This window comes from Mycobacterium sp. IS-836 (assembly GCF_001954275.1).
GTDB lineage: Bacteria > Actinomycetota > Actinomycetes > Mycobacteriales > Mycobacteriaceae > Mycobacterium.
In genome coordinates this window covers 1-47725 of record NZ_MBEU01000086.1, presented here as the reverse complement: position 1 = coordinate 47725, position 47725 = coordinate 1, and the positions used below count along the sequence as shown (strand labels likewise).

The window sequence follows — 47725 nt, the reverse complement described above, 5'->3', positions numbered from 1 at the left end:
CCCACCCCCCGGCGCGCCCCCCCCCGGGCCTGCGGGCGCCCCGCGCCGGGGGGGGGGGGGGGCGCCCGCCCCACGGCCGAACACCATTGAGTCCTCGATGCGCTCGAAGCGCCTGCTGAGCACGTCACTCAAAAAGTTGTGGCTCACCTTCCACGGCCGACGCGTGCCGGATTTCGGGTGCACATGTCGACCACGCTTCACGTAACCCGATTCCAGATGGAACGTCGGCTGCTCAGGCATCTCCGTGTCGCCCAGGTGCGGATATGCATGGGTGTAACCGCGAGAGTTCATGTACGCCAATAGATTTGCGACGGACCGTGCAGTCAGGTCGGCGCCCAATGTCCAGGACGCGTTGATGTAACCAAAGCTCCAGGCCATGTTCGGAACATCCTCGAGCATGTGTCGCCTGTACAGGAAGTGCTCGTGGGGATCGATCTTCTCTCCGTCGACGCTGACGGTGACGCCGCCCAGCGCTTGCAACTGCAGCCCGGTCGCCGTGATAACGATGTCGGCTTCGATGCGCCGCCCCGACTTCAGCGCGATGCCGGTGGCGTCGAAGTGATCGATGTGGTCGGTCACCACCTCGACCTTGCCGTCACTGATCGCCTTGTACAGGTCACCCTCCACGATGAAGCACAAGCGCTGATCCCACGGGTCGTACGGCGGCGTGAAGTGGGTGTCGATCGGATAGCCAGCGGGCAGATTGCGCTCCGCGATGCGGCGCAGCGCCCGCTTGCTGAATTCGGGCGTCTTGCGCGCGACAACCCACATCAGCTGGGCGACGAATGCGTTGCGCCACCGAACGATCCAGTGAGCGACCCGCAGCGGCAATGCTTTCCGCAGCGCAATCGCCGTCGGCTCCTTCTTCACCGCCGAGATCATGTAGGACGGCGTGCGTTGCAGCATCGTCACGTGCGCCGCTTTTTCGGCTAACGACGGGATCAGACTGACCGCCGTAGCGCCGCTGCCGATGACCACGATCCGCTGGCCGGCATATTCGAATGATTCTGGCCAGTGTTGCGGGTGGATCACCTCTCCGGCGAAGTCCGCAATACCTGGGAACGTCGGGTTGTACGGATTGTCATAGTCGTAATAGCCGGTCCCGAAGAACAGAAATCGGCATCGGTACGTCTTTTCGGCGCCGTCCCGCCCGGTCTGCACCGTCCAGGTGTCGGTGTCGGAGCTCCAGTCGGCCGAACGCACGTACGTGTCGAATCGGATGTGCTCGTCGATGTGATGCTTGCGCGCCGTCTCGTCCAGATACTCCCAGATATGGTCACCGTCGACGATCATCTCGGGCCGTGTCCAGGGCTCCCACGGAAAGCACAGCGTGTAGATATCGCTGTCTGAGCGCACGCCCGGATAACGGAACAGGTCCCACGTTCCGCCGACTCGCGCGCGCCGTTCGAGGACCGCATAGCTCAGCTGCGGGTTGCGCTCGTGTATGCGGTAGGCAGCACCGATGCCCGAGAATCCAGCGCCGATGATCAGTACGTCGAAGTACTCGGCGACATTCGGACCCATGTCACCCACCATAAGCCGAGGTCAGCATCGACGCCATGATCCCGTCGTGGCTGACCCACCGCCGCGAGGGTGGGCAGAATGCCGGCGCTGGCAGCGTGTCGATGTACAGACGCGCACGCTCGCGCAGGGTGATTACCCTTGAGCCGTGGACGCTCCCGAGCTGGTCGCGCTGTTGGCGGGACGCCGGGTCGCGGTGCTCACGGGCGCGGGGATATCCACCGACTCGGGCATTCCCGACTACCGTGGTCCCGACTCGCCGCCGAGCAATCCCATGACCATCGGCCAGTTCAGGTCGGATCCGGTGTTCCGGCAGCGATACTGGGCGCGCAACCATGTCGGCTGGCGGCATATGGATGACACGCAGCCCAACGCCGGGCACCGCGCGTTGGCCGCGCTGGAGCGCGCCGGCGTGGTGACCGGAATCATCACCCAGAACGTCGATCTGCTGCACACCAAGGCCGGCAGCGCGAACGTGGTCAATCTGCACGGCACCTACGCCCAGGTGATCTGCCTGAGCTGCGGCTTCACGGTGAGCCGTGCCGCGCTGGCCGAACGACTCGAGGCGCTCAACCCTGGATTCATCGAGCGCGCCGAAGCGATCGGCGGGTTGGCGGTCGCACCCGACGCCGACGCCGTTGTCGCCGATACCGCGTCGTTCCGCTACCTCGACTGCCCGCGCTGCGCCGGCATGCTCAAGCCGGACATTGTCTACTTCGGCGAGAGCGTGCCCAAAGATACTGTCGCCCAGGCTTACTCGGTGGTCGATCAAGCCGAGGTGCTACTGGTCGTGGGCTCGTCGCTGACGGTGTTCTCCGGCTACCGGTTCGTGCGGCACGCCGCCGCACTGGGCATACCGGTCGCGATCGTCAACCGCGGCCCCACCCGCGGCGACGACCTGGCAACCGTGAAGGTCGACGGCGGGTGCTCGGAACTGCTCACGCTGCTGGCCTCCGAACTAGGGCGGGAACTAGGAGGGACGCTGTTAGCGCCGAGCCTGTAAATCTGCAGAAGAAGTTCGAGTGAGGGTCTGCAGATTTACAGGCTCGGCGTGGGGCCTCGACGAACTCTTGCAAACGATCAGAAGGTGCAGGGCATGCTGCGCACGGCGTGGATGAAATTGCCTGCCACGTAGTTCGGATCGCCCGCCTGGATGTCGGGCAGCTGCCGGAGCAGCTCGCCGAAGATGGCGCGCAGCTGCGCGCGGGCCACATGAGCCCCGAGGCAAAAGTGCAGTCCTCCGCCGCCGAAGCCGACGTGCGGGTTGGGGCTGCGGCTCAGGTCCAACCGCTCGGGGTGGTCGAAGACCTCGGTGTCCCAGTTGCCGGACGGATAGAACATGACCACCTTCTCCCCCGCCAGGATGGTCTGGCCGCCCAGCTCGAAATCCGTTGCGGCCGTGCGGCGGAAGGTCATCACGGGCGAGGCCCAACGGACGAATTCCTCGACCGCGGTGCCGATCCGGTTATCGAAATCCTCGAGCAGCCATGCCCTCTGGTCTCCGAAGTCGGTGAGCGCCTTCATGGCATGGCTCGTGGTCTGGCGGGTGGTGTCGTTGGCCGCCACGGAAAGCAACACGAAGAATGCGGCCACGTCGGCATCGGAAAGCCGATCGCCGTCCACCTCGGCGTGCACCAGGCCGCTGATCAGGTCGTCACCGGGATGCTCACGGCGCTCGGCGGCGAGCGCGCCGGCCACCTGATGCACGTAGATCTGGTTCTCGAACAACACCTCCATCGGGGTGCGGCCGTCGAGGAAGTCCGGGTCGGCCCACGACACCATGGCATCGGTGGCGCGGGCCATGTGCTCACGCTCGGATTCCGGGATCCCGACCATGTCCGACAGCGTGCGGATGGGCAATTCCTTGGCGCAGAGGTCGACGAAATCTGCGCCGCTGCCGGCCGCACGCAGTTCTTCGACGATGGTCTTGGCGTTCGCTTGGATCGAATCCTCGATGCGACGCACCTGCCGCGGGGTGAACGCGGCGCTGACAAGCTTCCGCAGCTTCGTGTGCCGCGGCGGGTCCATTGCGAGGAACGACTGCGACGCTTCGAGCAGCTCGACCGGGATGCTCTCGAACATCACGCCCTTGCCGGACAGGAACGCCTCGTTGTTGCGGCTGACCGTGACGATGTCCGCGCGCCGGGTGACGGCCCAGTAGCCGGGATCGTCGGGATCGGGCATCAGGGCGTCCTCGACCGGCGGATGCCAGCTCACCGGGCGCTCGGCCCGCAGCACGGCGAACGAGCGCTCCCGGTCCGCCGCGGTGGTGGACCAAAACGCACGGGAGGACAGATCGATGGTGTCGTAGGCGCGGGCAATGGCAGGCGTAGCCGTCATGGGGATCCTCCAACGAACCGAAAGCCGTTCACCGACGATATGCCTAGACACTTTGTCTAGTCAATATGTCGAATAGTCGGCTATGCTCGGTAAATGCCGTCGGTCACCCGGAAGCCGCAGGCCAGGCGCGAGCACACGCGCCAGCAGCGGCGCGAGCAGATGGAGCGCCGGCTGCTCGATGCGACCGAGCGGCTGATGCGCGACGGCGCCAGCTTCACCGAGCTCAGCGTGGACCGACTAGCGACCGAGGCGAGCATGTCGCGGGCGAGCTTCTACATCTACTTCGAGGACAAGGGCCACCTGCTGCGCCGGCTCGCCGGGCAGGTATTCGCGGACCTCGCGGAGGGCGCCGAACGGTGGTGGAGCGTGGCGGGGCGGCACGATCCCGACGACGTGCGCGCGGGGATGGCCGCCATCATCGAAAGCTATCGCCGTCATCAACCGGTGCTCGTCGCACTGAACGAGATGGCCGCGTACGACCCCTTGGTCGGCGCGACCTATCGCAATCTGCTGACCGCGATCACCGGGCGGTTGGCCCGTGTCATCGAAGACGGCCAGGCCGACGGCTCCATCCGGCATGAGCTGTCGGCCGCCACCACGGCGAGCGCACTGACGTGGATGGTCGAGCGGGCGTGCCAGCAGAATCTTCCGAGTGCCCCGGCCTCCTACGACACGGAACTGGCTGAGACACTGGCCGAGATCGCTTGGGGTGCACTGTATCTCAAGCCCATGCCAGCAAAATGAGCTACACGGTCACCAAATCGTCGGCGTGCACCGCGGGGCGGCGCAGCTCGCCGGGTAGGTCGGACGTGGACCTGCCCATCATGGTGGCGAGCTCGGCCGCGTCGTAGGCGACCACCCCGCGGGCCACCATGGTCGCGTCCGGTCCGTGCAACTCGACGACATCCCCGGCGTAGAACCGGCCCGACACCGAGGTGATACCCGCGGCCAGCAGCGAGCGGCGTTGGTGCGCCACCGCGCGCACCGCCCCCTCGTCGAGGCTCAGCGTGCCGGTCGACTCCGCGGCATAGCGCACCCAGAATCGGCGGGCCGACATCCGGACGGGACGCGCGGCGAACACGGTTCCGGTCGAGGCGTCGGTGAGCGCCGTCGCGGCGTCGGTCGCCGCGGCCAGCAGCACCGGAACCCCCGCGTCGGCGGCCAGCAACGCCGACGACACCTTCGACGCCATCCCCCCGGTGCCCAGGTGGCTGCCCGGGCCGGCGACCACGCCGTCCAGGTCCGCCGACCCCGCCACCTCGGGAATGAAGCGCGCCCCCGGCACCTTGCGGGGATCGGATTCGTAGAGGCCGTCGATGTCGGAGAGCAGCACCAAGGCCTCGGCGCCGACCAGGTGGGCCACCAGCGCCGAGAGCCGATCGTTGTCGCCGAACCGGATCTCGTTGGTGGCCACCGTGTCGTTCTCGTTGACGATCGCCACCGCATGCAGCGCGCGCAACCGATCCAGAGTGCGCTGCGCGTTGGTGTGCGAGGCGCGGATGGAAATGTCGTGCGCGGTCAAAAGCACCTGTCCGACCGTGCGGCCGTAGCGCGCGAACGCCGCGCTCCAGGAATTCACCAGTGCGACCTGCCCGACGCTGGCGGCCGCCTGTTTGGTCGCCAAATCCTTTGGGCGACGGGCCAATCCGAGCGGATCGATGCCGGCGGCGATGGCGCCGGAGGACACGATGACGACGTCGGTGCCCGCCTTCATGCGCGCCTCGATCGCGTCGGCCAGTCCGGCCAACCGCCCGGCGTCGAACACTCCCGACGGCGTGGTCAGTGCGTTCGTCCCCACCTTGACGACCAGACTGCGCGCGGTCCGGATGGCTTCTCGCTGCGCGCTCACGAGGCCCCACCTTCGGGACCGTGCTCGCGCCGCTGGCGTCGGGCGGCCTTGCGCTCCGCGGCGCCCACCCGTTCGGTGCGTTCCAGCCGCGCGTCGGTGCCGCGGCCTGACAGCGCGACCTGTTGACCGGCCGGGGTTTGCGGCTCCCAGTCGAACGTCATCTCGCCGATGGTCACCGCGCATCCCGGCTGCGCGCCCAGCCGCAGCAGCTCCTCCTCGACACCGAGGCGTGCCAGCCGGTCGGCGAGATAGCCGACCGCCTCGTCGTTGTCGAAATTCGTTTGACCCACCCACCGCTCAGGGCGCGCGCCGGTGACGGTGAAACCGCCGTGCCCGTCGGGCTCGACGGTGAAGCCGCTGTCGTCCACCGGCACCGGACGGATCACCGGGCGCCGCACTACCGGCGCCGGTCGCGATGCGTTGTACTCCGAGATCATCGACCAGAGCCCAAAGATCAACGGCTGCAACCCTTCCCGGGTTGCCGTTGATACCAGGAATACCGGCCAGCCGCGCGCGGCGACGTCGTCGCGGACGAACTCGGCTAGCTCACGAGCCTCCGGCACGTCGATTTTGTTGAGCACCACCGCCCGCGGTCGTTCGGCGAGGTCGACCAGCGCCGGATCCCCTTGCAGCGTGGGCGTATACGCCGCGAGTTCGGCCTCCAGCGCGTCGATGTCGGAGACGGGGTCGCGACCGGGTTCCGCGGTCGCGCAATCGACGACGTGAACGAGCACCGCGCAGCGCTCGATGTGCCGGAGGAAATCCAGGCCCAGGCCGCGGCCTTGCGATGCGCCCGGTATCAGGCCCGGCACGTCGGCGACGGTGAATGCGTGCTCGCCGGCGGAGACCACGCCCAGGTTGGGAACCAGCGTGGTGAACGGGTAGTCGGCCACCTTGGGCTTGGCCGCCGAGATCACCGACACCAGCGAGGACTTTCCGGCGGACGGGAATCCGACCAAGCCGACGTCCGCGACGGTTTTGAGTTCGAGGGTGAGGTCGCGGGCCTGGCCGGGCTCGCCGAGTAGCGCGAAGCCCGGGGCCTTGCGGGCGCGCGAGGCGAGTGCGGCGTTACCCAGGCCGCCGCGGCCACCGGCGGCGGCCTCGAAGCGGGTGCCCGCCCCCACCAGGTCGGCGAGCAGCCGCCCGTTTTCGTCCAGCACGACGGTGCCGTCGGGCACCTTGACTTCCAGGTCGGAGCCGGCGGCGCCGTCGCGGTTGTTGCCCATCCCCTGCTTGCCCGACGGCGCGGTGACGTGGGGATGGAAATGAAAGTCCAGCAGGGTGTGCACCTGCGGGTCGACGATCAGGACGATGCTGCCGCCGCGGCCGCCGTTGCCGCCGTCGGGTCCGCCCAGCGGCTTGAATTTCTCCCGGTGGACCGACGCGCAGCCGTTACCGCCGGAACCCGCCCGCGCGTGGATGACGACTCGATCGACAAACCGAGGCATCGGCGGTCCTCTCAGCTACCCGCATGCACGGGCGCGGCGACCTCAGTCGGTGGTCTGCCCGGCCGCGACGATGTTGACGGTCTTGCGGCCGCGCTTGACGCCGAACACGACCGCACCGGCCGCCGTTGCGAACAACGTGTCGTCACCGCCGCGGCCCACGTTGGCGCCGGGGTGAAACTTCGTGCCGCGCTGGCGGACGATGATTTCGCCGGCCTTGACGACCTGGCCACCGAACCGCTTGACGCCCAGCCGCTGCGCGGCCGAATCGCGACCGTTGCGCGAGCTCGATGCGCCCTTCTTGTGTGCCATATCTGTCGCCTCCGCTACTTGATCCCGGTGACCTTCAGGACCGTCAGCTGCTGACGATGTCCCTGACGCTTGTGGTAGCCGGTCTTGTTCTTGAACTTGTGGATGCGGATCTTGGGGCCCTTGGTGTGCTCGAGCACCTCACCGGTCACCGCGACCTTGGCCAGCGCGGCGGCGTCGCTGGTGACCTTGGCGCCGTCGACGACGAGCGCGACCGGCAGCGAGACCTTGGCGCCCGGCTCGGAGTCGAGCTTCTCGACCTTGACTACGTCTCCGACGGCGACCTTGTACTGCTTGCCGCCGGTCTTGACGATTGCGTAGGTCGCCATCGTGGGTGCACCTCTGTTTACTCGTGGGCACGCGTCACCGGTTGCGTGCGCGTGGTGGGTCTGGGTCACGGGAGGCTGGCGCGCGGGCCTCATCTCTCCCGCTGTCGTCGGCCCGGCAGGCCTGACGACAACTGTCCAAGGGTACGTGACCAGCGGCTACAGGGTCAAACCGGCTCGCCTGACCGGGGTCAGTCCACGTGGATGGGCGGGCCGGCCGGCCTACCCGCCGCGCGACGCCGGCGCGGACGTCCCGCGACCAGCCCGCGTTCCCCCCCGCCCGTCTCGGCGTCGGAGTCGTCGTCGGAATCCTCGACGTCCAAGTCGTCGTCGTCGAGGTCGAGATCCTCGTCATCGTCGTCGAGGTCCTCATCATCGAGATCCTCGTCGTCGAGCTCGTCCTCATCGTCGTCGTCGGAGTCCTCGTCGGCCTCGTCGGCCTCGTCGGTCTCGTCGATGTCCTCGACGTCCTCGTCGGAGTCCTCGAACTCAGCCCGGTCGGCGTCCTCGAGGTCGGCGGGAACCTTGTCCTCGGTCCGTTCGTCGATATCGGTGGTGGTTTCCGTGTCCTCGTCGGATTCGCCGGTTTCGCCGTCGCCGCGGCCGGCCGCCATCGCTTTGAACATCGGGTGCTCGCCGGGAGCGTGTGCGGGCACCTTGGCCACCGCGGGTTCATCGGATCGACTCTTCTTCGACCGCTTGCCGCGCCGACCGCCGGACTCGGACTTGCGCCCGCTCGTGGGGGCCGAATCGACCGGGTCGCCGTGCACCAGGAGCCCGCGCCCGGCGCAGTTCGGACAGGGCGTGGTGAACGCCTCGATCAGCCCGGTTCCCAATCGCTTGCGGGTCAGTTGGACCAGGCCCAGCGAGGTCACCTCGGACACCTGGTGGCGGGTGCGGTCGCGGGCCAGCGACTCGGTGAGGCGACGCAGCACCAGGTCGCGGTTGGACTCCAGCACCATGTCGATGAAGTCGATGACCACGATGCCGCCGATGTCACGCAGCCGCAGCTGGCGGACGATCTCCTCGGCCGCCTCGAGATTGTTCTTGGTGACCGTCTGCTCGAGGTTGCCCCCGGACCCGGTGAACTTCCCGGTGTTGACGTCGATCACGGTCATCGCCTCGGTCCGGTCGATGACCAGCGTGCCGCCCGACGGCAGCCACACCTTGCGGTCCAGCGCCTTGGCCAGTTGCTCGTCGATGCGGTGCACCGCGAACACATCCGGTCCGGGCGAATCGTCCGGCCCGGTGGCGGGCTCATACTTGGTGAGCTTCGAAACAAGTTCCGGGGCAACGGAATTCACGTACTCGTTGATCGTGTTCCACGCCTCGTCGCCGGAGACGATGAGCCCGGCGAAATCCTCGTTGAACAGGTCGCGGATGACCTTGACCAAGACATCGGGCTCTTCGTAGAGCGCCACCGCGGCGCCGGCCGCCTTTCCCTTGATCTCGGTCGCCTTGGCCTCGATCTGCTCCCAGCGCTCCTGCAAGCGGGTGACGTCCTTGCGGATGTCCTCTTCCTTGACGCCCTCCGACGCGGTACGGATGATCACGCCGGCGTTCGACGGCACCACCTCCCGCAAGATCTGCTTCAGCCGCTGGCGTTCGGTGTCGGGCAGCTTGCGGCTGATCCCGGTCGACGACGCGCCCGGCACGTAAACCAGATAGCGGCCCGCCAGCGACACCTGCGTGGTCAGCCGTGCGCCCTTGTGTCCGACGGGGTCCTTGCTGACCTGGACGACGACATAGTCGCCGGGCTTGAGCGCCTGCTCGATCTTCCGGTCGGCGCCACCCAGTCCCGCGGCTTCCCAATTGACCTCTCCGGCGTAGAGCACGCCGTTGCGGCCGCGGCCGATGTCGACGAAGGCCGCCTCCATCGACGGCAACACGTTCTGCACGATTCCGAGGTAGATGTTGCCCACCAGGGACGCCGAGGCGGCCGACGTGACGAAGTGCTCGACGACGATGCCGTCCTCGAGCACCGCGATCTGCGTGTAGCGCGCGCCCGGGTGCGGCGGTTCGGTGCGGACCCGGTCGCGCACCACCATCATGCGTTCGACGGCCTCGCGTCGCGCCAGGAATTCCGCCTCGGTCAGCACCGGCGGGCGGCGGCGCCCGGCATCGCGGCCGTCGCGGCGTCGTTGCCGCTTGGCCTCGAGTCGAGTCGAGCCGTTGATGCCCTTGATCTCGGTGCCGGACGAGCCGTTGGAGTCGTTGTCGTCGGCCTTGCCGGAGCGTGGGGCCCGCTCGTGTACGACGGTGTTGGGCGGATCGTCGGGTGACGGTCCGTCGTCATTGTCGTCGCCCGAACCCGACTTGCGGCGCCGGCGGTGCCGGCGGCGCCGGTTGCCCGCCTCGGACGAACCGTTCTCGTCGTCGCCGATGTTGTCGTCGTCGGAGTCGTCGGAGTCCTGGTCGTCGTCGTCCGAGTCGGAGTCGGAAGAGTCCGTGTCGGTCTGGTTGTCGGACCCACCCTGTTCGCCCCGGCCGCGCCCACGGCCCCGGCGGCCGCGGCGCCGGCGCCGGTTGGCGGGCCGGTCGGCCTGATCGTCCTCGTCGTCGTCCGCGTCGGAGTCGTCGGAGTCGGCAGCGTCGTCGGCGCTCCTGTCGTCGTCACCCCGCTCAATCGGTTGCGGCGCGACGAACAGCGGCATGTAGTGCGGCCGGTCCACGGGATCTGAGCTCTGCAGCATCAGCCGGGATTCGGGCTCCTCCGCCGGTTCGCCGACCGCGGCGGACGCCGTGGCCTCCGGTTGGGCGGCGGCCAGCAGATCGCGGACCCGGATCGCGTCGTCGCGGTCCACGGTCGAATGGGCGCTACGGATCCGTCCATCCAGCGCGTTGAGCGCGTCCAGCACCTGCTTGCTGGTGGTTCCCAGCGTTCGTGCCAGCGAATGGACTTTTAAGCTTTCCGGCAGTTCCTCGTGCTGGATCGGCTCGTGTGATGGGTCTGAAGGTGGTGCACCGTTTACCACGTAGTCTCCTCAAGCCCCCGGGCGCGTCCTTTCGACGCGGCCACGCGAGGGCTTCGCTATGGGCCCGGGTCCACTTCCCCCGGACTTGTGATGGTCTCGCCCCGGGCGGCTCAGGTAAGAACTCGCTCGGCGCCGTGCTGAATGTCGGCCTGACATGCCGCGCAACACCACGGGTTCGCGATGGTCGCGCTTGTCTAAGTCTTCATTCGGGTGTCCGACGCCGGTCCGGCGACGTTCACCCAACTATAAGTATCCCACATCACGGCCCGGGTCCAGCGGCACCCGACTTCGGCGCTCCGCAAACCCACCCTGATCCCCGCGCGGCCCGCTATCGTCGCCTGGCTAAACGCCGGGAAACCACAGCGCGATCTCGCGCTTGGCCGAATCGGCCGAATCGGAGCCGTGCACCAGGTTGAACTGCGTTTCCAGCCCGAAGTCGCCGCGGATGGTGCCGGGCGTGGCCTGGTCGACCGGGTCGGTTCCCCCGGCGAGCTGGCGAACCGCCGCGATCGCTCGCGGGCCCTCCACGATTGCCGCCACTACCGGACCCGAGGTGATGAACTGCAGCAACGACTCGAAGAACGGTTTGCCCTCGTGCTCGGCGTAATGCTGGCTCGCCAGCTTCGCGTCGATGTGTCGGAGTTCGAGCGCGGCGATGGCGAGACCTTTGCGCTCGATGCGGCCGATGATCTCGCCGACCAGCCGCCGCTCGACGCCATCCGGCTTGATCAGTACCAGGGTCCGTTCCGTCACGGCGGACAGCGTACAGAATGCGGCGGCGATCAGTCGGGTGGCGGCTGGCCCTGCGGCTGTCCGTATTGCTGCCGCCGCCTGACCTCGGCCCGCAGGTAGGCGATCAGCAGCCACACACCGGCGAACAGCAAACCGATGAAGCCCACGCCGGGGTAGATCAGGAACCCGGCGACCAGCACCGCTTGCACGCCCAGGTTCACCCAAATCGCCCACGGTCGGCGCTGCAGCCCGGTGAGCAGGATCAACAGCGCGGCCAGGCCGATCAGGTAGCCCAGCGATACCGGGTTCAGGCCGCCGCCGACGGCGCCGACCACCGGGATCGCCAGCAGCACCACGATCGCTTCCAGAAGCAGGGTCGCGGCCATCACCGCGCCGAAGCTCTTCCATGGGTCTGCGGGTGGCACGGGTCCCTGGGGGCTTGGGGCGGTCATTGCGGATCACGACCGAACAAGGTGCGCGCGGCCCCGGCCGTGACGACCGAGCCGGTGATGACGATCCCGGTGCCGGAGAACGCGCCCGCTTCGGCGTCCCCGAGCGCGGCCGCGTCGTCGACCAGGGCGGTAGCGACCTCGATGGCGTCACGCAGGTCCTCGGCCGTCGTCACGCGCTCCGGGCCGAACCGCGCCCGGGCCGCCACCGCCAGCGATTCGACGTCCAGCGCCCGCGGCGACCCGTTGTGGGTCACCACGACGGAGTCGAACACCGGCTCCAGCGCGGCCAGGATGCCGTCCACATCCTTGCCCGTCAGCACGCTGAGCACGCCAACGACATAACGGAATTCGAACTCGTCGGCGAGCGCCTGCGCTAGCGCGGCCGCCCCGGCCGGGTTGTGCGCGGAGTCGATAAACACCGTCGGCGCGCTGCGCATGCGTTCCAGCCGGCCGGGACTGCGGACCGCCGCGAAACCGGCCCGGACGGCGTCGATGTCGAGCTGACGCTGCGCGCCGGCGCCGAAGAACGCCTCGACCGCCGCCAGGGCCACCGCCGCATTGTGCGCCTGATGTTCGCCGTGCAGCGGTAGGAAGATGTCGGAATACACCCCGCCAAGGCCCTGCAGCCGCAACACCTGCCCGCCGATCGCCACCTGGCGATCCAACACCGCGAACTCGGAATCCTCTCGGGCGACCGCCGCGTCGGCGCGCACGGATTGGGCCAACAGCACTTCCATCACCTCGGGCGGCTGCCGCGCGATGACCGCGACGGTGTCGGGCGCGCCGTCAGGCGCCTTGGTGATGATGCCCGCCTTTTCGCCGGCGATTCCGCGGATGTCGTCGCCGAGATAGTCGACGTGGTCGATGTCGATCGGCGTGATGACGGCCACGGGCGCGTCGATCACGTTGGTGGCGTCCCAGCGTCCGCCCATGCCCACCTCGACGACCGCGACCTCGACGGGTGCGTCGGCGAACGCGGCGAACGCCATGCCGGTCAGCACTTCGAACTTGCTCATCGCCGGCCCGCCGGCGGCCTGCGATTGCTCGTCGATCATCTGCACGAACGGTTCGATCTCCCGATACGTCGCCACGTAACGCGCGGGGCTGATGGGTTCGCCGTCGATCGCGATGCGTTCGACCGCCGACTGCAGGTGCGGGCTGGTGGTTCGACCGGTGCGCCGGTGCAACGCGGTGAGCAGCGCATCGATCATCCGCACCACCGAGGTCTTGCCGTTGGTGCCCGCGACGTGGATCGACGGGTAGCCGCGCTGCGGCGAGCCGAGCAGATCCAGCAGCGCGGTGACCCGGGTCAGGCTCGGCTCGATCTTGGTCTCGGGCCAGCGCTGGTCCAGCAGGTGCTCGACCTGCAGCAGGGACGCGATCTCGTCCGGTGTGGGCACCATGGCGTCGGTGTCGAAGCGTCCCGGTCCCGGCGACTCGGTCATTGCAGCCCGGCCAGCCTGGCGGTGATCCGTTCGGTTTCCTCTTGGGCCACCCGCTGGCGGTCGCGGATCTTGCCGACGACCTGCTCGGGAGCCTTGGCCAGGAAGTCGTCGTTGGCCAATTTCGCGGCGGTGGAGGCCAGCTCCTTTTGCGCTGCGGCCAAATCCTTTTCGAGACGACGGCGCTCGGCCGCCACATCGATCGTGCCCGACGTGTCGAGTTCGAGCATGTCTGTGCCGGACCCTTGGCGGACCTCCAGCGACGCCGACGGGGTGAAGTCGGGCCCCGGCGCGGTCAGCGAGGTCAGGGCCATCACCTGTGCGCTCAGTTCTCCCCCACCACTCAGGCGTGCCGACACCTTCTGCCGATCGGCCAGCCCTTGATCGCTGCGGAACCGCCGGATCTCGGTGACAAGCTTCTGCAGGTCGCTGATCCGTTGTGCGGCAACCGGATCCAGCGCGATACCCGAGGGCTTCGGCCATTCGGCGATGACCAGTGACTCCTGGTTGGTCAGGGCCTGCCACAGCGCCTCGGTGACGAATGGGATGACCGGGTGCAGCAACCGCAGCAGCGTGTCGAGTACCGCCGCCAGCACGGCGGTCGTGTGGGCGAGCCCTTCGGAAAGCTGCGTCTTGGCCAATTCGACATACCAGTCGCAGAATTCGTCCCAGGTGAAGTGATAAAGCGACTCGCAGGCCCGGCTGAACTCGTAGCCGTCGAACGCCGAATCGACTTCGGCGCGAACCTCTTCCAGCCTTCCCAGGATCCAGCGGTCGGCGTCGGTCAGGTCCGCAAGGTCGGGCAGCGGCGCCGGGCTGGCGCCGTTGAGCAGCGCGAACCGTGTCGCGTTGAACAGCTTGGTGACGAAACTGCGCGACGCCCGGACGTGATCCTCGCCGACGGCCAGGTCACTGCCGGGGCTGGAACCGCGCGCGAGGGTAAACCGCAGCGCGTCGGCCCCGAACTTTTCCACCCAATCGAGGGGGTCGACGACGTTGCCCCGCGACTTGCTCATCTTGCGGCCGAACTCGTCGCGGATCAGCCCGTGCAGGAACACATCGGTGAACGGCACCTGCGGGCCGCGGCTGCCGCCCACGGTGATCGCGTCGTCACCGCCGACGAAGGTGCCGAACATCATCATCCGCGCCACCCAGAAGAACAGGATGTCGTAGCCCGTCACCAGAACGCTTGTCGGATAGAACTTTTCCAATTCGGCGGTCTTCTCCGGCCAACCGAGCGTCGAAAACGGCCACAGCGCGGACGAAAACCAGGTGTCCAGCACGTCGGGATCCTGCGCCCAGCCATCCGGGGGTGTGTCGTCTGGGCCGACGCACACCTGTTCGCCGTTGGGCCCGTACCAGATCGGGATGCGGTGGCCCCACCACAGCTGTCGCGAGATACACCAGTCGTGCATGTCGTCGACCCAGCCGAACCAGCGCGGTTCCATGCTGGCGGGGTGAATCACGGTGTCCCCGTTGCGCACCGCGTCGCCGGCGGCCTTGGCCAGCGATTCCACCCTGACCCACCACTGCAGCGACAGACGCGGTTCGATGATTTCGCCGCTGCGCTCCGAATGCCCGACGCTGTGCAGGTACGGCCGCTTCTCCTCGACGATGCGGCCCTGCGCGGCCAGCGCCTCCCGCACCGCCACCCGCGCCTCGAAGCGGTCCATGCCGTCGAACTCGGTTCCGGTGTCGACGATAAAGGCCTTGGTGTCCAAGATGTTTGGCATCGGCAGCTCGTGGCGCAGTCCGATTTCGAAGTCGTTGGGATCATGCGCGGGCGTGACTTTGACCGCCCCGGTGCCGAATTCGGGATCGACGTGGTCGTCGGCGACGACGATGAGTTGCCGGTCGATGAACGGGTGCGGCAATGTGGTGCCGACCAGATGCCGGTAGCGCTTGTCGTCGGGATGGACGGCGATCGCGGTGTCGCCGAGCATCGTCTCGACCCGAGTGGTGGCGACCACGATGTGTGGCTCGTCGTCGTCGAGTGACCCGTAGCGGAACGAGACCAGCTCGCCCTCGACCTCGTCGTAGACGACCTCGATGTCGGAGATCGCCGTCTGCAGGACCGGCGACCAGTTGACCAACCGCTCGGCCCGATAGATCAGTCCGGCGTCGTAGAGCCGCTTGAAGATGGTCCGCACCGCGCGGGACAGGCCGTCGTCCATGGTGAACCGGTCGCGACTCCAATCCACCCCGTCACCGATACGGCGCATCTGGCCACCGATGGCGCCGCCCGACTCGCGCTTCCAATCCCAGACCTTGTCGATGAACAGCTCTCGACCGAAGTCCTCCTTAGTCTTGCCGTCCACCGCGAGCTGTTTTTCCACCACGCTCTGGGTCGCGATACCCGCGTGATCCATGCCCGGCTGCCACAGCACCTCATAGCCCTGCATGCGCTTGCGGCGCGTCAGGGCGTCCATCATGGTGTGTTCCAGCGCGTGACCCATGTGCAGGCTGCCGGTCACGTTCGGCGGGGGCAGCACGATCGAGTACCCGGGTTTGGTGCTGGCCGAGTCCGCCGCGAAGTAACCGGCGTCCAGCCACTTCTGGTAGATCGCGCTTTCCATCGCGCCCGGCTCCCACGACTTGGGCAGGTCGGCTCCGGAACTAGGACTGGCGGTCACCGGTCAATTCTAGGGATCGGCGCGGGTCACCCAGCCAGCCGGTCGACCCGCAACGACACACCGGCGTCCGGAAACCGCGCCAGCAGGGCATCGCCCATCGCGGCCGCCGGGGTCAGCACGCCCCGCAGGTCCGAGAGCTTGTCGCGATCGAACGCAAGTGCAAGTGCGCTCTCTCCCAACAACACCGAGGTCGCCTTGTAGCCGGGGTCCCCGCGCTGCTCCATTCTCGCCACATAGCGAGCGCCGCCGGTCGTTGTGGTGTACGTCTCAACCTTGTAGTAGCCGCGCTCCCGGGCCTCCGCACTGGGACCGGTCCCCGGCTCGGGCAGGACCCGCTCCACCAGGCGACGCGGCAACAGCCGGAAGTAGCGGCTGCCCATCGCGAACATCGCGTTGCCGATGCCGCCGAAGACAGCCGACGCCACGGGCGCGACGGCCGACGACCCGAGGCTCATGTTCTCGTCGTAGCGGAAACGCCTGCCGTAGGCCCAGTCCAACAATGCGTTGCTGCGCCGCACGATCCGGGTGTTCGTGGGCGCCATCAAGAATCCCGCGGTCCACACGCCGGATAGTTCCGGCGCGAGGTCCCGGCCACGGCGCGAGGGCAGGTCGGGCTGCCGGCCGAGTTCGGGCTCCGCGCCGCGGTCGGTGCTCAACGTGTAGGGGTCGGCGAGCTGGCGGCGCGCGTCGGGGTCGCTCGAGGCGGTGTACAGGACTTCCAGCAGCGACGCGTAGGTGCCGCCGGAGAATCCGCCCCGCAGAGAGCGGACGACGAAGTGGGTGTCGCCGAGCTCGCCGGCGCCGTCTGCCTGCGCCGCGAGATGCAGCGCATAAACGGTCAGATCTGACGGGATGGAATCGAAGCCGCAGGCGTGCACGATTCGGGCGCCGGTGTCGGCCGCTTGCTTGTGGTACAGGTCGATGCTCTGTCGCATGAACGGCGGCTCGCCGGTCAGGTCCGCGTAATCGGTGCCGGCCGCGGCGCACGCGGCCACCAAGGGCAACCCGTAGCGGGTGTAGGGCCCGACCGTCGTGACGACGACTCGCGTCCGGGCGGCCATGTCCTCCAGCGACGACGGCGAGGTGGCGTCGGCGCTCAGGGTCGGCCAGTCCCGCGCGGATGCGCCGAGGGTGTCCCGGACGGCGCGCAGCCGGTCCGGTGACCTGCCGGCCAGCGCGATCCGGGCCTCACCGCCGGCGCGTGCCAGATACTCGGCGGTCAGCTTCCCCACAAAGCCCGTCGCGCCGTACAACACGATGTCGAATTCGCGCGGCGTTGCGGTCACGGGCCCGACGCTACCCCGACCCGCAGATAAGTAATGCCGGGCCCAAGGCCCGGCATTACTTATACGTGCGACGGCGAGGCCGTCAGTTTTCGGCAGTCGGTCAGCCGCGGCGGCCGCAGACCGGCCAGGCGCCGATGCCCTGCGAGTGCAGCACGTTCTCGGCCACGCGGATCTGCTCCTCACGGCTGGCGCTGGACGGGGAGCCCGACCCACCGTTGGCGTGCCACGTGCTCGACGTGAACTGCAGCCCACCGGAGAAGCCGTTACCGGTGCTGATGCCCCAGTTGCCACCAGACTCGCACTGCGCGATCGCGTCCCAGTTCACGCTGTAAGCCTTGTGAGCCGGGGGCATCGGCGGGTTGCCGTCGAAGCCCGCGGGGGCGGGCGGCGGCGGAACCTCAGGCGCCGCGGGCGGCGGCGGAACGTTCGGGTCGAAGCCGGCCGGCGCGTCAACGGGCGCCAAGGCCTCCGGCACCGCGGGCGGCGGCGGAACGTTCGGGTTGAAGCCCACAGGGGCCGCGGCGTCGGGAGCCGGAGGCGGGGGCGCGTCGGGGCCCTGCCCGGCCGGGGGAACGTTCGGGTCAAAGCCCATCGGCTCCGCGTGGGCGGACGGCATCGTCACGAGCGAGCCCGTGATCGCGGCGAGGATGAGCGTCTTACGGACGTTCTTCAATATCGTTCCTTTCGCGGTGCGCGCGCGCCAAAGCAAACCCACAGCCGTGGGTTTGGGGGGTGCAGTTGTCCAAGCGGAAAAGTGCTTCGGGACGTGCCGTCTCGTTCGGGCACGACAGCGGGACTGGTCTGGCCGGCGAGCTATCGCCTACCGACCGCGGGACGGCTGTCGCCGACCGCAGCCCCGCTCACACGCGGGTCCGTGGATTCAATTTTTCGGTACTTTCCGTCACCCGTTTCGGGCTACCAGGGACCGTACGAGAACCGATTGCATTCGTCATCTCGAGAGAACGTGCATCTCAGTTTGATAACGACGTGATCACGGCGCGATAGCACAAATAATTTTGCAGGTCAGCAACCATTTATTCGGCCCCATCCGACCATGATCGCTACCCGGTTCCCGTGAGCCGAATCACGTACATTTTGTGAGCTGGCACACGATTTGCGGCGATGCGCCGGCGCGCGTCGCAGGGACAAGCCGCGCAGGGTACACGGCGACCAAGCCCAATGGGCGCCCGACACGCGCGACTTGACAAGATTCGGACATATGTAACTTCGAAAGCCGAAGTGCCTCAGCCTAATTGGCCGGCTCATGGTAGCGCGGCGGAAGACCACGGGCAAGTGCTTGCACCGACGTCGACCGGTCCGCCGCATCGTCCACATTTACACGACTTACCCACTGCCCCAGTGGTTTTGGCGACGTTCGTCCATCCGGCCCCAGCCATGACTACGGTCCGACACGAGCTGACGAGAAGGCGTGCTCCCGGATCGACAATTTGCGCTGCGCAATTTGCCAGCCTCACTCGCGGCGCCGGACTGCCGCGTCGCGCGGGACCGAACTCAACCTGGTACGATGTACGTCGGGGCTCATGCCAAATCGCCACGGCGCCAACGTATTACGGCGATGGTAACGAATGGCGTGACGATGGGCTTTTAGACGTGTTCGGATACTAACTAGAGGCAATAGTTTCTAACCGGCTGATATTGCCGATTCGAGAATTCAAAGCCATTTGTCAAACCCGAGTTAAGCAATTGTGTCGGCGAAATAAAATAAGCGCACCGATTACGCGGCGCATTCTTTCGAGCTGTCGGCTCGTGTCAGGCTCCGGACCGCACCAGGGCACGCAGGTCAGCGTCGCTGTTGACGTTGGTCAACGGACGCGAATCCGATGTGACGATTCGCTGCGTGTCCGAAACGTCAACCAGGGCACGCATTTTGCGCTCACCGGCGGCCACCAGCGCCTCGGCCCGGGCGGCGAGATCGGTCCGGTATACCGCGGCCAGAAAATGATCCCGGCCGTCCCACGGCAACACGACTTCCGCGTTGGTCTCCAGCGCGCGGCGGGCGAGGTCATCGATCAGTTCAGCGCTCAGCAGCGGCATGTCCACGGCGCAGATGAAAGCGAGGCGGGTGCCCGCGTCGGAGGCGGCGCGCAGTGCGCGCGCGGTCGCCGGCAACGGCCCCTGGCCGCCCAACTCGTCGCGGATGATGCGGGCCTGCAGTGCGGGCAGCGGTTGTCCCTGCGCGGCCATCACCAAAACCGGTTCGCAGCGCTGCGCGAGGATGCCGACAACGTGCTCAACCATCGTGGTCGCACCGGCGCCCGAAGAACCGGGGAAGGGCAGGGTTGCTTTGTCGCGGCCCATCCGCCGCGACTCGCCTCCAGCGAGTACTACCCCGGCCAGTGAGACTGCGTCGGGCACGAGCTGGGCCACCTTAGTCGACGGTCCAGGTGTCGCGCCCGCGCAACAGTGACTGCAGCGCAGCGGTATCGAACGGCTTGGACGACTGGGCCGCACGAACCTGGGAGCGGGCCGCGTCGTCGTAGGTGGGCCTGTTGATGTTGCGGAAGATGCCCAGCACCGTGTGCTCGAGGTTCTGGTCCGACAACCGCGACAGCGCGTACGCGTAGGCCGAGTCGTCGGCCTGCGCGTCGTGCACGACGATCTCCTCGACGGCCACGTCGGCGGTCTTGGCCACCTCGAGGCTGAAGCCGGACTTCACCACGCAGTATTCGCCGTTGGCGCCGAAGACAATCGGCTCGCCGTGGCGGACGTTGATCACCCGCTCCTCGGCGCCCTCCTTGCGCAGCGCGTCGAACGAGCCGTCGTTGAAAATCGGGCAGTCCTGCAGGATTTCAACCACGGCGGCGCCGCGATGCTGGGCGGCAGCCCGCAGGACCTCCGTCAGCCCGTTGCGGTCGGAGTCCAGTGCGCGGCCGACGAAGGTCGCTTCGGCGCCCAGCGCCAACGACACCGGGTTGAACGGGTGATCCAGCGATCCCATCGGCGTGGACTTGGTGACCTTGCCGACCTCGGACGTCGGCGAGTACTGCCCCTTGGTCAGGCCGTAGATCCGGTTGTTGAACAGCAGGATCGTGATGTTGACGTTGCGGCGCAGCGCGTGGATCAGGTGGTTGCCACCGATCGACAGGGCGTCGCCGTCGCCGGTGACCACCCACACCGACAGGTCCTCGCGGGCCAGTGCGAGCCCGGTCGCGATGGCCGGGGCCCGGCCGTGGATGGAGTGGAACCCGTAGGTCTCCAGGTAGTACGGGAACCGGCTGGAGCAGCCGATGCCGCTGACGAAGACGATGTTCTCCCGGCGCAGCCCCAGCTCGGGCAGGAAGTTGCGGATGGTGTTGAGGATGACGTAGTCGCCGCAGCCCGGGCACCACCGGACCTCTTGATCGCTGGTGAAGTCTTTGCCCTTCTGCGGCTGATCCGTCGTGGGCACGCCGTCGTTCTTCGTCAACCTCGGCGTCAACCCGAGGTCTGTGCCCGCTAGGTCGCTCGTCATTCGATAGCTCCCGCTCCAACTGTTGCTGCCGCCATTCTGGCGACCATCGTCTTATCGTGCTCGATTTCGGCCAATGTTCCGCCCAGCGCGGCGCGGATGACGCGCCCGATCTCGTCGGCCAGGAACGACACGCCCTGGACCTTGGTGACCGATTGCACGTCGACCAGATACTTGCCGCGCAGGATCAGCGCCAACTGCCCCAGGTTCATCTCCGGCGCGACCACCTTCGGGTAACGCCGCAGCACCTCGCCGAGGTTCGCGGGGAACGGGCTGAGGTAGCGCAGGTGGGCGTGCGCGACCTTGATGCCCTTTCGCCGCGCGCGACGGCAGGCTTCGCCGATCGGGCCGTAGGAGCTGCCCCAGCCGATCAGCAGCAGCTCGGCGTCTCCGGTCGGATCGTCGACTTCCAGGTCGGGGACGGAGATGCCGTCAATCTTGGCCTGGCGCAACCGGACCATGAGGTCGTGGTTGATCGGCTCGTAGGAGATGTTGCCGCTGCCGTTCGCCGCTTCCAAACCGCCGATGCGATGTTCCAGTCCGGGTGTGCCCGGAACGGCGAACTGACGCGCCAAGGTTTCCGGGTCGCGGTTGTAAGGCTGGAAGGGTTCGTCGGGCTTGGCGAAGATGTGCTTGATCGGCTCCAGCGAGCCGACGTCCGGAATCCGCCATGGCTCAGAGCCGTTGGCGATCGAGCCGTCGGACAGCAGGATCACCGGGGTGTGGTACGACACCGCGATGCGCACCGCCTCGAGCGCGGTCTCGAAACAGTCGGACGGCGACCGCGGAGCCAGGACCGCCACCGGCGACTCCCCGTTGCGGCCGTACAACGCCTGCAGCAGGTCGGCCTGCTCGGTCTTGGTGGGCAGCCCGGTCGACGGCCCGCCGCGCTGCACATCGATGACCAGCAACGGCAACTCGGTCATCACGCCCAGGCCCAGCGCCTCGGACTTCAGCGAAATCCCCGGTCCCGACGTGCTGGTGACGCCCAGCGCCCCGCCGTAGGAGGCGCCGATCGCCGCACAGATGCCGCCGATCTCGTCTTCGGCCTGGAAGGTGATCACGTTGAAGTTCTTGTGCTTGGACAGCTCGTGCAGGATGTCCGAGGCCGGCGTGATCGGATAGCTGCCGAGCACCACCGGGATGCCGGCCAGCTGCCCGGCCGCCACGATGCCGTAGGCCAGCGCGGTGTTGCCCGAAATCTGCCGGTATTCACCGGCCGGCAACGTCGCGCGGGAGACCTCGTAGGTGGTGCCGAACGCCTCGGTCGTTTCGCCGTAGTTCCAGCCCGCCTTGAGGGCGAGCACGTTGGCCTCCGCGATGTCGGGCTTGCGGGCGAACTTCTCCCGGATGAATTTCTCGCTGGCCTCGATCGGGCGCCCGTACATCCACGACAAAAGGCCAAGGGCGAACATGTTTTTCGCGCGTTGGCCGTCTTTCTTCGACGCGCCGATCGTCTCGACGGCCCCAAGGGTCAAGTTGGTCATCGCGACGGAGTGCACGACGTAGTCGTCGAGCTCGTCGGACTCCAGCGGGTTGGTTACGTAGCCGACCTTCGTCAGGTTGCGCTTGGTGAATTCGTCGGAGTTCGCGATCACCATTCCGCCGCGCGGCAGGTCGCCGATGTTGGCCTTCAGCGCCGCGGGGTTCATGGCGACGAGCACGTCCGGTCGGTCGCCGGCGGTCAAGATGTCGTAATCGGCGATCTGAATCTGGAACGACGAGACGCCGGGCAGCGTGCCTGCCGGGGCGCGGATCTCCGCGGGGTAGTTCGGCTGGGTCGCCAGGTCGTTTCCGAAAAGCGCTGCCTCCGACGTGAACCGGTCGCCGGTCAGCTGCATACCGTCGCCGGAGTCCCCGGCGAAGCGGATGACAACTTGCTCCAGCCGCTGACGGTCGGACCCGTTATGACGGATCTCGCTATGAGAATCTGATCCGGCTCCGCTGCCGTTCGGATCCACGTCTCCGCCCTCCATTTGTCAATCGGATAGGCACTCCACTGGAGCTTTAGGGTACGCGCCGATGGAGTGACTCCCGTGCCCTGAAGCTTGTGTGTCACTGGTAGTACCAATTATGGCACCGGTTTTCGGCGAGGATGACCGTCTCATATCCCTCGCACGCAGCGGGTTTGGGGCCAATGCCGAAGTCAGCGGGGTGCTACTGATGGGTACGACGCAAACTGTGTTGTTCGTCACGTCGGTGGGGTTCCGCGAAGCCATGACCGGCAAACCGCCGGGCGCCATGAATGTTGAACTGGTGGCCTACGCGCTCTTGTCGCGACGCTCGGCGCGCGAAGCCTTGCGCGGCACGATCGTCGGCAACACGTTGTCCTGCACGGTTTCCTTCGTGACGACGACCTTGGCGACGTCGTCGCGGCTCGGGATGTCGTACATCACCGGCAGCAGGACTTCTTCCATGATGGCCCGCAGCCCCCGCGCGCCCGTGCCGCGGTGGATGGCCTGATCGGCGATCGCCTCCAGCGCGTCGTCGGTGAACTCCAGCTCGACGCCGTCCATCTCGAAGAGCCGGGTGTACTGCTTGACCAAAGCGTTCTTCGGTTCGGACAGGATCTTCACCAACGACTCCATGTCCAGGTTGGTGACGGAGGCGACGACCGGGAGGCGGCCGATGAACTCGGGGATCAGACCGAACTTGATCAGGTCCTCGGGCATCACGTCGGCGAAGTGATCGGTGGTGTCGATCTCGGCCTTGGAGCGGACCTCGGCGCCGAAGCCCAGCCCGCGCTTGCCGACCCGCTCGTAGATGATCTTCTCCAGGCCGGCGAACGCACCCGCGACGATGAACAGCACGTTGGTGGTGTCGATCTGGATGAACTCTTGGTGCGGGTGCTTGCGGCCGCCCTGCGGGGGAACCGACGCCTGCGTGCCCTCGAGGATTTTCAGCAGCGCCTGCTGCACGCCCTCCCCCGAGACGTCGCGGGTGATCGACGGGTTCTCGCTCTTGCGCGCGATCTTGTCGACCTCGTCGATGTAGATGATCCCGGTCTCGGCGCGCTTGACGTCGTAGTCGGCGGCCTGGATGAGTTTCAGCAAGATGTTCTCGACATCCTCACCGACATAACCGGCTTCGGTCAGCGCTGTGGCGTCGGCGATGGCGAACGGCACGTTGAGCATCTTGGCGAGCGTCTGGGCGAGGTAGGTCTTGCCACAGCCGGTGGGTCCGAGCATCAGGATGTTGGACTTGGTCAGCTCGACCGGCTCGTACCGGGAGTCACGACCCTTCTCGCCCGCCTGGATCCGCTTGTAATGGTTGTAGACCGCGACCGCCAGCGTCCGCTTGGCGGTGTCCTGCCCGATGACGTATCCCTCCAGGAATTCCCGGATCTCGGCGGGCTTGGGCAGTTCGTCAAGCTTGACGTCGTCGGCGTCGGCGAGCTCCTCTTCGATGATCTCGTTACACAGATCGATGCACTCATCGCAGATGTACACACCGGGGCCAGCAATGAGCTTCTTGACTTGCTTTTGGCTCTTCCCGCAGAACGAGCACTTCAGCAGGTCACCGCCGTCTCCGATGCGCGCCATGGTGCTTAAGTGCCTACTTCCTGTTCGCCGTTCGTCGTGCTGTGCCGCATGTAATCCCCGACGCTACCCGCTTGCTCGGGCCCCTCGCGACCGTTAGCGCCGAATCGCGTCGGTGGTATTCAATGCTGTCCGTCTGAATGAAACATATAGCCCGATGACGCCGGTCACTCGTCAAAGACGCGCATAGCGTGTCTTTGGCGTGTCGCGGTCGTTACCCGACCGAGGCTTGTGCGCCCCCGAACCCGGTGGTTTTCTGGCTGACCACCAGGCAACCCACCCTACAGTGGCGGTGTGGGTTTGGCTGTGGGATTTACCTGGCCCAGCGAATCCGTGCTGATCAGTGATGGCGGCCTGGCCACCGAGCTGGAGGCGCGCGGTCACGACCTGTCCGACCCGCTGTGGTCGGCGCGGCTGTTGGCCGATGACCCGGAGCAGATCGTCGCGGTCCACGCGGCGTACTTTCGCGCCGGTGCGTCGATCGCGACGACCGCCAGCTACCAGGCTTCGTTCGACGGTTTCGCGGCCCGCGGGATCGCCCGCGGCGACGCCGTCGCGCTGCTGCGTCGCAGCGTCGATCTCGCCAAGACCGCGCGTGACGCCGCGGCTGCCGAGAACCTTTGCGTCGCCGCCTCGGTCGGACCGTACGGCGCGGCGCTGGCCGACGGATCCGAATATCGCGGCCGCTACGGCATGTCCGTCGCGGCGCTGACGCGCTGGCATCGTCCCCGGCTGGAGGTCCTGGCCGGCGCCGGAGCCGACGTGCTCGCCCTGGAAACGGTGCCCGATGTCGACGAGGCCGAGGCACTGGTGAACCTGGTGCGCTCGGTCGGCGTGCCGGCCTGGCTCAGCTACACCATCGACGGGACGAAGACCCGCGCCGGACAACCGCTCGCCGACGCGTTCGCGGTGGCGGCCGGGGTCGACGAGATCGTCGCGGTCGGCGTGAATTGCTGTGCGCCCGACGACGTTCTCGCCGCCATCGCGATCGCCGACATCGGCAAGCCGATCATCGTCTACCCGAACAGCGGCGAGCGTTGGGACGGCCAGGGTTGGACCGGGCCGCGCAGCTTTTCCGCGCAACGCGCCGCGCAGTGGGCGGCGGCCGGGGCGCGCATCATCGGCGGATGCTGCCGAGTGGGGCCGGCCGATATCGCGGAGTTGGCGACCGTCCTCGACCGTTAGGCCGTTTGAGCCGAAAGCTTCCGGTACTCCAGGACGGTGTCGATGATCCCGTAGTCCTTGGCCTCTTCCGCGGTCAGGATCTTGTCGCGGTCGGTGTCCTTACGGATCACCGAGGCGTCCTTGCCGGTGTGGCGGGCCAGGGTGGTCTCCATCAGCGTGCGCATCCGCTCGATCTCGGCGGCCTGGATCTCCAGATCGGAGAACTGGCCCTGGATGACACCCTGAAGAGACGGCTGATGGATCAGCACCCGCGCGTTGGGCAGCGCCATCCGCTTACCCGGCGTCCCGGCCGCCAGCAGCACCGCCGCCGCCGAAGCGGCCTGACCCAGACACACCGTCTGGATGTCGGCGCGCACGTACTGCATCGTGTCGTAGATCGCCATCAGTGAGGTGAACCCCCCACCCGGGGAGTTGATGTACATGGTGATGTCGCGATCGGGATCCAATGACTCCAGCACCAGCAACTGGGCCATGATGTCGTTCGCCGACGCGTCATCGACCTGGACGCCGAGGAAGATGATGCGTTCCTCGAAGAGCTTGTTGTACGGGTTGGATTCCTTGACGCCGAAGCTGGAGTGCTCGATGAACGACGGCAGGATGTACCGCGCCTGGGGTTGGATCTCGGGATTCATTGGGCTTCTCCGTTGGTGAGGTGTGCGGCGCGGGTGATGATGTGGTCGACGAAGCCGTACTCGAGGGCTTCCGCGGCGGTGAACCACCGGTCGCGATCGGAGTCGGTCACGATGCGCTCGACCGGCTGACCGGTGAACTCGGCGATAAGCCTAAACATTTCCTGCTTGATCAGCGTGAACTGCTCGGCCTGGATGGCGATGTCGGCCGCGCTGCCGGTCACCCCGCCCAGCGGCTGGTGCATCAGGATCCTGGCGTGCGGCAGGGCGTAGCGCTTGCCCTTGGTTCCCGCCGCGAGCAGGAACTGACCCATCGACGCGGCCATGCCCATCGCGTAGGTGGCGATGTCGCAGGGCGCCAGGACCATGGTGTCGTAGATCGCCATCCCGGCACTGATCGATCCGCCGGGTGAATTGATGTAGAGCGAAATGTCTTTGGTCGAGTCCTCGGCGGCGAGCAGCAGAATCTGCGCGCACAGCCGATTGGCGATCTCGTCGTTCACCTCCGAACCGAGGAAGATGATGCGCTCGGTGAGCAAGCGCTCATAGACCGAGTCCGTGAGGTTGAGACCCTGCGAGTTCGAACGCATGTCAGTCACGACTGGGTTACCTGCTTTCTCGAAATCCGTATGCACCGACACTAACCAACCGAGCCCACTGCGCGCTGGCCACGCACCCCTCGAAACGGGCGCGTTCGCTCACAGCGTCATTTCTCGGCTTCGTCCGAGGCCTCGGCCGCGTCCTCGGGCGCGTCGTCGCCGCCCTCATCCGTGGCCTCCTCTGCGGCCTGGTCGCGCTTGCCGAAGAACTCGCTGGTGTCGATCGCGTTGCCCTCGGTATCGCTGACCGTCGCCGCCTCGACCGCGGCGGCGATGGCCAGCCCGCGCCGCACGTCGGCGAACATGGCCGGCAGCTGATTGTTCTCCTGGAGATAGGCGAACAGCTGCTGCGGCTCGATGCCGTATTGCCGAGACGTCATCACCAGTCGCTCGGTCAGGTCGTCCTGCCCGACCTGGACCTCCAAGTCGTCGGCCAGCGCATCCAGCAGCAGCTGCTTGCGCAGCTCGGTCTCCGCGGCGTCGCGCGTCTCGGCCTCGAACTCCTCACGCGACTTGCCCTGGGCCGCGAGCACCTCGTCCAACTTGGCTTGGTCGTGGTCCAGGCCGTGCAGCGCGCCGTGCATCGCGTTGTCGAATTGGGCCTGGACGACCGCCTCCGGCAGGGGCACGTCTACCTGCTCGAGCAGAGCGTCCAGCGTGGCGTTGCGGATCTGGTCGGCCTGCTGGGCGCGCTTGAGCCGGGCCACCTGGTCGCGGAGGTTGGACCGCAGCTCCTCGATGGTGTCGAATTCGCTTGCCAATTGGGCGAACTCGTCGTCGGGCTCGGGCAGTTCGCGTTCCTTGACGGACTTGACGGTGACGGTGACCTGCGCGTCCTTTCCGGCATGCTCACCGGTCGCCAGCTGCGCGGTGAACTCCTTGGACTCGTCGACGGACAAACCGACGACGGCCTCGTCGAGGCCGGCGATGAGCCGGCCGGAGCCGACCTCGTGGGACAGTCCCTGCGCGGCGGCGCCCGGAACGTCCTCGCCGTCGACGGTCGCCGACAGGTCGATCGAAACGAAGTCTCCGTCGGCCACCGGCCGGTCCACCCCTTTCAGGGTGCCGAACCGGGCGCGCAGCGACTGCAGTTCGGCGTCGACGTCGTCGTCGCTGACCTCGATCGGATCCACCGACACCTGCAGCGCGCTCAGGTCCGGGAGGGTGATCTCGGGCCGGATGTCGACCTCGGCGGTGAACGCCAGCTCCTGGCCGTACTCCTTCTTGGTCACCTCGATGTCGGGCTGGCCCAGGGGATGGACTTCCGACTCCGCGACGGCCTGCCCATACCGGGCGGGCAGCGCCTCGTTGACGACCTGGTCGAGCATCGCCTCCCGGCCGAAACGGGCCTCCAGCAACTTCGCGGGCGCCTTGCCGGGCCGGAAACCCGGTAGCCGCACCTGCCTGGCCAGCTCCTTGTAAGCCCGCTGGAAATCGGGCTCGAGCTCGGTGAACGGCACTTCGACATTGATGCGCACCCGGGTGGGGCTCAACTGCTCGACACTGCTCTTCACGGGGTGTGCTCCTCGGTGGTCGTTTGCGGTCTGGTCGGGGTGACAGGATTTGAACCTGCGGCCTTCCGCTCCCAAAGCGGATGCGCTACCAAGCTGCGCTACACCCCGCGCTGACCTCGCGATCCTACGGCCCGGCGGCGCCGGCTTCGCAGCGACCTCACGACCTCACGGTGCGATAACAGACCCGCTTCGATTAGATTTGATGTTCGTCGCCAGATACAGTCTCGCTCGACTTATATATGCGGGCGTAGCTCAATGGTAGAGCCCTAGTCTTCCAAACTAGCTACGCGGGTTCGATTCCCGTCGCCCGCTCTGCTGGGCAACTGCTCGACAGAAAGGCGCCATGAGCGACGTCGATATCAAGGGCTCATGCGCGCCGGACTTCGTCGGCGTACGCGATGCGTTTGCGCGCAACTTCGCGATGCGCCACGAGGTCGGCGCGGCCGTTGCCGTCTGGGTCGACGGCGACCTCGTCGTCAACCTCTGGGGCGGCTCGGCCGACGCGGCGGGCACCCGCCCGTGGCGGCAGGACACCCTTACCACCGTGCTCTCGGGCACCAAGGGCCTCTCGTCCACGTGCGTCCATCAGCTTGCCGACCGCGGCGAGCTGGACCTGCACGCGCCGATAGCGCGCTACTGGCCCGAGTTCGCGCAGGCGGGCAAGCAGGACATCACCCTGGCCATGGTGATGGGCCACCGGTCCGGCGTGATCGGGCCGCGCACCCGAATGCTCTGGGAGCAGGTCGCCGACTGGGACTTCGTCTGCGAGCAATTGGCCGCCGCCGAACCCTGGTGGGAGCCGGGCACCGCCCAGGGCTACCACATGACCACCTTCGGTTTCATCGTCGGCGAGGTGTTCCGCCGGATCACCGGTCGCACGATCGGTCAGTACCTGCGCACCGAAATCGCCGAACCGCTCGGCGCCGATGTCCACATCGGCCTGTCCCCCGCCGAACAACGCCGCTGCGCCGAGCGGGTCAACAAGCCCCACGCCCGCGGCCTGTTGGCCGACGTGCAGGCCCCCGGCTACCCGACGAGCCTGGCCGAACACCCCAAAGCGGGATTGTCGATCTCGATGGGTTTCGCGCCCGACGACGAACTCGGCTCGCACGACCTGCAGTTGTGGCGCCAGCTCGAGTTCCCCGGCACCAACGGTCAGGTGTCGGCGCTGGGACTGGCCACGTTCTACAACGCGCTGGCGCAGGAGAAGCTGCTCAGCCGGGAGCACATGGACCTGGTCCGCGTGTGCCAGGGCGGCTATGAGACCGATCTGGTGCTCGGACCCCGCGTCGCCGATCACGGGTGGGGCCTGGGGTACATGCTCAACCAGCGCGGCGTGAACGGCCCCAACCGCCGGATCTTCGGCCACGGAGGGCTGGGGGGCTCATTCGGCTTCGTCGATCTGGAGCACCGCATCGGCTACGCGTATGTGGCGAATCGCTTCGACGCCACCAAGTCCAATGCGGACCCGCGCAGCCTCGCGCTCAGCAACGAGGTCTACGCGGCGCTGGGAGTCACCGCGGACTGACGCGTCACGAAAAACGCGCCCCGCCGTATCGACGGGGCGCGTTTGGTTGTGCGGATCACGGGTGCCACGCCGGGGGCGGTGGCGGCGGCGGCGCTTCCCAAGGACGCTCCGGCGGCGCCGCGCGCCAGTCATGGCAGTTGTTCCAGTCCCAGTTGTTGCCCCAGCCCGGGTCCCAGAATTCACCCGGGCACCATTGCGGGAAGGGCCCCGGCTGCGCCTGGGCTTGGGTCGTGGCGCCCACTCCAGCCAGCCCCAGGCCGACGATCAACGCGAAAAGCGTTGCAGTTGTCCGCGGAATTGTCTTCACGACGCCACCCTTACCCTTTCGAGAGGAAATCCAACCAGTAGACGCCGAGCGGTCATGTTTGACAAGTGGGGCACCAGAACACGTTTCGGCCCTCCAGCACCGCGGTGCGGATCGGATCCCCGCTCACCCGGCAGGGTTCACCGGCACGTCGGTACACGTATGTCCGCGGCCGCCCTTGCCGGTAGGACGGTGGGCCGTGATCGTGTTCGGGCCGCACCACGATGATCTTGCCGCCGCGCAAGCCGGCCTTCATCAGCGCAACCAAATCGGTCCACGCCGCGTCGAATTCGGCCTCGCCGATCTTCTGGCCGGGCCGGAACGGGTCGATGCGGTGGCGGAACAGCAACTCGCTGCGGTAGACGTTGCCCACGCCCGCGATAACCGTCTGGTCCATCAACAGCGCGCCAATGGGCCTGCGGGACTTCGCAATTCGGGCCCACGCCCACGACGGGTCGGCGTCAGCGCGCAGCGGGTCCGGACCGAGCTTGGCGACCACATCCGCGACCTGCGCCTCGTCGATCACCTCGCACACCGTCGGGCCGCGCAAGTCGGTGCCGTAGTCGGCGCCGACCATCCGCATCCGCACCTGTCCCACCGCATCCGGGAGCGTGCCGTCGGCGGGGCGTTCCCATTCGGTGAAGGTGCCATAGAGACCGAGGTGCACGTGCACGATCGGGCCGCCGGCGTAATGGTGAAACAGGTGCTTGCCCCAGGCGCTGGCGCGGCGCAGCACCCGGCCGTCGACGACGGCCGCCGAATCGGCGAATCGGCCCTGCGGGCTGGACACCGCCACGGGTGCGCCGCGGAATCGACGCTGATGCAGCCTCGCCAACCGGTGCAGGGTATGCCCTTCGGGCACCGGACTCTCTCAGCCCTGGGCGCCGGGCACCGGCGGCGCTTGGTGAGTGCGTTCGTATTCGGTGAGAATGTCGATACGCCGTTGGTGGCGTTCGGCTTTCGACCACGGCGTGTTCAGGAAGGTGTCCACGATGGCCAACGCCTCGGCAACCGTGTGCATGCGGCCACCGATGCCGATCAACTGCGCGTTGTTGTGTTCCCGGGCCAGCGTCGCGGTCTCGACGCTCCACCCCAGCGCGCAGCGTGCCCCGGGCACCTTGTTGGCCGCGATCTGCTCGCCGTTGCCCGATCCGCCCAGCACGATGCCGAGGCTGTCGGGGTCCGCCACCGTGCGCGTCGCCGCGGCGATGCAAAAGGCCGGGTAGTCGTCGTCCGCGTCGTAGGTGAACGCACCGCAGTCGATCGGCTCATGCCCCGACTTCTCGAGATGGGCGATGATCTGTTGTTTTAGCTCGAATCCCGCGTGGTCAGAGCCGAGGTAAACGCGCATGCCCGCAATCCTTACACAGGCGCGCGCGGGGTCAGTCGAACTGGGGCGGCTCGGTGCGGGTCCGCTTGAGCTCAAAGAAGTGTGGGTAGGACGCGAAGGTCACCGAGGCGTCCCACAGCTTGCCGGCCTCCTCGCCGCGCGGGATCTTCGACAGGACCGGCCCGAAGAATGCCACCCCGTTCACGTGGATGGTCGGCGTCCCGACATCGTCACCGACCGCGTCCATCCCGGCATGGTGACTCTTGCGCAGCGCGTCGTCGTAGGCGTCGCTCTGCGCGGCCTTGGCAAGCTCGGCGGGCAGATCGGCGTCGGCGAGGGACAGCTTGATGACCTCTTCGAGGTCTTTGTTGTCCTCGTTGTGAATCCGAGTACCCATCGCCGTGTACAGCCGGCCAAGCGCGTCAGCACCGTGGGCCTGCTCGGCGGCGATCGCCACCCGCACCGGGCCCCAGGCATGCTTCATCATTTCGCGGTATTTGTCGGGCAGGCCTTCGCGGTTTTCGTTGAGTATCGCCAGGCTCATGACGTGGAAGTTCACCTCGATGTCGCGAACCTTCTCCACCTCGAGGATCCAGCGCGACGTGATCCAGCACCACGGGCACAGCGGATCGAACCAGAAATCGGCTTGGTTTTTCACGGGTGCCTTCTCGGGCATTGCGCAGTCCTCTCGTCAACGGTTAGAACACCGTTCAGCACAACCGTAGTCGCCGCTCGCCTGTTCCCGCTCTGCGGCGCCGGGCCCGAACGCTTTAAGTTGGACGCGTGGCCCTACCTAACCTCACCCGGGACCAGGCCGTCGAACGCGCCGCCCTGATCACGGTCGACAGCTACCAGATCAACGTCGATCTCACCGACGGTTCCGGCGCCCCCGGCGAACGCACGTTCCGGTCCACCACCACCGTGGTGTTCGACGCGCTCGCCGGCGCCGACACGGTCATCGACATCGCCGCCGAGGTCATCCACAGCGCCACCCTCAACGGCCGCGAACTGGACGTGTCCGGCTACGACGAATCGACCGGCATCGCCCTGAGCGGACTCGCCGACCGCAATGTCGTCGTCGTCGACGCCGATTTCCGCTACTCCAACACCGGCGAGGGACTGCATCGCTTCGTCGACCCGGTGGACGACGAGACGTATCTGTACTCGCAATTCGAAACCGCCGACGCCAAGCGCGTGTTCGCCTGCTTCGACCAGCCCGACCTCAAGGCCACGTTCGCCATGCAGGTGACCGCGCCGAAGCATTGGAAGGTGATCTCCAACGGCGCGACCACCGGCGTCGCCGACGGCGTGCATACCTTCGCCACCACCCCGCGGATGAGCACCTATCTGGTCGCGTTGATCGCGGGGCCGTACGCGGAGTGGAAGGACGCCTACACCGACGAACACAGCGAGATCCCGCTGGGCATCTACTGCCGCGCCTCGCTGGCGCCATACATGGACGCCGAGCGGTTGTTCACCCAGACCAAGCAGGGCTTTGGCTTCTACCACAAGAACTTCGGCCTACCGTATGCGTTCGGCAAGTACGACCAGCTGTTCGTGCCCGAATTCAACGCCGGCGCAATGGAAAACGCCGGCGCGGTGACGTTCCTCGAGGACTATGTCTTTCGCAGCAAGGTCACCCGCGCATCCTACGAGCGGCGCGCCGAGACGGTGCTGCACGAGATGGCGCACATGTGGTTCGGGGACCTGGTCACCATGTCGTGGTGGGACGACCTGTGGCTGAACGAGTCGTTCGCGACGTTCGCGTCGGTGTTGTGTCAAAGCGAGGCCACCGAATTCACCGAGGCCTGGACGACTTTCGCCACCGTCGAGAAATCGTGGGCATACCGTCAGGACCAGCTGCCCTCGACGCACCCGATCGCAGCGGACATCCCCGACTTGGCCGCGGTCGAGGTGAACTTCGACGGAATCACCTATGCCAAAGGCGCATCGGTGCTCAAACAGCTAGTGGCCTACGTCGGACTGGAGCACTTCCTGGCCGGGCTGCGCGACTACTTCCGCACCCATGCGTACGGCAACGCCACGTTCGGCGATCTGATCGCCGCGCTGGAGAAGGCGTCCGGCCGCGACCTGTCGACCTGGGGCCAGCAGTGGCTGAAAACCACCGGGCTGAACACGCTGCGCGCGGATTTCGACCTGGACGCCGACGGCAGGTTCACCCGGTTCGTGGTGCAGCAGGGCGGCGCGGCGCCGGGCGCGGGCGAGACGCGGGTGCATCGGCTGGCGATCGGAATCTACGACGACGACGGGTCCGGCAAGCTAGTGCGGCTACACCGGGAGGAAATCGACGTCGATGGCGCCGACACGGAAGTTGCTGCGCTGGTTGGTGTTTCGCGCGGCAAGCTGATTCTGGTCAACGATGACGACCTGACCTATTGCTCGCTGCGGCTGGACCCGCAGTCGCTGCGGACCGCGCTGGAACGCATCGGCGACATCACCGAGCCGCTGCCACGCTCGCTGGTGTGGTCGGCGGCGTGGGAGATGACCCGCGAGGCCGAGCTGCGCGCCCGTGACTTCGTGGCACTGGTATCGCGCGGCGTGCACGCCGAAACGGAGGTTGCGGTGTTGCAGCGGCTGCTGATGCAGGCGCAGACGGCGCTGACCTCCTACGCCGACCCGGCCTGGGCCCACCAGGACGGCTGGGCGCAGTTCGCCGACCGGCTGCTGGAGTTGGCCCGCGCCGCGGAGCCCGGATCGGATCACCAGCTCGCGTTCCTCAACGCGCTGTGCACGTCGGTGCTGTCCCCCCGGCATGTCGAGACGCTGGCCGACCTGCTCGATCGCGACCCCGACGAACTCGGGTTGGCCGGCCTGCAGATCGACACCGACCTGCGCTGGCGCATCGTGATCGCGTTGGCCACTGCCGGCAAGATCGACGCCGACGGGCCGGCGACACCGTTCATCGACGCCGAGGTTCAGCGCGACCCCACGGCGGCCGGCAAGCGCCACGGCGCCCAGGCCGCCGCCGCCCGGCCCCAACCGCAGGTCAAGGAGCAGGCGTGGACCACGGTGGTCGAAGACGACACCCTGGCCAACATCACGGCCCGCTCGATGATCGCGGGCATCGCGCCGCCGGGACAGCATGAGCTGCTCAAGCCGTTCACCGAGCGCTACTTCGACGCCGTCACCGGAGTGTGGACGCGACGTTCCAGCGAGGTCGCCCAGACCGTGGTGATCGGGTTGTACCCGCACTGGGATATCAGCGAGGAGGGTGTTGCGGCCGCCGACCGCTTCCTGCAGGCCCCGGAGTCCGAGGTGCCGCCGGCGCTGCGCCGGCTGGTGCTGGAGGGCCAGGCGGGGATCAAGCGTTCGCTGCGGGCCCGCCGCTTCGACGGTTCCGCGGGCTAGCAGCGAGCGGTCAGGCCGGCGATATCCCGGCGCTGAGCACGCGGATCGCGCTGACGAGCCCGTCGACCAGGTTCCCCTGCTTGAACGCCGACGCCGCGGCGGCCACTCCCAGCGGCGCGGCCGACTCGGCGCCGCGCCCGCGAACCTGGGCGCCGTAGACGACCTCGATGACGGACTGGTCGGGCGAGACCGCGAGCAAGACCGCGTTGTTGGGCGTGGGCACCTTGGCCAGGATTTCGCGGGCCCGAGCGGCGGTGTCGCTGCCCAGGTCGCCGAGATAGATGGCGAACCGCGCCATCGAGGACCGCGACGCGTATTTCAGCGCGTCGTCGATGGCGACGAGGTCTTTGATCGGGAACGGGTAGTGCACCGACACCGTCCCGGGCTCGGTCACCCCCGAGATGCGTCCGCTGGTGGTGATCACGAAGCCCTTGGGCAGCTCGGCGGGCTCGATCGTCGCTACTTCACCACGTGCCACTGGCGCCACCCCCAACCGAGAACTCCGACGTGCCATGCCCGCCGTGCTCGCCGCCGACGGCTTCGTCGGTGGCGGCCCACAGGATGGGCGGATGGGTCCACGGCTCCGACATCTTGTACGTCGCCGGGTGTGGGCCCTTGTGCCTCCAGATCAGCCCGACGAGCACGATCACCAGCGATAACGGGATCCCGATGAACAACAGATGGATCTGCATAACGCTCACGACGCAAACCGTATCCCACGGCGCGACGAACCGACGCACTCAGGACCCAAGTTGGGTCAGGCGGCGCCTTCACCGAGGTATCGAGCCCAGGCGGGATCCAATTCCTTGACGGTGGACAGCAATCGCCAGTGCTGTCCCGTGGGCGGCACCGGCGCGCGTCGCAGCGCCCAGCCGAGTTCGGTGAGCAGCTTGTCGCCCTTGCGGTGGTTGCATGTCGAGCAGCACGCGACGCAGTTTTCCCAGGAGTGGTCGCCGCCGCGGCTGCGTGGCACCACATGGTCGACGGTGTCGGCCTTCGCCCCGCAGTAGGCGCAGCAGAAACGGTCGCGGTGCATCAGTGCGGCGCGGGTCATCGGGACGCGGGCGCGGTACGGCACCCGGACGTAGGTGCGCAACTGGATCACCGACGGCACCACGATTGACCTGGTCGCCGAGTGGATCACCGGTCCGGCGGGATCGTGGTGCACGACGTCGGCCTTGCCGCAGATCACCATGACGATCGCCCGGCGCATCGGCAGCGCGGTCAACGGCTCGTAGGTGGAATTCAGCAGCAGGACCCGCCGACGACTCCAGATCGACGCGCTCTCGTGGCGGGTGGGCGGGTGGGTATCGACGCTGTGCAGAGGCGACACGGATGGGGGCCCGGTCAACCCTGCCGCGGCACCGGAACTGCGGTGGCTGCGGCGTCTCTTGCCATGCGCCATAGATCCTCCGCGGATAGTCCACCATGATTCGCCGCCAAACGCACCCTCATTGCAGGTGCGCGCCGTGTCGAACCGGTGAACAGCGGGCGTGACTTGGCCGTCGTTCGATGCCCGCCGCGCGTTGCCGGGCCGGCGATGCACCACAATGGGGATCGATGGATCAGGTGAGCTTCTACGACGCTGTTGGCGGTGCCGAGACGTTCCATGCGATCGTGTCGCGCTTTTACGCACAGGTTCCCGAAGACGAAATATTGCGTGAGGTCTATCCGCTGGACGACCTCGAGGGCGCCGAGGAACGTCTACGCATGTTCCTCGAGCAGTACTGGGGTGGCCCGCGGACCTACTCGGACAGGCGCGGCCATCCCCGGCTGCGGATGCGGCACGTCCCGTTCCGGATCACGCCCATCGAGCGCGACGCCTGGCTGCGGTGCATGCACACCGCCGTCGCGTCCATCGACTCGCAGACGCTGGACGACGAGCACCGCCGGGAGTTGCTCGACTATCTGGAAATGGCTGCCCACTCGCTCGTCAACTCTTCGTTTTGATGTCGGCCCACGAAACTAAGCGGGGTGGAATGGACTCCAAGCCGTGGTGGTCAAGCGCGGTGTTCTACCAGGTGTATCCACGGTCGTTCGCCGACAGCGACGGTGACGGCGTCGGCGACCTGGACGGCTTGACGTCCCGGCTGGGGCACCTGGAGCGCCTCGGCGTAGACGCGATTTGGCTCAACCCGGTCACCGTCTCCCCGATGGCCGATCACGGCTACGACGTCGCCGATCCCCGGGACATCGACCCGCTGTTCGGCGGGATGGCCGCGATCGAGCGGCTGATCACCGCGGCTCACGGGCGAGGCATGAAAATCACCATGGACGTGGTGCCCAACCACACCAGTTCGGCGCACCCGTGGTTCCAGGCGGCGCTGGCCGCGGGCCCGGCCACCGACGCGCGGGAGCGCTATTTCTTTCGTGACGGGCGGGGCGACGTCGGGGAACTGCCGCCGAACAACTGGACGTCGGTGTTCGGCGGGCCGGCGTGGACGCGGGTGGTCGAGCCGGACGGCAATCCCGGCCAGTGGTATCTGCACCTGTTCGACGCCGAGCAGCCGGATCTCAATTGGGAGCACCCGGACGTCTTCGACGACTTCGAGAAGACGCTGCGGTTCTGGCTGGAACGCGGCGTCGACGGCTTCCGCATCGACGTGGCGCACGGGATGGCCAAGCCCCCCGGCCTACCGGACTCGCCGGCCCTCGAGGCGAAGGTGTTGCACCACACCGACGACGACCCGCGCTTCAACCACCCGAGCGTGCACGAGATTCACCGCGACATCCGCAGGGTCGTCAACGACTATCCCGCGGCGGTGACCGTGGGCGAGGTGTGGGTGACCGACAACGTCCGCTGGGCGGAGTATCTGCGGCCCGACGAACTGCATCTCGGCTTCAATTTCCGGCTCACGAAGATCGACTTCGACGCGGCCGAAGTCCGTGCGGCGATCGAGAATTCACTGGCGGCGACGGCCATCGAAAACGCGATCCCGACCTGGACGCTGTCCAACCACGATGTGGGCCGCGAGGTGACCCGCTACGGCGGCGGCGAGGTCGGCCTGCGCCGGGCGCGGGCCATGGCGATGGTGATGCTCGCCCTGCCGGGCGCCGTGTTCATCTACAACGGTGAGGAACTCGGCCTGCCCGACGTCGAACTGCCCGACGAGGTCTTGCAGGACCCGACGTGGGAACGATCGGGACACACCGAACGCGGCCGCGACAAGTGCCGGGTTCCGCTGCCGTGGTCCGGCGACGCTCCCCCGTTCGGGTTCTCGGCGAACGCCGACACCTGGTTGCCGATGCCGGCGGAGTGGGCGGCGCTGACCGTCGAGAAGCAGGAGGCGGATCCCGCCTCGACCCTGTCGTTCTTCCGGCGTGCGCTCGAATTGCGCAGGGAGCGGGCGGAATTCGATGGCGGCGACATCGAGTGGCTGACCGCGCCGCGGGACGCGCTGATCTTCCGGCGCGGTGGCGCGGGTGTGGTGTGCGCGCTGAACGCCGGCCGGCGCCCGATGGCGTTGCCGCCGGGCGAAGTCATCTTGGCCAGCGCGCCGCTGGACGGCGGCAAGCTGCCGCCCGACGCCGCGGCGTGGGTGGTCTGAGGCCGCCGCTCAGCTTGATCAGCGCAGCACCAGCGCCGCGTGGGCGCGGCGCCGGTGCACCGAGCCGAACTTGGCGTCGAGGCGCAGCCACGCCGGCAGAATCCGCACCCGGATGATCTCGTCGGCGTCGACCGCATCCGGCGACTGCGGCAGGAAGCCCATTGCGGTCAGGGCGAACACGCAGCGCATCGGCAGTCCGACGCTGACGTCGGCCGCGCTGACCCGGATGACCTCCTGGTCGAGCAGCGACACCGGCGGACCGTGTGAACTGCTGTGTTCCTTGGCAAGTCGCGCGCCGCGTTGCGCCAGGTCCAGCATCACCCGGGCCGGCACGTCGTCGAGATGGGTAAAGCCCGATTCCGGTGGCAACGCGGTTCGCCAGGCCGAATCCATGGAGAAGCCGGGATCGACATATCCCGAGTCGTCCATCGCGGACAGGCCGCGGGCCAATCCGTCCGCGGCGACGGTCAGGTCCCCCGGCCGCACCCTGCCCACCACCACCCGGCTGGCCAGCACGTCGAAACCCGTCGCCACCCATGCCGTGAGCAATCCGGCGGATCGGGCGCGGAGCCGGACGACCGCGGCGTCGTCGAGCCGCGTCGCATGGTCGACGAACGCAGCCAGGTCCGCGCGGTGGGCCTCCATTCGCTCCGGGCCCAGCCACAGTCCGCGCTCGGCTACCGCATCCACCGTTGCAGATACTCCCGGTGCTGTGGGGACAGCCGCACCAGCCGCTGCTCCTCGATGTGGACCGCGGCCAGCTGCGATTCGGCGACGACGGCGGGCTTGGACTCGGGATCGGCGGCCACCGAGCGCACCTCGTAGCCGAGCGTGAAGTCGACGGCCCGCAGCCGCTTGGTCCAAATGGTCACCTGCAGAGGCGAATCGGCCAGCCGCAGCTGATCCTTGTACGTGACGCGGACGTCGGCGATCAGCAGGCCGATGGTGGCGATGTCGGCCGCGAACGGTTCCTTGAGGAACGGGACCCGCGCCTCCTCGAGGAGGGTGACCATGGTGGCGTGGTTGATGTGCTGGTACATGTCGATGTCCGACCAGCGCACCGGCACGGGCGCGACGAATCCAGCGCTCAACTCGACGATCCCCTGCCGCTGGTGCGGGTCATGCGGCGGATCTGCCGCGCGGCCACCGACAGGGTCGCGAGATCCTTTGCGCCGCTTTCCTGGATCTCTGTGAGCGTCCGGCGGGCCCGCTCCACCCGGGATGCGCTGATGTGTTCCCACTCCCCGATCTTCTCTTCACCGCTCTCGTCGGGCTCCCCGACGGCCAGCACATCGAAGCACAGCGACCGCAGCGAGGCGTAGATGTCGTCACGAATCGCCAAGCGCGCCAACGAATGCCAGCGGTCCCGTCGCGGTAGCTCGGAAACCGCGGTCAGCAGACTGTCGGTGCCCAGCCGATCCATCAGGGCGAAGTAGGTGTCCGCGACTTCGGCGCTGTCCATCTCGGTGATGTCAGCGATGTCGATGATGTCGAGCAGGCTGTAGCGATACAGCCCCGCGGCGACCCGGTAGGCCAGGTCCTTGGGCGCACCCTGCGACGCGAACTCGGCGGCTTCCTTTTCGACGATGGCCTTGTCGTCGCCGCGCAGCCACTCCGACATGCGCGGTGTCAGCGCCTTCACCTTGGCGGCGAATCGGTTGATCTCGGCGCCGACGGCCAGCGGCTGCGGACGATAGTTGAGCAGCCAGCGCCCGGCGCGGTCGATCAGCCGGCGGGTGTCCAGCGTCATCCGGTCGGACAGCGCGACCGGGAGGCTGGCCGCGCGGATGCGCCGCCAAATGTGACCCACACCGAAGATGGCATCGGTGGCCACGTAGGTGCGTATCGCATCGATCGGTCCGACGCCGACATCCTCGGTGATCCGGAAGGCGTAGCTGATGCCGGCGGTATCTACGAGATCGTTAATCAGCATGGTGGTGACGATCTCGCGGCGCAGCTGATGCGTGCGAATCTCCGGCGTGAACCGCTCCCGCAGCGGCCTCGGGAAGTATTCCGGCAACCGGGATGCGAACACGTCCTGTTCGGTCAGCTCCGTGGTCAGCATCTGCTCTTTGAGTCCCAGCTTGACGTGCGCCATCAGCGTGCAGAGCTCGGGAGAGGTGAGCCCGAGACCGGCGTCGGATCGCCGCGCAATTTCCTTCTCCGACGGCAGCGCTTCCAATTCGCGGTTCACGCCGCGCTCTTCGACCAGGTACTTGATCTGCATCGCGTGCACCGGGAGCAGGCTTGGGGCGTTGGCGCGGCTGGTGCCGATCAAATCGTTTTGGTCCTCGTTGTCGGTGAGCACCAGTTGCGAAACCTCGTCGGTCATCGACTCGAGCAGTTGTTTGCGTTCGTCGGCCTTGACCTTGCCGGCGGTGACCAGCGAGTCGATCAGGATCTTGATGTTGACTTCGTGGTCGGAACAGTCCACGCCGGCGGAGTTGTCCATCGCGTCGGTGTTGATGCGGCCACCGGCGAGGTCGAATTCGACGCGGCCCAACGCCGTCACGCCGAGGTTGCCGCCTTCGCCGATGACCTTGGCGCGCACCTGGTTTGCGTTGACCCGAACCGGATCGTTGGCGCGGTCGCCGACGTCGGCGTCGGACTCGGTTTCGGCTTTGATGTAGGTGCCGATGCCGCCGTTGAACAGCAGATCCACCGGCGCTTGCAGGATCGCCTTGATCAGGTTGGGCGGGGCCATTTCGGTGACGTCACCGTCGATGCCGAGGGCGTCGCGCACCTGCGGGCTGACCGGGATGGCCTTCTGCTCGCGGCTGTACACCCCGCCGCCCTCGCTGATCAGAGACTTGTCGTAGTCGTCCCAGCTGGACCGCGGCAGGTCAAACATTCGCTGGCGTTCCCGCCACGACGCCGCGGCATCCGGGTCCGGGTCGAGGAAGACGTGCCGGTGATCGAAGGCGGCGAGCAGCCGGATGTGCTCGCTCAGCAGCATGCCGTTGCCGAACACGTCGCCGCTCATGTCCCCGATGCCGACGACGGTGAAGTCCTCGGTCTGGGTGTCGACGCCCATCTCCCGGAAGTGTCGTTTGACCGCCTCCCACGCGCCCTTGGCCGTGATGCCCATGGCCTTGTGGTCGTAGCCCACCGATCCCCCGGACGCGAACGCGTCACCCAGCCAGAAGCCGTAGGACTTGGCGACGTCGTTGGCGATGTCGGAGAAGGTGGCGGTGCCCTTGTCGGCGGCCACCACGAGGTAGGCATCGTCGCCGTCGCGCCGAATGACTTCCGGTGGCGCGCTGACCTTTCCGGTTGCGTGGTCGACGTTGTCGGTGACGTCGAGCAGCCCGGAGATGAAGAGCTGGTAGCACGTCACGCCCTCGGCGCGCAGGGCCTCCCGGTCGCCGGCGGCATCCCCGGTGGGCAGCGGCGGGCGCTTGAGGACGAACCCGCCTTTGGCCCCGACCGGCACGATGACGGCGTTCTTCACCGCCTGCGCCTTGACCAGGCCCAGGATTTCGGTGCGGAAGTCATCCCGGCGATCCGACCAGCGCAGGCCGCCGCGGGCCACTGGGCCAAACCTCAGGTGCACGCCCTCCACCCGCGGCGAGTACACGAAGATCTCGTACTTGGGGCGCGGCAGCGGCAGCTCTTCGATCAGCTGGGCGTCGAGCTTGAGCGCCAAGACGTTTCGGGCCCGGGCCGAACCCTCCCGGGTCACAAAGTAATTGGTTCGCAGCGTTGCCTGCACCAGCGAGGCGAACGCGCGCAGAATACGGTCGGTGTCCAGGCCCACCACCGCGTCGATGTCCGCGGCGACCGAGGCGGCCGCGGCTTGCGCGTCGCGGCTGGTCGGCGATCCCGATGCGCGGGGATCGAAGAGCGCCTCGAACAACTGCAGCAGCGATCGCGCGGTGGAGGGGTGGTCGTTGAGCACGGTCTCGATGTGGGACTGGCTGTAGGGAAAGTTCGCCTGCCGTAGGTATTTCGCGTAGGCGCGGATCAGCACGACCTGCTGCCACGTCAGCCGCGCGCGCATGACCAACTCGTTGAACCGATCGATCTCGACGCGGCCCTGCCAGATCGCCGTGACCGCGTCGGCGAATCGCTCTGCGGTGGAATCCCTTTCGGCCGCCGTCTTGGCAAACGGGATCGTCGGGTGCGGTTGGATCTTGAACTGGTAGATCCATACCGGCAGCCCGTCCGGGCGGGTTACGGTGAACGGTCGCTCCTCGAGGACGACGACGCCCATGCTTTGCAGCATCGGCAGCAGCTGGCTCAATGAGGCGGTGTGTCCGCCGAGGAACCAGGTCAGTTGGGCGACACCGTCTTCGCCGCGGTCGGAGAACACCAGCTTGACCGAGTCCTCGGTCAGCTCGTTGATGATGGCGATGTGCTGGATGGCGTCGTCGGGGGGGACGGCCTGTTTGTAGGCCTCGGAGAAGGCGGCCGCGTAATGCTCGGCGTCGGCGTGCGCGGTGGTGCCCGCCGCGCTGGCCGCGATCAGGCGGTCACCCCAGGTCCGCGCCGCCTCGCTCAGCAGTCCCTGGATGCGGACCCGGTTGGTCTCGGAAACATCGACCGCGGCGGTGTTTTCGGGTAGCCGCACCATGAAATGCATTAGTGCCCAGGGCGATTCGCTGACACGGGCGGTGAATTCCAGTCGTGTCCCCCCGAACTCGCGAACCAGGATGTCTTCGATCTGCAGCCGGACGGCGGTGGTGTAGCGATCGCGGGGCACGTAGACCAGGCAGGATACGAAGTACTGCAGGCGATCGGCACGCACGAACAACAGCGCGCGCCGCTGCGATCCCAGATCCACCACGGCCTTGGCCAACGCGAAGAGCCGCTCGGCGCTGAGCGTGAACAGCTCCGAGCGCGGGACGGTCTGGATGACGTCGAGCAGCAGCTGGCCGGGGTGGGCGGGATCGTTGTCGGCCATCGCCAGCGCCTCGCGGACCCGGCGGGAGATCGACGGGATCTCCAGGACGTCGGCGTTCATCGCGGCGACCGTGAACAGGCCGACGAAGCGGTGCTCGAGAACGCCGCCGTCAGTGTATTCGCGTATCGCGATGGCGTATGGGTACGCCCCGTAGCGCAGATAGCTGCCGACGACGGATTGCGCCAGGACCAGAAGGTGGTCGTCGTCGGTCAATCGCGGACGGGAACCGGTGCGGGTGCGCAGGACACCGAGGCTCGGTGACCCGTCGCTGGAGACCAGGCCGTCGTGCACCCGGCAACGCTGGTAACCCAGCAGCAGGAAGTTCCCGTTGCCCAGCCAGCGCAGCAGGGCCGCGACGTCCTCGCGGTCCGGCGCCGTGTAGTGGTCGCCCTCGTTGGCTTCGACGTCGGCGGCCAGGCCACTCAGGGTGGCGATCAACGCCGTCGCGTCGCTGGCGACCTGTTGGACGTCGGCCAGGACCTTCGGCAACAGCCGGTCGACCTCGGCGAGGGCCTTGGTATCGACCGCGGGCGACAGCTGGATGTGAATCCACGCCTCGCCGACGTATTGCGGCGCGCCGGGCGCTTTCGGTTCGACGCTGAGCAACTCCCCCTCGGGGTTGCGCCGCACGGCGAACACCGGGTTCATGATCGCCGAGTAGTCGACTCCGAGCCGATGGAGCAGGACCGTGACGGAATCCATCAGCATCCCGCCGTGATCGGTGACGACTTGCAGTGCGGGCCCGAATCCGGCGGGATCGTCCGCCGGATGGACGCAGACACAGTTGCCGCCGGCCGGGCGGCACTGGCCGAGCCGATAGTGGGCGCTCAGCATCTCCGGGGTCACCATTGCGGCGGGGATGCTCAGGTCGATGGGACCGGTTTCGGCGCCGGGCTCTTCTCGGTGCGGGCCCCGGTAGCTCTCGATGTAGGCGGTCGCGATCCAGTCGGGAATGTCCTGAGGGTTGGTGAACGTGGTCCAGGGCTTGAGTTCGTGCTTAGCTCCGGGATCGATCGCCATGCCGATTGCTCCCAACTCGCGACGGACGCCACTGCGCTCGATCGCCCCACTCCTGAACGGCGTCGTAGGGCGTCGGCAGAGCCGACACTAGTCGCGTGTGAGCTTGCGGTGGGTCACTCTGTGCGGCCGGGCGGCTTCTTCGCCGAGCCTTTCCACCTTGTTCTCCTCATACGCGCCGAAGTTGCCCTCGAACCAGAACCACTTCGCCTCGTTGTCGTCGTCGCCCTCCCACGCCAGGATGTGCGTGCACGTCCGGTCGAGGAACCAGCGATCGTGCGAGATCACCACGGCGCAACCGGGGAATTTCTCCAGCGCGTTTTCCAGCGAACCCAACGTCTCGACATCCAGGTCGTTGGTCGGCTCGTCCAGCAGAATCAGGTTGCCGCCCTGCTTGAGCGTGAGCGCGAGGTTGAGCCGGTTGCGTTCGCCGCCGGACAGCACGCCGGCGGGCTTTTGCTGGTCGGGACCCTTGAACCCGAACGCCGACACGTAGGCCCGCGACGGTACCTCGGTCTGACCGACCTCGATGTAGTCCAGCCCATCGGAAACGACCTCCCACACCGTCTTCTTCGGATCGATGCCGGCGCGGGTCTGGTCCACATAGCTGAGCTTGACGGTCTCCCCGACCTTGACGGTGCCGCTGTCCGGCTGCTCGAGCCCGACGATGGTTTTGAACAGCGTGGTCTTGCCGACCCCGTTGGGACCGATGACGCCGACGATGCCGTTGCGCGGCAGCGTGAACGACAGATCCTTGATCAGGGTGCGGCCGTCGTAGCCCTTGTCGAGGTGCTCGACCTCGACGACTACGTTGCCCAGCCGCGGCCCGACGGGAATCTGGATCTCCTCGAAGTCGAGCTTGCGCGTCTTCTCCGCCTCGGCGGCCATCTCCTCGTAGCGCTGCAGGCGCGCCTTGCCTTTGGCCTGACGTGCTTTGGCCCCGGACCGGACCCAGGCCAGTTCCTCGGTCAATCGCTTGTGCAGCTTGGCGTCCTTGCGCCCCTGTACCGCCAGCCGCTCGGCCTTTTTCTCCAGGTAGGTCGAGTAGTTGCCCTCGTAGGGGTACGCGCGCCCGCGATCGAGTTCCAGAATCCACTCGGCGACGTTGTCCAGGAAGTAGCGGTCGTGGGTGACCGCCAGGATCGCCCCCGGATAGGCGGCCAGGTGCTGTTCGAGCCACTGCACGCTTTCGGCGTCCAGGTGGTTGGTGGGTTCGTCGAGCAGCAGCAGGTCGGGTTTGGACAGCAACAGCTTGCACAGCGCCACGCGGCGTCGCTCACCGCCGGACAGGTTCGTCACCGGTTCGTCCGGCGGCGGGCAGCGCAGCGCATCCATCGCCTGCTCCAGCTGCGAGTCGAGGTCCCACGCGTCGGCGTGGTCCAGTTCCTCTTGCAGACGGCCCATTTCCTCCATCAACTCGTCGGTGTAGTCGGTGGCCATCAACTCGGCGACCTCGTTGAACCGGTCGAGCTTGACCTTGATGTCGCCCAGGCCCTCCTCGACGTTGCCGCGGACCGTCTTGTCCTCGTTCAGCGGCGGCTCTTGCAGCAGGATGCCGACGCTGGCGTCGTTGGCCAGGAAGGCTTCGCCGTTGTTCGGCCTGTCCAGACCGGCCATGATCCGCAAGACGCTCGACTTACCGGCCCCATTGGGACCGACGACACCGATCTTGGCTCCTGGGAAGAAGCTCAAGGTGACGTCGTCCAGGATCACCTTGTCGCCGTGCGCCTTGCGGACCTTCTTCATCGTGTAGATGAACTCAGCCATGCCGCGGGTTTGCCTTTCTGGTCTTGCAGAATTACCTCGACCATCCTAGGCATCGCCTGGCGGACCCAGCCGGGCCCCCGAGCCCGCCGCTAAGCGGAGAGGGGCAGCGGGCCGGCGCCCTCGGCGTCGCCGGACGGGGTCCGCTCGGCGGCGGTGTCGTCGGCGGAGTCGGTGGCCGAGCCGTTGGCCGCCGATTCTCCGTCGGCCGCCGCGGCCTGATCCGCACTGGGGCCGGTGTAGCCCGGCTTCTCGATGCGCACGATCGCCCGCGACACGTCCGGGCCTACCGACGTCGCGCGCATCTCGAGCGACGAGCGGCGGTTGCCGTCGCGGTCCTCGTACTCGCTGGTGTACACGTAGCCCACCACGATCACTGGGGCTCCCTTGCCCAGTGCCGCCCCGACCCCGGTGACCAGCTTTCCCCAGCAGTTGACGGTGATGAACAGTGAGTTGCCCGGCTCCCAGTTGCCGTCGCCGGTGCGGCGGCGCGAATTGCTGGCCACGCGGAATTTGATGACCTCCTGATTGCCGACCTGGCGGCGCTGAGGGTCGTTGACGATGTGACCGACGACGGTGAGCGGCGTTTCGAACATTGGCTTGTCCCTTCTGGTTTTGCTATCTCTTCGCGCGGTGAGCGCGCCCTATCTGGCCGCCATTTAGCGCCGCGCCACCGACGGGTTCCGTGCCGAATTAGGCCCAATCGCCAAACCTGTTGAAAGAACCGAGACTGTGGATAGCCTGCTGGCGTGAACGCGCCAATCAGGCTGTCTCGCTTGGCGATTGGTGTTGGTCACGACCTGGCGCGGATTGGGCGGCCGGGATTTGTCGTACCCCTTTGCGAGGATGTGGTCATGTCTTCGACCGCGTCGCTTGCCTTGGCGGGGTTGAGTCCTGCTGAGCGTCTTGAGGTGTTGTTTGAGGAGTTGGCGGAGTTGGCCGGTCAGCGCAACGCGATTGATGGGCGCATCGTGGAGATTGTGTCCGAGATTGATCGCGACCGGCTGTGGGGCGCCACTGGGGCGCGCTCGGTGCCGGCGTTGGTGGCCTGGAAGACCGGCTGCTCGCCGGCCACTGCGCACACGATCGCCACTGTCGCGGCCCGGCGTGAGGAGTTCCCGCGCTGCGTTCAGGGCATGCGGGAGGGCTGGTTATCGCTGGATCAGGTGGGCGTTATCGCGGCGCGCGCGGGTGCGGGATCTGATGAGCATTACCTGCAGTTGGCGCGGGTGGCCACGGTCACGCAGCTGCGCACCGCGCTCAAGCTGGAACCGCGGCCCGAACCCGAACCGCGCCGCGAGCCCGAGCGCGCGTTCACCAGGACCAGCACCGAGCAGGGCAGTTGTTATCGGATCACCCTTGCTCACGATGAGGCGGCGAAGTTCGACGCGGCGCTGGCGTCGCATCGTGATGTGCTGATCGCCGAGTGGAAACACGATCACGACACCGACGCACGGGCATCGAATAACGCGCCGCCGTTGCCGAACACCGCCGCGGCGTTTATGCGACTGGTCGAGGCTGGGTGGGACGCCGAGGCGGCCCGCCGCCCGCATGGGCAGCACACCACCGTGGTGATGCATCTCGACATCGAGGCGCGCATCGCCGCACTGCACCTGGGCCCGGTGTTATCGGACGCCGAACGCCAATACCTGTCCTGTGATGCCACCTGTGAGGTGTGGTTGGAACGCGACGGTCAGCTCATCGGCGCCGGGCGCTC

Annotated in this window: 40 protein-coding genes and 2 tRNA genes; 9 read left to right on the top strand and 33 right to left on the bottom strand. The window is 67.2% G+C overall.

The window, feature by feature from the left end; translation table 11 throughout:
- A partial coding sequence (locus A5747_RS23180) for an NAD(P)/FAD-dependent oxidoreductase (protein WP_083700600.1) occupies window positions 1-1524 on the bottom strand: 1524 nt, incomplete at its 3' end.
- A gap of 145 nt (window positions 1525-1669) precedes the next feature.
- Between A5747_RS23180 and A5747_RS23175 the strand changes: the two genes are divergently transcribed.
- Entirely contained in the window at window positions 1670-2524 is an 855-nt protein-coding gene (locus A5747_RS23175; protein WP_076128685.1) for an NAD-dependent deacetylase, read from the top strand.
- Window positions 2525-2601: 77 nt separating this feature from the next.
- Here A5747_RS23175 and A5747_RS23170 read toward each other — a convergent pair whose 3' ends face one another.
- Entirely contained in the window at window positions 2602-3861 is a 1260-nt protein-coding gene (locus A5747_RS23170) for a cytochrome P450 (protein ID WP_076128683.1), read from the bottom strand.
- A gap of 93 nt (window positions 3862-3954) precedes the next feature.
- Here A5747_RS23170 and A5747_RS23165 point away from each other — a divergent pair, with 93 nt between their 5' ends.
- The gene (locus tag A5747_RS23165; RefSeq protein WP_076128681.1) at window positions 3955-4605 is read left to right on the top strand and encodes a TetR/AcrR family transcriptional regulator; all 651 of its coding nucleotides are present in this window, start codon (window positions 3955-3957) and stop codon (window positions 4603-4605) included.
- 1 nt (window position 4606) lies between these two features.
- Here A5747_RS23165 and proB read toward each other — a convergent pair whose 3' ends face one another.
- From proB to clpX, 15 genes are all read right to left on the bottom strand, one after another.
- On the bottom strand, window positions 4607-5710 hold the full coding sequence (proB, locus tag A5747_RS23160; RefSeq protein ID WP_076128680.1) for a glutamate 5-kinase: 1104 nt from the start codon (window positions 5708-5710) through the stop codon (window positions 4607-4609).
- Window positions 5707-7158: a GTPase ObgE gene (gene obgE, locus A5747_RS23155; protein WP_076128678.1), complete on the bottom strand. Its 1452-nt coding sequence runs from the start codon at window positions 7156-7158 to the stop codon at window positions 5707-5709. The genes proB and obgE overlap by 4 nt, the downstream gene beginning before the upstream one ends.
- A 42-nt stretch (window positions 7159-7200) precedes the next feature.
- Window positions 7201-7467: a 50S ribosomal protein L27 gene (gene rpmA, locus A5747_RS23150; protein WP_076128676.1), complete on the bottom strand. Its 267-nt coding sequence runs from the start codon at window positions 7465-7467 to the stop codon at window positions 7201-7203.
- Between the two features lie 14 nt (window positions 7468-7481).
- The gene (gene rplU, locus A5747_RS23145; RefSeq protein WP_076064380.1) at window positions 7482-7793 is read right to left on the bottom strand and encodes a 50S ribosomal protein L21; all 312 of its coding nucleotides are present in this window, start codon (window positions 7791-7793) and stop codon (window positions 7482-7484) included.
- Between the two features lie 188 nt (window positions 7794-7981).
- Complete coding sequence (locus A5747_RS23140) at window positions 7982-10765, bottom strand: Rne/Rng family ribonuclease (protein WP_076128674.1); 2784 nt, start codon at window positions 10763-10765, stop codon at window positions 7982-7984.
- A gap of 342 nt (window positions 10766-11107) precedes the next feature.
- Window positions 11108-11518, bottom strand: coding sequence for a nucleoside-diphosphate kinase (ndk, locus tag A5747_RS23135; RefSeq protein WP_076128672.1), 411 nt, complete (start codon window positions 11516-11518; stop codon window positions 11108-11110).
- 29 nt (window positions 11519-11547) lie between these two features.
- Window positions 11548-11949 (bottom strand): DUF4233 domain-containing protein, encoded by a 402-nt coding sequence (locus A5747_RS23130; RefSeq protein ID WP_076128670.1) that lies wholly within the window; start codon window positions 11947-11949, stop codon window positions 11548-11550.
- Window positions 11946-13394, bottom strand: a complete 1449-nt coding sequence (locus A5747_RS23125) for a folylpolyglutamate synthase/dihydrofolate synthase family protein (protein WP_076128668.1) — start codon at window positions 13392-13394, stop codon at window positions 11946-11948. The genes A5747_RS23130 and A5747_RS23125 overlap by 4 nt, the downstream gene beginning before the upstream one ends.
- The gene (locus A5747_RS23120; RefSeq protein ID WP_076128666.1) at window positions 13391-16024 is read right to left on the bottom strand and encodes a valine--tRNA ligase; all 2634 of its coding nucleotides are present in this window, start codon (window positions 16022-16024) and stop codon (window positions 13391-13393) included. The genes A5747_RS23125 and A5747_RS23120 overlap by 4 nt, the downstream gene beginning before the upstream one ends.
- 26 nt (window positions 16025-16050) lie before the next feature.
- Window positions 16051-17310, bottom strand: a complete 1260-nt coding sequence (locus tag A5747_RS23115; RefSeq protein ID WP_076128664.1) for a trans-acting enoyl reductase family protein — start codon at window positions 17308-17310, stop codon at window positions 16051-16053.
- A 100-nt stretch (window positions 17311-17410) separates the two neighbouring features.
- Entirely contained in the window at window positions 17411-17983 is a 573-nt protein-coding gene (locus A5747_RS23110; RefSeq protein ID WP_076128691.1) for a transglycosylase family protein, read from the bottom strand.
- 1097 nt (window positions 17984-19080) lie between these two features.
- Window positions 19081-19698: a molybdenum cofactor guanylyltransferase gene (gene mobA, locus A5747_RS23105; protein ID WP_083667351.1), complete on the bottom strand. Its 618-nt coding sequence runs from the start codon at window positions 19696-19698 to the stop codon at window positions 19081-19083.
- A 1-nt stretch (window position 19699) separates the two neighbouring features.
- Window positions 19700-20782, bottom strand: a complete 1083-nt coding sequence (locus tag A5747_RS23100) for a 2-oxoacid:ferredoxin oxidoreductase subunit beta (RefSeq protein ID WP_076128662.1) — start codon at window positions 20780-20782, stop codon at window positions 19700-19702.
- Window positions 20779-22740, bottom strand: coding sequence for a 2-oxoacid:acceptor oxidoreductase subunit alpha (locus A5747_RS23095; protein ID WP_139333272.1), 1962 nt, complete (start codon window positions 22738-22740; stop codon window positions 20779-20781). The genes A5747_RS23100 and A5747_RS23095 overlap by 4 nt, the downstream gene beginning before the upstream one ends.
- Before the next feature lie 300 nt (window positions 22741-23040).
- Window positions 23041-24321 carry an ATP-dependent Clp protease ATP-binding subunit ClpX gene (gene clpX, locus A5747_RS23090; RefSeq protein WP_076057751.1) on the bottom strand — a complete coding sequence of 427 codons (1281 nt, stop codon included), beginning with the start codon at window positions 24319-24321 and terminating at the stop codon, window positions 23041-23043.
- Window positions 24322-24612: 291 nt separating this feature from the next.
- Here clpX and mmuM point away from each other — a divergent pair, with 291 nt between their 5' ends.
- Window positions 24613-25503, top strand: coding sequence for a homocysteine S-methyltransferase (mmuM, locus tag A5747_RS23085; RefSeq protein WP_076128657.1), 891 nt, complete (start codon window positions 24613-24615; stop codon window positions 25501-25503).
- Here the strand turns inward: mmuM and clpP2 are convergent.
- From clpP2 to A5747_RS23065, 4 genes are all read right to left on the bottom strand, one after another.
- Window positions 25500-26135, bottom strand: coding sequence for an ATP-dependent CLP protease proteolytic subunit ClpP2 (clpP2, locus tag A5747_RS23080; protein ID WP_076128655.1), 636 nt, complete (start codon window positions 26133-26135; stop codon window positions 25500-25502). The two genes, mmuM and clpP2, sit on opposite strands and share 4 nt — an antisense overlap.
- The gene (locus A5747_RS23075; protein WP_076057754.1) at window positions 26132-26722 is read right to left on the bottom strand and encodes an ATP-dependent Clp protease proteolytic subunit; all 591 of its coding nucleotides are present in this window, start codon (window positions 26720-26722) and stop codon (window positions 26132-26134) included. Before A5747_RS23075 ends, clpP2 begins: the two co-directional genes overlap by 4 nt.
- Before the next feature lie 116 nt (window positions 26723-26838).
- Window positions 26839-28245, bottom strand: coding sequence for a trigger factor (gene tig / locus A5747_RS25590; protein WP_076128652.1), 1407 nt, complete (start codon window positions 28243-28245; stop codon window positions 26839-26841).
- Window positions 28246-28276: 31 nt separating this feature from the next.
- Window positions 28277-28353 (bottom strand) — tRNA-Pro (locus tag A5747_RS23065).
- A gap of 133 nt (window positions 28354-28486) precedes the next feature.
- On the opposite strand from A5747_RS23065, the gene A5747_RS23060 reads away from it, so the two are divergent.
- Together A5747_RS23060 and A5747_RS23055 are read left to right on the top strand one after the other, a co-directional pair.
- Window positions 28487-28557: transfer RNA gene (locus A5747_RS23060), tRNA-Gly, on the top strand.
- Window positions 28558-28588: 31 nt separating this feature from the next.
- Window positions 28589-29773: a serine hydrolase domain-containing protein gene (locus tag A5747_RS23055; RefSeq protein WP_076128650.1), complete on the top strand. Its 1185-nt coding sequence runs from the start codon at window positions 28589-28591 to the stop codon at window positions 29771-29773.
- Window positions 29774-29828: 55 nt separating this feature from the next.
- On the opposite strand, the gene A5747_RS23050 is transcribed toward A5747_RS23055, so the two are convergent.
- Genes A5747_RS23050 through A5747_RS23035 form a run of 4 tightly spaced genes read right to left on the bottom strand, consistent with a single transcriptional unit; the run spans window position 29829 to window position 32083 of the window.
- Window positions 29829-30080: a hypothetical protein gene (locus A5747_RS23050; RefSeq protein WP_076246316.1), complete on the bottom strand. Its 252-nt coding sequence runs from the start codon at window positions 30078-30080 to the stop codon at window positions 29829-29831.
- Between the two features lie 52 nt (window positions 30081-30132).
- Window positions 30133-30939 carry an Fpg/Nei family DNA glycosylase gene (locus A5747_RS23045; RefSeq protein ID WP_076128646.1) on the bottom strand — a complete coding sequence of 269 codons (807 nt, stop codon included), beginning with the start codon at window positions 30937-30939 and terminating at the stop codon, window positions 30133-30135.
- A gap of 9 nt (window positions 30940-30948) precedes the next feature.
- Window positions 30949-31428 carry a ribose-5-phosphate isomerase gene (locus A5747_RS23040; protein ID WP_076128643.1) on the bottom strand — a complete coding sequence of 160 codons (480 nt, stop codon included), beginning with the start codon at window positions 31426-31428 and terminating at the stop codon, window positions 30949-30951.
- A gap of 31 nt (window positions 31429-31459) precedes the next feature.
- The gene (locus A5747_RS23035; protein WP_076128641.1) at window positions 31460-32083 is read right to left on the bottom strand and encodes an Rv2466c family mycothiol-dependent reductase; all 624 of its coding nucleotides are present in this window, start codon (window positions 32081-32083) and stop codon (window positions 31460-31462) included.
- 107 nt (window positions 32084-32190) lie between these two features.
- Here A5747_RS23035 and pepN point away from each other — a divergent pair, with 107 nt between their 5' ends.
- On the top strand, window positions 32191-34776 hold the full coding sequence (pepN, locus tag A5747_RS23030) for an aminopeptidase N (RefSeq protein WP_076128639.1): 2586 nt from the start codon (window positions 32191-32193) through the stop codon (window positions 34774-34776).
- A 10-nt stretch (window positions 34777-34786) separates the two neighbouring features.
- Here the strand turns inward: pepN and A5747_RS23025 are convergent, their stop codons facing one another.
- The 3 genes from A5747_RS23025 to A5747_RS23015 all read right to left on the bottom strand — a co-directional run bounded on the left by A5747_RS23025 (window position 34787) and on the right by A5747_RS23015 (window position 36181).
- Window positions 34787-35254: a DUF5130 domain-containing protein gene (locus tag A5747_RS23025; protein WP_076128637.1), complete on the bottom strand. Its 468-nt coding sequence runs from the start codon at window positions 35252-35254 to the stop codon at window positions 34787-34789.
- Window positions 35241-35468, bottom strand: coding sequence for a hypothetical protein (locus A5747_RS23020; protein ID WP_076057762.1), 228 nt, complete (start codon window positions 35466-35468; stop codon window positions 35241-35243). The genes A5747_RS23025 and A5747_RS23020 overlap by 14 nt, the downstream gene beginning before the upstream one ends.
- A gap of 65 nt (window positions 35469-35533) precedes the next feature.
- Window positions 35534-36181, bottom strand: a complete 648-nt coding sequence (locus A5747_RS23015; protein ID WP_076128635.1) for an HNH endonuclease — start codon at window positions 36179-36181, stop codon at window positions 35534-35536.
- Window positions 36182-36336: 155 nt separating this feature from the next.
- Here A5747_RS23015 and A5747_RS23010 point away from each other — a divergent pair, with 155 nt between their 5' ends.
- Window positions 36337-36726, top strand: a complete 390-nt coding sequence (locus A5747_RS23010; RefSeq protein ID WP_076128633.1) for a globin — start codon at window positions 36337-36339, stop codon at window positions 36724-36726.
- Window positions 36726-38324: an alpha-amylase family glycosyl hydrolase gene (locus tag A5747_RS23005; RefSeq protein ID WP_142245703.1), complete on the top strand. Its 1599-nt coding sequence runs from the start codon at window positions 36726-36728 to the stop codon at window positions 38322-38324. Before A5747_RS23010 ends, A5747_RS23005 begins: the two co-directional genes overlap by 1 nt.
- 18 nt (window positions 38325-38342) lie before the next feature.
- Here the strand turns inward: A5747_RS23005 and A5747_RS23000 are convergent, their stop codons facing one another.
- The 5 genes from A5747_RS23000 to A5747_RS22980 all read right to left on the bottom strand — a co-directional run bounded on the left by A5747_RS23000 (window position 38343) and on the right by A5747_RS22980 (window position 46604).
- Window positions 38343-38969 (bottom strand): hypothetical protein, encoded by a 627-nt coding sequence (locus tag A5747_RS23000; protein ID WP_142245704.1) that lies wholly within the window; start codon window positions 38967-38969, stop codon window positions 38343-38345.
- A 32-nt stretch (window positions 38970-39001) separates the two neighbouring features.
- Complete coding sequence (locus tag A5747_RS22995) at window positions 39002-39415, bottom strand: thioesterase family protein (RefSeq protein WP_076128628.1); 414 nt, start codon at window positions 39413-39415, stop codon at window positions 39002-39004.
- Window positions 39412-44247 (bottom strand): NAD-glutamate dehydrogenase, encoded by a 4836-nt coding sequence (locus A5747_RS22990; protein ID WP_076128626.1) that lies wholly within the window; start codon window positions 44245-44247, stop codon window positions 39412-39414. Before A5747_RS22990 ends, A5747_RS22995 begins: the two co-directional genes overlap by 4 nt.
- Window positions 44248-44334: 87 nt before the next feature.
- Window positions 44335-46011 (bottom strand): energy-dependent translational throttle protein EttA, encoded by a 1677-nt coding sequence (ettA, locus tag A5747_RS22985; protein ID WP_076128624.1) that lies wholly within the window; start codon window positions 46009-46011, stop codon window positions 44335-44337.
- Between the two features lie 89 nt (window positions 46012-46100).
- A complete protein-coding gene (locus tag A5747_RS22980; RefSeq protein ID WP_076128622.1) occupies window positions 46101-46604 on the bottom strand; it encodes a single-stranded DNA-binding protein in 504 nt (167 codons plus the stop codon).
- A 258-nt stretch (window positions 46605-46862) separates the two neighbouring features.
- On the opposite strand from A5747_RS22980, the gene A5747_RS22975 reads away from it, so the two are divergent.
- Window positions 46863-47725, top strand: an 863-nt coding sequence (locus tag A5747_RS22975; RefSeq protein WP_083700599.1) for a DUF222 domain-containing protein, incomplete at its 3' end; no start/stop codon positions are given.

What these genes read in the sequence shown, in the direction of transcription:
- A5747_RS23040 (WP_076128643.1), bottom strand. Translation starts at nt 31,428, where the DNA reads ATGCGCGTTTACCTCGGCTCTGACCACGCGGGATTCGAGCTAAAACAA.
- rpmA (WP_076128676.1), bottom strand. Translation starts at nt 7,467, where the DNA reads ATGGCACACAAGAAGGGCGCATCGAGCTCGCGCAACGGTCGCGATTCG.
- A5747_RS23000 (WP_142245704.1), bottom strand. Translation starts at nt 38,969, where the DNA reads ATGGAGGCCCACCGCGCGGACCTGGCTGCGTTCGTCGACCATGCGACG.
- A5747_RS23125 (WP_076128668.1), bottom strand. Translation starts at nt 13,394, where the DNA reads ATGACCGAGTCGCCGGGACCGGGACGCTTCGACACCGACGCCATGGTG.
- A5747_RS23130 (WP_076128670.1), bottom strand. Translation starts at nt 11,949, where the DNA reads ATGACCGCCCCAAGCCCCCAGGGACCCGTGCCACCCGCAGACCCATGG.
- A5747_RS22980 (WP_076128622.1), bottom strand. Translation starts at nt 46,604, where the DNA reads ATGTTCGAAACGCCGCTCACCGTCGTCGGTCACATCGTCAACGACCCT.
- ettA (WP_076128624.1), bottom strand. Translation starts at nt 46,011, where the DNA reads ATGGCTGAGTTCATCTACACGATGAAGAAGGTCCGCAAGGCGCACGGC.
- obgE (WP_076128678.1), bottom strand. Translation starts at nt 7,158, where the DNA reads ATGCCTCGGTTTGTCGATCGAGTCGTCATCCACGCGCGGGCGGGTTCC.
- A5747_RS23015 (WP_076128635.1), bottom strand. Translation starts at nt 36,181, where the DNA reads ATGGCGCATGGCAAGAGACGCCGCAGCCACCGCAGTTCCGGTGCCGCG.
- A5747_RS22990 (WP_076128626.1), bottom strand. Translation starts at nt 44,247, where the DNA reads ATGGCGATCGATCCCGGAGCTAAGCACGAACTCAAGCCCTGGACCACG.
- rplU (WP_076064380.1), bottom strand. Translation starts at nt 7,793, where the DNA reads ATGGCGACCTACGCAATCGTCAAGACCGGCGGCAAGCAGTACAAGGTC.
- A5747_RS23165 (WP_076128681.1), top strand. Translation starts at nt 3,955, where the DNA reads ATGCCGTCGGTCACCCGGAAGCCGCAGGCCAGGCGCGAGCACACGCGC.
- A5747_RS23055 (WP_076128650.1), top strand. Translation starts at nt 28,589, where the DNA reads ATGAGCGACGTCGATATCAAGGGCTCATGCGCGCCGGACTTCGTCGGC.
- A5747_RS23100 (WP_076128662.1), bottom strand. Translation starts at nt 20,782, where the DNA reads ATGACGAGCGACCTAGCGGGCACAGACCTCGGGTTGACGCCGAGGTTG.
- A5747_RS23010 (WP_076128633.1), top strand. Translation starts at nt 36,337, where the DNA reads ATGGATCAGGTGAGCTTCTACGACGCTGTTGGCGGTGCCGAGACGTTC.
- A5747_RS23075 (WP_076057754.1), bottom strand. Translation starts at nt 26,722, where the DNA reads ATGCGTTCGAACTCGCAGGGTCTCAACCTCACGGACTCGGTCTATGAG.
- A5747_RS23170 (WP_076128683.1), bottom strand. Translation starts at nt 3,861, where the DNA reads ATGACGGCTACGCCTGCCATTGCCCGCGCCTACGACACCATCGATCTG.
- A5747_RS23020 (WP_076057762.1), bottom strand. Translation starts at nt 35,468, where the DNA reads ATGCAGATCCATCTGTTGTTCATCGGGATCCCGTTATCGCTGGTGATC.
- clpP2 (WP_076128655.1), bottom strand. Translation starts at nt 26,135, where the DNA reads ATGAATCCCGAGATCCAACCCCAGGCGCGGTACATCCTGCCGTCGTTC.
- A5747_RS23005 (WP_142245703.1), top strand. Translation starts at nt 36,726, where the DNA reads ATGTCGGCCCACGAAACTAAGCGGGGTGGAATGGACTCCAAGCCGTGG.
- A5747_RS23035 (WP_076128641.1), bottom strand. Translation starts at nt 32,083, where the DNA reads ATGCCCGAGAAGGCACCCGTGAAAAACCAAGCCGATTTCTGGTTCGAT.
- clpX (WP_076057751.1), bottom strand. Translation starts at nt 24,321, where the DNA reads ATGGCGCGCATCGGAGACGGCGGTGACCTGCTGAAGTGCTCGTTCTGC.